General features: G+C 68.4%; 49 protein-coding genes, 1 tRNA gene and 1 pseudogene (1 of these 51 cut by a window edge). 18 read left to right on the forward strand and 33 right to left on the reverse strand.

What is annotated here, in order from left to right; all coding sequences use genetic code 11:
* Positions 1-340: 340 nt before the first annotated feature.
* Entirely contained in the window at positions 341-1,258 is a 918-nt protein-coding gene (locus ACX93N_RS04560) for a hemerythrin domain-containing protein (protein ID WP_459427214.1), read from the forward strand.
* Here the strand turns inward: ACX93N_RS04560 and ACX93N_RS04565 are convergent.
* From ACX93N_RS04565 to ACX93N_RS04635, 15 genes are all read right to left on the reverse strand, one after another.
* Positions 1,233-2,999, reverse strand: a complete 1,767-nt coding sequence (locus ACX93N_RS04565; protein ID WP_459427215.1) for an ABC transporter transmembrane domain-containing protein — start codon at positions 2,997-2,999, stop codon at positions 1,233-1,235. The genes ACX93N_RS04560 and ACX93N_RS04565 overlap by 26 nt on opposite strands.
* Before the next feature lie 28 nt (positions 3,000-3,027).
* Entirely contained in the window at positions 3,028-3,750 is a 723-nt protein-coding gene (gene tatC, locus ACX93N_RS04570) for a twin-arginine translocase subunit TatC (protein ID WP_459427337.1), read from the reverse strand.
* 23 nt (positions 3,751-3,773) lie between these two features.
* Positions 3,774-4,196, reverse strand: a complete 423-nt coding sequence (gene tatB / locus ACX93N_RS04575; RefSeq protein WP_459427216.1) for a Sec-independent protein translocase protein TatB — start codon at positions 4,194-4,196, stop codon at positions 3,774-3,776.
* A 26-nt stretch (positions 4,197-4,222) separates the two neighbouring features.
* A complete protein-coding gene (tatA, locus tag ACX93N_RS04580) occupies positions 4,223-4,465 on the reverse strand; it encodes a twin-arginine translocase TatA/TatE family subunit (RefSeq protein ID WP_459427217.1) in 243 nt (80 codons plus the stop codon).
* Between the two features lie 29 nt (positions 4,466-4,494).
* Complete coding sequence (locus ACX93N_RS04585) at positions 4,495-4,833, reverse strand: phosphoribosyl-ATP diphosphatase (protein WP_459427218.1); 339 nt, start codon at positions 4,831-4,833, stop codon at positions 4,495-4,497.
* On the reverse strand, positions 4,826-5,236 hold the full coding sequence (hisI, locus tag ACX93N_RS04590) for a phosphoribosyl-AMP cyclohydrolase (RefSeq protein ID WP_459427219.1): 411 nt from the start codon (positions 5,234-5,236) through the stop codon (positions 4,826-4,828). Before hisI ends, ACX93N_RS04585 begins: the two co-directional genes overlap by 8 nt.
* 71 nt (positions 5,237-5,307) lie before the next feature.
* Entirely contained in the window at positions 5,308-6,948 is a 1,641-nt protein-coding gene (gene ubiB, locus ACX93N_RS04595; protein WP_459427220.1) for a ubiquinone biosynthesis regulatory protein kinase UbiB, read from the reverse strand.
* Between the two features lie 2 nt (positions 6,949-6,950).
* Complete coding sequence (locus ACX93N_RS04600; RefSeq protein ID WP_459427221.1) at positions 6,951-7,592, reverse strand: ubiquinone biosynthesis accessory factor UbiJ; 642 nt, start codon at positions 7,590-7,592, stop codon at positions 6,951-6,953.
* A gap of 16 nt (positions 7,593-7,608) precedes the next feature.
* Positions 7,609-8,358 carry a bifunctional demethylmenaquinone methyltransferase/2-methoxy-6-polyprenyl-1,4-benzoquinol methylase UbiE gene (gene ubiE / locus ACX93N_RS04605; protein ID WP_459427222.1) on the reverse strand — a complete coding sequence of 250 codons (750 nt, stop codon included), beginning with the start codon at positions 8,356-8,358 and terminating at the stop codon, positions 7,609-7,611.
* A 71-nt stretch (positions 8,359-8,429) separates the two neighbouring features.
* Positions 8,430-8,825, reverse strand: coding sequence for a gamma-butyrobetaine hydroxylase family protein (locus ACX93N_RS04610; protein WP_459427223.1), 396 nt, complete (start codon positions 8,823-8,825; stop codon positions 8,430-8,432).
* 59 nt (positions 8,826-8,884) lie between these two features.
* Entirely contained in the window at positions 8,885-10,207 is a 1,323-nt protein-coding gene (gene hslU / locus ACX93N_RS04615) for an ATP-dependent protease ATPase subunit HslU (RefSeq protein WP_459427224.1), read from the reverse strand.
* A 2-nt stretch (positions 10,208-10,209) separates the two neighbouring features.
* On the reverse strand, positions 10,210-10,755 hold the full coding sequence (hslV, locus tag ACX93N_RS04620; RefSeq protein ID WP_459427225.1) for an ATP-dependent protease subunit HslV: 546 nt from the start codon (positions 10,753-10,755) through the stop codon (positions 10,210-10,212).
* A 69-nt stretch (positions 10,756-10,824) separates the two neighbouring features.
* Complete coding sequence (locus ACX93N_RS04625; protein WP_459427226.1) at positions 10,825-11,388, reverse strand: SPOR domain-containing protein; 564 nt, start codon at positions 11,386-11,388, stop codon at positions 10,825-10,827.
* 1 nt (position 11,389) lies between these two features.
* Positions 11,390-13,075, reverse strand: coding sequence for an arginine--tRNA ligase (gene argS / locus ACX93N_RS04630; protein WP_459427227.1), 1,686 nt, complete (start codon positions 13,073-13,075; stop codon positions 11,390-11,392).
* 148 nt (positions 13,076-13,223) lie between these two features.
* A complete protein-coding gene (locus tag ACX93N_RS04635) occupies positions 13,224-15,416 on the reverse strand; it encodes a primosomal protein N' (RefSeq protein ID WP_459427228.1) in 2,193 nt (730 codons plus the stop codon).
* 233 nt (positions 15,417-15,649) lie between these two features.
* Here ACX93N_RS04635 and rpmE point away from each other — a divergent pair, with 233 nt between their 5' ends.
* Entirely contained in the window at positions 15,650-15,865 is a 216-nt protein-coding gene (gene rpmE / locus ACX93N_RS04640) for a 50S ribosomal protein L31 (protein WP_459427229.1), read from the forward strand.
* A gap of 72 nt (positions 15,866-15,937) precedes the next feature.
* Here the strand turns inward: rpmE and ACX93N_RS04645 are convergent, their stop codons facing one another.
* Positions 15,938-18,346 (reverse strand): penicillin-binding protein 1A, encoded by a 2,409-nt coding sequence (locus ACX93N_RS04645; RefSeq protein ID WP_459427230.1) that lies wholly within the window; start codon positions 18,344-18,346, stop codon positions 15,938-15,940.
* Positions 18,347-18,522: 176 nt separating this feature from the next.
* On the opposite strand from ACX93N_RS04645, the gene ACX93N_RS04650 reads away from it, so the two are divergent.
* From ACX93N_RS04650 to hemE, 10 genes are all read left to right on the forward strand, one after another.
* A complete protein-coding gene (locus ACX93N_RS04650) occupies positions 18,523-19,584 on the forward strand; it encodes a pilus assembly protein PilM (protein ID WP_459427338.1) in 1,062 nt (353 codons plus the stop codon).
* Entirely contained in the window at positions 19,584-20,150 is a 567-nt protein-coding gene (locus ACX93N_RS04655) for a PilN domain-containing protein (RefSeq protein ID WP_459427231.1), read from the forward strand. Before ACX93N_RS04650 ends, ACX93N_RS04655 begins: the two co-directional genes overlap by 1 nt.
* 4 nt (positions 20,151-20,154) lie before the next feature.
* Positions 20,155-20,769 carry a type IV pilus inner membrane component PilO gene (locus ACX93N_RS04660; RefSeq protein ID WP_459427232.1) on the forward strand — a complete coding sequence of 205 codons (615 nt, stop codon included), beginning with the start codon at positions 20,155-20,157 and terminating at the stop codon, positions 20,767-20,769.
* Between the two features lie 2 nt (positions 20,770-20,771).
* The gene (locus ACX93N_RS04665; protein ID WP_459427233.1) at positions 20,772-21,302 is read left to right on the forward strand and encodes a pilus assembly protein PilP; all 531 of its coding nucleotides are present in this window, start codon (positions 20,772-20,774) and stop codon (positions 21,300-21,302) included.
* Positions 21,303-21,362: 60 nt separating this feature from the next.
* Entirely contained in the window at positions 21,363-23,498 is a 2,136-nt protein-coding gene (gene pilQ / locus ACX93N_RS04670) for a type IV pilus secretin PilQ (protein WP_459427234.1), read from the forward strand.
* 18 nt (positions 23,499-23,516) lie between these two features.
* Positions 23,517-24,044 carry a shikimate kinase AroK gene (gene aroK / locus ACX93N_RS04675; RefSeq protein WP_459427235.1) on the forward strand — a complete coding sequence of 176 codons (528 nt, stop codon included), beginning with the start codon at positions 23,517-23,519 and terminating at the stop codon, positions 24,042-24,044.
* Positions 24,045-24,069: 25 nt separating this feature from the next.
* The gene (gene aroB, locus ACX93N_RS04680; RefSeq protein ID WP_459427339.1) at positions 24,070-25,155 is read left to right on the forward strand and encodes a 3-dehydroquinate synthase; all 1,086 of its coding nucleotides are present in this window, start codon (positions 24,070-24,072) and stop codon (positions 25,153-25,155) included.
* Between the two features lie 131 nt (positions 25,156-25,286).
* Positions 25,287-29,732, forward strand: a complete 4,446-nt coding sequence (gltB, locus tag ACX93N_RS04685; protein ID WP_459427236.1) for a glutamate synthase large subunit — start codon at positions 25,287-25,289, stop codon at positions 29,730-29,732.
* A gap of 25 nt (positions 29,733-29,757) precedes the next feature.
* On the forward strand, positions 29,758-31,179 hold the full coding sequence (locus ACX93N_RS04690; RefSeq protein ID WP_459427237.1) for an FAD-dependent oxidoreductase: 1,422 nt from the start codon (positions 29,758-29,760) through the stop codon (positions 31,177-31,179).
* Between the two features lie 49 nt (positions 31,180-31,228).
* Positions 31,229-32,299: a uroporphyrinogen decarboxylase gene (hemE, locus tag ACX93N_RS04695; protein WP_459427238.1), complete on the forward strand. Its 1,071-nt coding sequence runs from the start codon at positions 31,229-31,231 to the stop codon at positions 32,297-32,299.
* A gap of 37 nt (positions 32,300-32,336) precedes the next feature.
* Here hemE and cysE read toward each other — a convergent pair whose 3' ends face one another.
* Positions 32,337-33,149, reverse strand: a complete 813-nt coding sequence (gene cysE, locus ACX93N_RS04700) for a serine O-acetyltransferase (protein WP_459427239.1) — start codon at positions 33,147-33,149, stop codon at positions 32,337-32,339.
* A gap of 49 nt (positions 33,150-33,198) precedes the next feature.
* A complete protein-coding gene (gene trmB / locus ACX93N_RS04705; protein ID WP_459427240.1) occupies positions 33,199-33,954 on the reverse strand; it encodes a tRNA (guanine(46)-N(7))-methyltransferase TrmB in 756 nt (251 codons plus the stop codon).
* An 80-nt stretch (positions 33,955-34,034) separates the two neighbouring features.
* On the opposite strand from trmB, the gene ACX93N_RS04710 reads away from it, so the two are divergent.
* Positions 34,035-34,763, forward strand: a complete 729-nt coding sequence (locus ACX93N_RS04710) for an acyltransferase (protein WP_459427241.1) — start codon at positions 34,035-34,037, stop codon at positions 34,761-34,763.
* Positions 34,764-35,256: 493 nt separating this feature from the next.
* On the opposite strand, the gene ACX93N_RS04715 is transcribed toward ACX93N_RS04710, so the two are convergent.
* Genes ACX93N_RS04715 through ACX93N_RS04735 form a run of 5 tightly spaced genes read right to left on the reverse strand, consistent with a single transcriptional unit; the run spans position 35,257 to position 39,481 of the window.
* Complete coding sequence (locus ACX93N_RS04715) at positions 35,257-36,237, reverse strand: serine/threonine protein kinase (RefSeq protein ID WP_459427242.1); 981 nt, start codon at positions 36,235-36,237, stop codon at positions 35,257-35,259.
* Positions 36,234-37,316, reverse strand: coding sequence for a molybdenum ABC transporter ATP-binding protein (modC, locus tag ACX93N_RS04720; protein ID WP_459427243.1), 1,083 nt, complete (start codon positions 37,314-37,316; stop codon positions 36,234-36,236). The genes ACX93N_RS04715 and modC overlap by 4 nt, the downstream gene beginning before the upstream one ends.
* A complete protein-coding gene (gene modB, locus ACX93N_RS04725; RefSeq protein ID WP_459427244.1) occupies positions 37,313-37,999 on the reverse strand; it encodes a molybdate ABC transporter permease subunit in 687 nt (228 codons plus the stop codon). The genes modC and modB overlap by 4 nt, the downstream gene beginning before the upstream one ends.
* Positions 37,990-38,721: a molybdate ABC transporter substrate-binding protein gene (gene modA, locus ACX93N_RS04730; protein ID WP_459427245.1), complete on the reverse strand. Its 732-nt coding sequence runs from the start codon at positions 38,719-38,721 to the stop codon at positions 37,990-37,992. The genes modB and modA overlap by 10 nt, the downstream gene beginning before the upstream one ends.
* A gap of 7 nt (positions 38,722-38,728) precedes the next feature.
* Positions 38,729-39,481, reverse strand: a complete 753-nt coding sequence (locus ACX93N_RS04735) for a ComF family protein (RefSeq protein WP_459427246.1) — start codon at positions 39,479-39,481, stop codon at positions 38,729-38,731.
* 407 nt (positions 39,482-39,888) lie between these two features.
* Between ACX93N_RS04735 and ACX93N_RS04740 the strand changes: the two genes are divergently transcribed.
* On the forward strand, positions 39,889-41,682 hold the full coding sequence (locus ACX93N_RS04740; protein WP_459427247.1) for an acyl-CoA dehydrogenase C-terminal domain-containing protein: 1,794 nt from the start codon (positions 39,889-39,891) through the stop codon (positions 41,680-41,682).
* A 129-nt stretch (positions 41,683-41,811) separates the two neighbouring features.
* A complete protein-coding gene (locus tag ACX93N_RS04745) occupies positions 41,812-42,036 on the forward strand; it encodes a DUF3094 family protein (RefSeq protein ID WP_459427248.1) in 225 nt (74 codons plus the stop codon).
* Positions 42,037-42,084: 48 nt separating this feature from the next.
* Here ACX93N_RS04745 and ACX93N_RS04750 read toward each other — a convergent pair whose 3' ends face one another.
* Together ACX93N_RS04750 and ACX93N_RS04755 are read right to left on the reverse strand one after the other, a co-directional pair.
* A complete protein-coding gene (locus ACX93N_RS04750; RefSeq protein ID WP_459427249.1) occupies positions 42,085-42,687 on the reverse strand; it encodes a GNAT family N-acetyltransferase in 603 nt (200 codons plus the stop codon).
* 692 nt (positions 42,688-43,379) lie between these two features.
* Positions 43,380-43,607 carry a hypothetical protein gene (locus ACX93N_RS04755; protein WP_459427340.1) on the reverse strand — a complete coding sequence of 76 codons (228 nt, stop codon included), beginning with the start codon at positions 43,605-43,607 and terminating at the stop codon, positions 43,380-43,382.
* On the opposite strand from ACX93N_RS04755, the pseudogene ACX93N_RS04760 reads away from it, so the two are divergent.
* Positions 43,566-43,889 (forward strand): annotated as a pseudogene (locus tag ACX93N_RS04760) (integrase core domain-containing protein); the annotation flags it as partial. The gene ACX93N_RS04755 and the pseudogene ACX93N_RS04760 overlap by 42 nt on opposite strands.
* 159 nt (positions 43,890-44,048) lie before the next feature.
* On the opposite strand, the gene ACX93N_RS04765 reads toward ACX93N_RS04760, so the two are convergent.
* From ACX93N_RS04765 to ACX93N_RS04780, 4 genes are all read right to left on the reverse strand, one after another.
* A complete protein-coding gene (locus ACX93N_RS04765; protein WP_459427250.1) occupies positions 44,049-45,287 on the reverse strand; it encodes an nSTAND1 domain-containing NTPase in 1,239 nt (412 codons plus the stop codon).
* Positions 45,288-45,420: 133 nt separating this feature from the next.
* Complete coding sequence (locus ACX93N_RS04770; RefSeq protein ID WP_459427251.1) at positions 45,421-46,287, reverse strand: Abi-alpha family protein; 867 nt, start codon at positions 46,285-46,287, stop codon at positions 45,421-45,423.
* 398 nt (positions 46,288-46,685) lie between these two features.
* Positions 46,686-47,402 carry a TSCPD domain-containing protein gene (locus ACX93N_RS04775; protein ID WP_459427252.1) on the reverse strand — a complete coding sequence of 239 codons (717 nt, stop codon included), beginning with the start codon at positions 47,400-47,402 and terminating at the stop codon, positions 46,686-46,688.
* Between the two features lie 22 nt (positions 47,403-47,424).
* On the reverse strand, positions 47,425-50,697 hold the full coding sequence (locus ACX93N_RS04780) for an LAGLIDADG family homing endonuclease (protein ID WP_459427253.1): 3,273 nt from the start codon (positions 50,695-50,697) through the stop codon (positions 47,425-47,427).
* 241 nt (positions 50,698-50,938) lie between these two features.
* On the opposite strand from ACX93N_RS04780, the gene ACX93N_RS04785 reads away from it, so the two are divergent.
* Positions 50,939-51,015, forward strand: a tRNA-Pro gene (locus tag ACX93N_RS04785).
* Between the two features lie 24 nt (positions 51,016-51,039).
* On the opposite strand, the gene ACX93N_RS04790 is transcribed toward ACX93N_RS04785, so the two are convergent.
* Entirely contained in the window at positions 51,040-52,605 is a 1,566-nt protein-coding gene (locus tag ACX93N_RS04790) for a tetratricopeptide repeat protein (protein WP_459427254.1), read from the reverse strand.
* Positions 52,606-52,737: 132 nt separating this feature from the next.
* Between ACX93N_RS04790 and ACX93N_RS04795 the strand changes: the two genes are divergently transcribed.
* On the forward strand, positions 52,738-53,667 hold the full coding sequence (locus ACX93N_RS04795; RefSeq protein ID WP_459427255.1) for a patatin-like phospholipase family protein: 930 nt from the start codon (positions 52,738-52,740) through the stop codon (positions 53,665-53,667).
* 26 nt (positions 53,668-53,693) lie between these two features.
* Here ACX93N_RS04795 and ACX93N_RS04800 read toward each other — a convergent pair whose 3' ends face one another.
* From ACX93N_RS04800 to epmB, 3 genes are all read right to left on the reverse strand, one after another.
* Entirely contained in the window at positions 53,694-54,995 is a 1,302-nt protein-coding gene (locus ACX93N_RS04800; protein WP_459427256.1) for a putative bifunctional diguanylate cyclase/phosphodiesterase, read from the reverse strand.
* 1 nt (position 54,996) lies between these two features.
* Positions 54,997-56,280: an HD-GYP domain-containing protein gene (locus ACX93N_RS04805; protein ID WP_459427257.1), complete on the reverse strand. Its 1,284-nt coding sequence runs from the start codon at positions 56,278-56,280 to the stop codon at positions 54,997-54,999.
* A gap of 108 nt (positions 56,281-56,388) precedes the next feature.
* Positions 56,389-57,193 carry the 3' portion of an EF-P beta-lysylation protein EpmB gene (gene epmB / locus ACX93N_RS04810; RefSeq protein WP_459427258.1) on the reverse strand. It continues 221 nt past the right edge of the window, so only the last 805 of its 1,026 coding nucleotides appear in the window; the start codon falls outside the window, past its right edge; its stop codon occupies positions 56,389-56,391.

Raw genomic sequence — 57,193 nt, forward strand, 5'->3', positions numbered from 1 at the left:
CCCCCCCCTTTTCCTTTTTTGTGGGGCCCCCCCCCACCCCCCGCCCCTACCGCCTCAGCTCCGGAAGTACGTAAGGCGCCAGTGCCGTGTCACTCGATTCCCCGGCCGATGGCATGTTGCCTGCGCGTATCCTGGTTCCCGGGCCGGATGCCGGGGGTATGCCCCCAGTCGCTCCCCGATACACGCTTTGTGGGGGCATACCCCCGCCCTTACCCCGCGATAGTGCGACAACCCTGACTCTCGTGTGGCGATCGCTCCTTCAGGGGAGCTCGGGTCGCTTGTTGCCGCCCCGGGCCGCCTCCGCTACGCTTTTCAGACTGACCCGTACTCGGAGAACACCATGGCCCCCAGCCCGCGCCGGGAAAAGCCGGCAGGTCCGCACGAGGCCGCCATGCTGGTGGCCCTGCGCGCGGAGCACCGCCACATCGCCGCGGTGATGGCGCTGCTGTCGCAGCAGCTGAACGCCATCGAGCGCGGCGACCTCGTCGATACGCACGTACTCTACGAGATCATGGACTACATGGTGACCTGGCCGGACCGCTTCCACCACCCGCGGGAGGACCTCATCTACGACCACGTGGCCGAGGTCGACCACGGCATGGCCGGCGAGGTGCACGAACTCGAGCGCGATCACGACCGCATGGCGCGGGAGGGGCGCGAGGTGCTCTACGTGATCGAGCGCTGGCGGGCCGGGGAGCTGTCCGGCCGCGAGGTGGTCGAGAAGGGCCGCGCCTACGTCCAGCGCGCCCACGAGCACATGAACCTCGAGGAAGAGGAGGTCTTCCCCCTTATCGACTCGGTACTCACCCGCAGCGACTGGCGCGACCTCGAGGCCGAGGACAGCCTGAATCCCGCGGCGGACCCGGTCTTCGGCCGCCGGGTACAGCGCGAGTTCCGCCACCTCGCGCGCAAGGTGCGGCGGAGCCTGCGCCACGGTGTCGAGCAGGGGGCGGTCATCGAGTGGGTGGGTATCGAGGCGCTGCTCGAGTCCTGGGAGGTCATGACCATGGCCTGGCAGGGCGGGGCGACCATCACCGGCGATCACCTGCGCTCCTCGCTGCGCGAGGCCGTCTATATCGCCCTGGACCGGCCGCTGCAGGCACCGCTCCTGTGCGCCGCCAACAACGCCCGGCTCACCCTGAGCTGGCTGGAGGAGCTCTCCCAGCTCACCCGCGACACCGCCAGTGACCTCGCCCGGGTCAACCGGGAGCGCAAGGACCGCATGCGCCTGCTCAAGCGGGCAGGGGCGCCTCGCTGAGCGCCTCGTCGCGGAACTGCAGCTTCGCCAGCCGCGCGTAGAGCGGGTTGTCCGCGAGCAGTTCCGCGTGGCTGCCGGTCGCCACCAGGCGGCCGCCGTCCATCACCGCGATCCTGTCCACGTGGCGTATCGTCGCCAGCCGGTGCGCGATGATCACCGTGGTGCGCCCGGCCATGACCTCGGCGAGGGCGAGCTGTACCTGGTGCTCGCTCTCGGCGTCCAGGGCGCTGGTGGCCTCGTCGAGGAGCAGGATCTTCGGGTCCTTGAGGATGGCGCGGGCCAGGGCGATGCGCTGGCGCTGGCCGCCCGAGAGGCGCACGCCGCGATCGCCGAGCTCGGTGCCGTAGCCCGCCGGCAGCCGTTCGATGAACTCGTGGGCGTGGGCGCGCCGCGCCGCCGCCTCGATCTCGGCATCGGTGGCTCCGGGGCGTCCGTAGGCGATGTTGTAGCGCACGTCCGCGCTGAACAGCACGGGCTGCTGGGGTACCAGCGCCAGCTGCTCGCGCAGGTCGGCGAGGGACAGGTCGCGGAGGTCGGTGCCGTCGAGGGTGATGCGGCCCGAGTCGGGGTCGTAGAAGCGCTGCAGCAGCTCGAATACCGTGCTCTTGCCGGCCCCGGAGGGGCCCACGAGCGCCAGCGAGCGGCCCGCGGGAATGTCCAGGGAAAAATCGGCGAGGGCGGGCGCGGCCGGCCGCGAGGGGTAGTGGAAGGTCACTGCCTCGAAAGCCATGCAGGCGCCGCTGCCGGCCTCCCGGCGCGGCGCGTCCGGCAGCGCGCTGTCGGCGGCGGCGAGTTCCAGCAGCCGCTCGGCGGCTCCCGCGGCGCGCTGCAGTTCCCCCCAGACCTCCGACAGGGTGGCGAAGCCGGTGCCGACCATGATCGCGTAGAAGGCGAAGGCCGCGAGCTCGCCGCCGCTCATGCGCCCGGCGATCACGTCCTGGCCGCCGGACCAGATCATCGCGGCGAGGCCGCCGAAGAGCAGCAGGATCGCCGCGCCGACCAGGATGGCGCGCTGGCGCACCCGGCGCCGGGCGATGGCGAAGGCGCGCTCCACCTCGCGCCGGAAGGCGTCTGCTTCGTGCGCTTCCCGGTTGAAGCTCTGCACCACCTTGATGTTCTGGAAGATCTCCCCGGCGTAGCTGCCGACGCTGGCGATACTGTCCTGGCTCTCGCTGGACAGGCGCCGGACGCGGCGGCCGAAGACCAGGATGGGCAGCAGCACGAGGGGTACGCTGGTGGCGATGATGAGGCTGAGGCCTAGGTTGGTGATGAACATCATCACCAGCGCGCCGGTCAGCGTGAGCGCGTTGCGCAGCGCCATGCTCAGGGATGAGCCGATGATGGTCTGCAGGAGCGTCGTGTCGGCGGTGAGCCGGGACAGGATCTCCCCCGCCCGGTTGTCCTCGAAGTAGGCCGGGTGCAGGCGCACGAGGTTGTTGAAGACTGCGAGCCTGAGGTCCGCGCTTACCCGTTCGCCGAGCCAGGAGACCAGGTAGAAGCGGATGAACGTGCCGGCGGCAATGACCGCGCTGATGAGCACGATGAGCCCCACGGCGCGGCCGAGCTCCGCGCTGGTCCCCCCGGCGAGGCCCTGGTCGATAAGCACCTGGATACCCTTGCCCAGGGCCAGGGTTGCACCGGCGGTCACCAGCAGCGCCGCTGCCGCGGTGGCGAGGCGCCAGCGGTAGGGGGCGAGGTAGCGGGCGACCGCGAGCAGCGGTCCCAGGCGGCGCTCCGCCATCAGTCGGTTCCGGTCCGGGTCATCGGCGCTATTCCCCTGCGGCCTTGCCGCGCTCGCGCAGGAGCAGGCGCCCGGCGACGACACCGGCCTCGAAGAGCAGCCACATGGGCAGGGCCAGCAGGGACTGGGAGATGATGTCCGGGGGCGTGAGCAGCATGCCGAAGACGAAGCAGCCGACAATGATGTAGGGCCGCTTGCGGGCGAGCTTTTCCGGTGTGGTGACGCCGGCCCAGATCAGCAGCACCGCGGCGATGGGGATCTCGAAGGCGACGCCGAAGGCGAAGAAGAGCTTGAGGACGAAGTCCAGGTAGCGGTTGATGTCGGTCATGATCGCGATGTCCTCGGGACCGACACTGGTGAAGAACGCGAAGATCAGCGGAAACACCACGAAGTAGGCGAAGGCGGCGCCGCAGTAGAACAGGAGGATGCTGGAGGCGAGCAGCGGGAAGGCCAGCCGCTTCTCGTGCCGGTACATACCCGGCGCGATGAAGCCCCAGGCCTGGTAGAGCACGTAGGGAATGGCGATAAACAACGCCGTGAACAGGGTCAGCTTGAAGGGGGTGAGGAAGGGCGAGGCCACGTCCGTGGCGATCATGCTGGTCCCGGCCGGGAGCAGGGCCCGCAGCGGCTGCGATACGAAAGCGTAGATGTCGTTGGCGAAGGGAAAGAGGCAGATGAACACGACCAGCACCGCAAGAATGGCCCGAAGCAGGCGGTCGCGCAGCTCCGTGAGGTGCGCGACCAGCGGCATGGCGCTCTCGTTCGGGTCGTCACTCACTGCCGGTCTCCGTCGTCGCCGCGGGCGTCCTCCGTTTCGCCCGGAGTGCCCCCGGCATTGCGGGAGCGCTCGCCGGACGCCCGCGTGCCGGCGCTGCCCGCATCCTGCCCGGAAGGCATGTCTTCCCGCGCCTCCTCGCCGGCTCTCTCCTGCGCATCTTTTTCACCCGGGCCGGTGAGATCCTCCCGCCAGCGCTGCGTCTCCTTGCGCACGCTCTCCGAGGTCTTGCGCAGCTCCTGCATCACCTCGTCGTTGTGCAGCTCCCGCTGCACCTCGTGCTTGAGTTCGTTGAAGCCGCGGCGCAGCCGGTTCAGCCAGGCGCTGCCGGTGCGGATGGCGGCGGGCAGCCGCTCCGGGCCGATCACCAGCAGCCCGACCACGGCGATGAGCAGCAGCTCGGCGAAACCGATATCGAACATGGCTCGTCAGGTCAGGTCAGTGCAGGTCAGGACGGGCGCTGGTCGTCGTCCTGCGCCGGCGTATCGTCGCTTTCCTCGCGCTCCTCCGCCGGGTGCTCCTCCTTCGCGCCATCGGCCGCGGTATCGTCGTCCTGCATGCTCTTCTTGAAGCCCTTGATGGCGCTGCCCAGGTCGCTGCCGAGGCCGCGCAGGCGCTTGGTGCCGAACAGCATGACCACGATCGCGAGAATGATCAGGAGCTGCCAGATGCTGATGCCGCCGAGTCCCATGGTGTCTTCCTCTTGCTATTGTGAGCGTCCTACTGTGAGCGCTCGCGCGCCGCCTTTTCCGCCAGCCCCGAGAGGCCGAAGCGCTCCTCGAGCCGGGCCAGTACCGCTTCCGGCCCGGTGCCGGCCTGCTCCAGCATGACCAGGCAGTGGAACCAGAGGTCCGCCACTTCGCCCACCAGTGCATCGCGGCCCGCATCGTCGCGGGCATCCTTGGCGGCGATGATGACCTCCGTGGCCTCTTCGCCGACCTTTTCCAGGATCTTGTTCAGCCCCGCGGCCTGCAGGCGGGCAACGTAGGACTCGTCCGGCGAGGCCTGCCGGCGCTCCGCGATGATCGCGCCGAGACGCGCGAGGATGTCGTCACTCATGCTCGTCTCCCTGCGCGCCCCCGTACAGGCTGGCGGGGTCCCGCAGTACCGCCTCGGTGACGGTCCAGGCGCCGTCCTCGAGCAGGCGGAAGAAACAATGTGCCCTGCCGGTGTGACAGGCAATGCCACCGACCTGTTCCACCGCGAGGAGCAGCGTGTCGCCGTCGCAGTCGAGGCGCAGGGCCCTCAATTGCTGTACGTTGCCCGATTCCTCGCCCTTGCGCCAGAGGCACTGGCGGGAGCGCGACCAGTACACCGCGCGCCCTTCGGCGACGGTCGCGGCCAGGGCCTCGCGGTTCATCCAGGCCAGCATGAGGACCTGCCCGGTGGCCGCGTCCTGGGCGATGGCCGGGACCAGCCCGTCCTCGTTCCAGTGGATCGCGTTCATCAGGTCGTCGCTCATGGGAGTATGCCGTGGTCGCTCGCGGGCGCGGGATTGTCTCACAGACCGCTCAGGGCTGCTTCACAGGCCGCTCAGGGCTGCGCCCGCCGCGGCCAGGCGAGGGCCAGCGCCGCGACGCCGAGGAGAAGGCTGGGCAGGGGCACCACCGCGAGTCCGGCGCGGACGCCGGGCAGCAGCGCCACGGCGCCCAGGGCACAGGCTGCCGCGGCGAGAAGCCGGCGTCGCTCGCCGCGCCGTGCCTCGGCCTCCCGGCGCGCCTGGCGGGCGAGCTCTGCCTGCAGCCGCGTCTCGCTGTCGCGGGCCTCGCGCAGGTTCTCGAGCACCACGTCCGGGACCCGCGGGAGCTGCTCCAGCCAGCCGGGCGCCTGGTGCTGGATACGCTTGAGCATGCTCTGCGGCGAGTAGCGGTCCTGGACCCACTTCTCGAGGAAGGGCTGGGCGGTGTCCCAGAGGTTGAGTTCCGGGTAGAGCTGGCGGCCGAGGCCCTCGATGTTGAGCAGGGTCTTCTGCAGCAGGACCAGCGAGGGCTGAACCTCCATGTCGAAGCGGGCGGCGGTGCGGAACAGGTAGACCAGCAGCTGGCCGAAGGATATCTCGGCGATGGGCCGCTCGAAGACCGGCTCGCAGACCGCGCGCATGGCCTGCTCGAAGTCCTGCACCCGGGTGCCGGGCGGCACCCAGCCGCACTCCACGTGGAGCTGCGCCACCTCGTGGTAGTCGCGGCGGAAGATGCCGAGGAGGTTGCGGGCAAGGTAGTACTGGTCCGAGTCGCTCAGGCTGCCGATGATGGCGCAGTCAATGGCGATGTAGCGCGGGTCCGCCGGGTCCGAGGCATCGACGAAGATGTTGCCCGGGTGCATGTCGGCGTGGAAGAAACTGTCGCGGAAGACCTGGGTGAAGAAGATCTCCACGCCGCGCTCGCCGAGCACCTTGAGGTCCGTGCCGGCAGCGCGCAGCGCCGGGAGGTCCGTCACAGGAATGCCGTGGATGCGCTCCATGGTGAAGACCCTGCGCCGGGTGTAGTCCCAGTGCACTTCGGGCACGTAGACCAGCTTGCGGTCGGCGAAATTGCGCCGCAGCTGGGAGGTATTGGCCGCCTCGCGGCCGAGGTCGAGCTCGTCGAGGATCACGTGCTCGTAGTCGGCCACCACCTCTACCGGGCGCAGGCGCCGGCCCTCCGGCAGGTAGCGGGCGGCGAGGCGGGCGAGCGTGAACAGGAGGGCGATGTCCTGGCGGATCACCGCCTCGATGCCGGGGCGTACCACCTTCACCACCACCTCTCGGCCGTCGTGTAGCGTCGCGGCGTGCACCTGCGCCACGGAGGCGGAGGCCATCGGTGCCTCTTCGAAGCTCGCGAAGAGCCGGCTGACGCTGTCGCCGAGCTCGCGCTCGATGATGGCCCGGGACTCGGCGGCCGGGAACGGCGGCACGCGGTCCTGCAGCCGCGCCAGCTCGTCGGCGATGTCCACGGGGAGGAGGTCCCGGCGCGTCGACAGGGTCTGGCCGAACTTGATGAATACCGGCCCGAGTTCCTCCAGGGCCAGGCGAAGCCGCTCGGCCCGGGGCCGGTCAGCAGGGGCCTGCAGCCGCCAGGGGTTCAGCCGCAGCGCCAGGCGCAGCGGCGCAGGCAGGCTGGCGGTGGGCAGCAGGTCGTCGAGGCGGTGCCGGCCTGCCACCCGCAGGATCTGCGCCAGGCGCGCCAGGCGCGACACGGTCAGTCCCGGCCCAGGCGCGCCAGCCGGGCGCGGGCGCGCTCCAGGCGGGCGCCCAGGCGGTCGACGGCGAGGCCGAGGGCCTGCACGTCGCTGTAGAAGTCCTCGAGCTCCGCCCGCGGCGGGGTGAGCCGCGCCTCCTCGTGCACGAATTCGTCCAGCTGCCGGGTCAGGCTGCGGCCGGCATCCCGGCCGAAGCGGAACAGGCCGCGCAGGGCCCGGGCGAGCTGGTGCCCGGCGACATCGCCGAGCGTGTCCACGAGCGGTGCCTCCCAGTCGACGTCGAGGTCCGCGACGATGCGCGAGAGTTCCGTCAGCGGGGTGCTGTTGCCCTCGAGGGAGAGTTCGCCGTTCACCAGCGTGGCCGCCGGGTCCGCAGAGCCGGCGAGTTCGGCAAAGGCGCTGCCACTGCCGCGCACCCGCGTGTCCACGGGGCCCTCGTGCACGCCGCGCAGTTCCAGGGCGCCGTCGGCCGTGGGTAGGAGGTACACGCTGAAGGGTGGCGCGGTGCAGTCGATGGCGATCACCCGGCCCGCGAGCACCGCGAGCTCGCGGCCGCTGTGCGGGGACAGCGCAAGGGCGCCGTTCACGGCCCGCTCCAGCGCCGCGATGGCGGCCGTGTGCAGGGTCGGGCTGACGATCATGGCGCTCTCGCCGACACTAGGCCTTCACCCCGCGGTGCAGCGCGACCACGCCGCCGGTCATGTTGTGGTACTCGACCCGGGCGAAGCCGGCGTCCTCCATCATCGCCTTGAGCGTCTCCTGGTCCGGATGCACGCGGATCGACTCGGCGAGGTAGCGGTAGCTGTCGCTGTCACCGGCCACGAGGCGGCCCATGACGGGCAGCACGCTGAAGGAATAGGCATCGTAGGCCTTCGACAGGAGCGGATTCCCAGGCTTGGAAAACTCCAGCACGAGCAGCCGGCCGCCGGGTTTCAGCACGCGCAGCATGGCGCGCAGCGCCAGCTCCTTGTCGGTGACGTTGCGCAGGCCGAACGCGATGGTGACGCAGTCGAAACTGTCTTCCGGGAAGGGCAGGCTCTGGGCATCGGCCTGGACGAACGCCAGGTTCGACGACAGGCCGTGGTCGAGGAGCTTGTCCCGGCCCACGGCGAGCATGGCGTAGTTGATATCGGCGAGGATAACCTGGCCGGTCTCGCCCACGATCCGGGAAAACTTCGCGGCGAGGTCGCCGGTGCCCCCGGCGATGTCGAGGACGCTGTGCCCGGGGCGCACAGCGGAGAGCTCGATGGTGAAGCGCTTCCAGAGCCGGTGGATACCGCCGGACATGAGGTCGTTCATGAGGTCGTAGCGCGAGGCCACGGAGTCGAAGACCCCGGCGACCAGGCCGGCCTTCTCGTCTTTGTCCACCTCGCGGTAACCGAAGTGGGTGGTGTCCTTGTCGCTCATGCTGTGGCCCCGGGGCTGGCAGGGGCGCCATTGTAGCGCGATGACCGGGGCGGGTCAGGCGCCCCGGGGGGTCAGGGCTCGAAGTGGAGTACCTGCGTGTCCGGGTCCCGGGAGGCGCCCGCGGCGGCGAGCCGGTCGAGGTAGTCCTGCCACCAGGCCTCGCGATGTACGCACAGGGCGCGCAGGTAATCCCAGGCGTAGATGCCGCTGTCGTGGCCGTCGTCGAAGACCAGCTGGATCGCGTAATGCCCCACCGGCCTCACCGTCTCCACCCGCACGTGCTTCTTGCCGGTCTGCAGCGTTTCCTGCCCGGGACCGTGACCACGAACCTCGGCCGAGGGGGAATAGACCCGCAGGTATTCAAAGGGCAGCGCATGGGGCGCCTCGCCAGGGTAGCTGACCTCGAGGACCCGGGAGCCGCGGCGCAGCTTGAGGCCCTCGGGGCGGGGTGCCTTCTCGGTGGCCATGGCGTACCTCCTGCCGGTGAACCGGGGGTAAAGCTTCAGGATCAGGCTACAGGATAGAACTAGAGGATGAAGCGGGACAGGTCCTCGTCCGCCGCGAGGTCCGAGAGCTGGGTGTCGACGTAGGCCGCGTCCACGATCAGCTCGTCCCCGGCGAGGCTCGCGTCCGCCGCGGTGAAGGAAGCCTCCTCGAGAAGCCGCTCCATGACCGTATGCAGGCGCCGGGCACCGATGTTCTCGGTGGTCTCGTTGAGTTGCCAGGCGAGCTCGGCGATACGCGCGAGGCCGTCGTCGGTGAAGCGCACCTTCAGCCCCTCGGTGGCGAGCAGGGCCTCGTATTGCCGCGTGAGCGAGGCATCGGGCTCGGCGAGGATGCGGCGGAAATCCGCCGGCGTCAGGGCCGCAAGCTCGACCCGGATCGGCAGCCGGCCCTGCAGCTCCGGGATGAGGTCCGAGGGGCGGGACAGGTGGAAGGCTCCGGAGGCGACGAACAGGATGTGGTCCGTGCGCAGCATGCCGTGCTTGGTGCTCACGGTGCAGCCCTCGATGAGCGGTAGCAGGTCGCGCTGTACCCCCTCCCGGGACACGTCGGCGCCGGCGGTCTCGCCGCGCTTGGCGACCTTGTCCAGCTCGTCGAGGAAGACGATGCCGTTCTGCTCCGCGGACTCGCGGGCCCGCTGGACGATTTCCTCCTCGTTCACCAGCGTCGCCGCCTCTTCCTCGCAGAGCGCCTCGAAGGCCGCCTTCACGGTCAGGCGCCGCGTTTTGCGCTGCTGCTTCGACAGGTTGGAGAACAGGCTCTGCAGCTGGCTGGTCATCTCCTCCATGCCCGGCGGCGTCATGATGTCGACGCTGTGCCCGGGCGCGCTGAGCTCCACGTCGATCTCCCGGTCGTCGAGGGTGCCCTCGCGGAACTTCTTGCGCAGGAGCTGCCGGGTGCTCTCGCCGGACCCCCCCTCGCCGTCGCGGGCCGCGGGCAGGAGCAGGTCGAGGATGCGCTCCTCGGCAGCTTCCTCGGCGCGGGGGCGGACGCGGCGCAGGTTGGCTTCCCGCTCCATCTTCACGGCCGTTTCCACCAGGTCGCGGATGATCGACTCGACATCCCGGCCGACGTAGCCCACCTCGGTGAATTTCGTGGCCTCGACCTTGATGAAGGGGGCATTCGCGAGGCGCGCCAGGCGGCGGGCGATCTCGGTCTTGCCGACGCCCGTGGGGCCGATCATGAGGATGTTCTTCGGCGTGATCTCGCCGCGAAGGTCCTCGTCCACCTGCTGCCGGCGCCAGCGGTTGCGCAGGGCGATGGCGACGGCGCGCTTGGCGTCGTCCTGGCCGATGATGTGCTTGTCCAGGGCGTGGACGATTTCCCGGGGGGTCATGGTGGACATGGTCAGTGGCCGCTCTCCAGCTCTTCGAAGCTGCGCTGGTGGTTGGTGTAGATGCAGATATCCCCGGCGATGGCCAGGGCCTTCTCGGCGATGCTGCGCGCGTCGAGGTCGCTGTTCTGCAGCAGTGCCAGTGCGGCGGCCTGGGCGTAGCTGCCGCCGGAGCCGATGGCGATGAGATCGTGCTCGGGCTCGATGACGTCCCCGTTGCCGGAGATCACCAGCGAGCTGTCCCGGTCCGCGACCACGAGCAGCGCCTCCAGCTGGCGCAGGCTGCGCTCCGTGCGCCAGGCCTTGGCCAGGGCCACGGCGGCGCGCACCAGCTGGCCCTGGTGTTTTTCCAGCTGGCCCTCGAAGAGCTCGAACAGCGTGAAGGCGTCCGCCGTGCCGCCGGCGAAGCCGGCGATGACCCGGTCCTTGTAGAGGCGGCGGACCTTGCGGGCATTGCCCTTCATGATCGTCTGCCCCATGGACACCTGGCCGTCGCCACCGATCACTACGTGGCCGCCGCGGCGCACGCACAGAATGGTGGTGCCGTCGAATTGCTTCACGTGCGTTCTCCGCCGGGGTTTACCGATGTTATGGGTGCAGCATCGCCCCAATTCAAGGGCGGCCCGCGATCAGCCGTCGGCGCTGCGCCGCATGAGCAGCGTGTCGATGTTCTGCTGCGCCGTGAGGCTGCGCGCGGCGGCCATGCGCGAGCGCGAGGGGAAGGGGCCGAGGAGCACCCGGTACCAGCGGCCGTTGCTGCCGCTGGTTTCCTCCACGCGGGGCTCGAGGCCGAGGAGCAGCAGCTCGGCGCGGCGCTGGTCCGCGTCCTCGGCGCGGCGGAAAGAGCCGGCCTGGAGCAGGTAGACCGCGTCGTCGTCGGTGCCGCGCTGGGCGGCGACCTCCGCCGGGTCCACGTCGACCTCGATGGTCTGCCGCGGCAGCACCTCGAAGAACTCGTAGCGGGGCTCCGCCGCGGGCTCTTTCCCGGCGACGGGCTTCGCGGCGGGCGCCTCGGTCGCGGGGGCGCCCGGAAGGGTGGCCAGGTAGACGAGGAAGCTGGCGAGGACACCGCTGGCAACGCCGGCGCTGTACCAGCGCAGCAGCCGGCCGCGGCTCTCGCCGCCCGCCGCGGGGCTGCGCCGGCTCGCGCCCTGGCGCCGCCCCCGGGCCTGTGTCCGGCCGCTTCCCGCCACCTTACATGCGCTCCGGCGCGCCGACCCCGAGCAGGCCGAGGCCGTTGGCGATGGCCTGGCGCACGGCCTCGGCCAGGGCCACGCGGGCGTCGCGCAGGGCCGGATCGTCGACCAGGACCTTGTGGGCGTTGTAGAAGGCGTGGAAGTGACCCGCCAGCTCGCGCAGGTAGTTGGCCACCGCGTGAGGCTCTGCCTCGCGGGCGGCCCGGGCCACGGTCTCCGGGTAGCGGGCCAGGGCCTTCAGCAGTTCCTGCTCCTCGTCGTTGCCGAGCAGCGTGAGGTGCGCAAGGGCCGCCTCCCGGTCCCAGGCGAGCCCCGCCTCGGCGAGGCGCTGGTGCACGCTGCATACCCGGGCGTGGGCGTACTGGATGTAGTAGACCGGGTTGTCGTTGCTCTGCGACAGGGCGAGGTCGATGTCGAAGGTGAGCTGCGAGCTCGGTGCGCGGGCGGCGAGGAAATAGCGCGTCGCGTCCCGGCCCACCTCGTCAATCAGGTCGCGCAGGGTGACATAGCTGCCGGCGCGCTTGGACAGCTTTACCTCGGCACCATCGCGCAGGACCGTCACCATCTGGTGCAGCACGTAGTCCGGCCAGCCGGCGGGGATGTCCTGTTCCAGCGCCTGCAGGCCGGCGCGCACGCGGGTCACGGTGCTGTGGTGGTCCGCCCCCTGCTCATTGATGACCCGCGTGAAGCCGCGGCGCCACTTGTTCAGGTGATAGGCGACGTCCGGCAGGAAGTAGGTATAGCCGCCGTCGGCCTTGCGCATGACCCGGTCCTTGTCGTCGCCGTAGTCGGTGGTGCGCAGCCACAGGGCGCCATCCTGCTCGTAGGTCTTGCCGCCGTCCACGAGCAGCCTCACTACGTCCTCGACCTCGCCGGAGCGGTAGAGGGAGGACTCGAGGAAGTACACGTCGAAGTCGACAGCGAAGGCCTTGAGGTCCAGGTCCTGCTCGTGGCGCAGCCAGGCGACGGCGAAGTCGCGGATCGCCGCGAGGTCTTCCGGGTCGCCGGCGCCGGTTACCTGCCGGTCCTCGGCGGCGACGCTTTCGCAGCGCAGGTAGGCCTCGGCGACCTCCACGATGTAGTCGCCGCGGTAGCCGTCCCCGGGCCAGCCGTCGTCGCCGGGGGCCTGGCCGCGGCAGCGGGCCTGCACGGAGCGGGCGAGGTTCTCGATCTGCTGCCCGGCATCGTTGTAGTAGAACTCGCTGGACACATCCCAGCCCGTGGCGCGCAGCAGGCGGCAGAGGCTGTCGCCGACCGCCGCCCCGCGGCCGTGGCCCACGTGCAGCGGGCCCGTGGGGTTGGCCGAGACGAACTCCACCTGCACCTTGCGGCCGGCGCCCTCGTCGCATTCGCCGAAGCGCTCCCCGGCGCGCAGGGCCTCGGCCACCACCGCCGTGCTCGCATCGGCGGCGAGAAAGAAGTTGATGAAGCCCGGGCCGGCAACCTCCGTCCGTGCGACCGCCGGGTCGGCGGGCAGCGCCTCGCTGATGCGCCCGGCGAGGTCCCGGGGCTTCATGCCCGCGCCCCGGGCCAGCGTGAGGGCGACGTTGCTGGCGAGGTCGCCGTGTGACGGGTCGCGGGTGCGTTCCACCTGGATTGACGGTGCCGTGTCCGCCGGCAGCGTGCCATCGGCAACCAGGGTGGCCAGCGCGTCCCCGAGAAGGCGCTCGATAGTTTCTTTCATGCGGGATTCATGCGGGAGAGATTCAACCGGGAGAAATTCATTCGGGAAAGAGCCCGTTTGCGTTTGCGTGAGGTCCCCGGCGCGGCGCCGGGCGGAAAGCCGCGCATTATCGCGCGTCTGCCCGCCGCTGGCCAGTTGCCCGGCGGGCTCAGAGCGTTTCCAGGGGGTCGATCTCGATGAACCAGTTGAGGCCCCCGGGGGGGCGCAGCGCCTCGCCGGCACGCACCAGGGCGGCGGCGGACCGGCTGCCGCGGTTGCGGTCGGGGCTGAGACAGAGCAGCTGGTCCCGGTAGCGCCCGGCGCGGCGCGGCAGCGCGGACGGGAGCGGGCCGACGAGCTGGCTGCCCCGGGGCAGGGCCGGCTCCGCGCCGCGGCGCAGGGCGGCAAGGAATCGCTCGCCTTCGCCGGCGCGCGGGCTGTCGGCGCGGACGAGGGCGAGCTGCCCCAGCGGCGGCAGCCCCGCCTCCGCGCGGCGGGCGAGCAGCGCTGCCGCCACCTCGCCGTAGGGCTGTTCGAGGATCGCGCGGAGCAGCGGGTGGTCCGGGTAGTGGCTCTGCAGGAGCATCCGCCCGGGGCGTCCGGCCCGCCCGGCGCGGCCCGCGACCTGCGTCAGCAACTGGGCCAGGCGTTCCTCGCCGCGGAAGTCGCCGGCGAAGAGCAGGGCGTCGCAGTCGACAACGCCGACCAGCGCCACCGCCGGAAAGTGATGCCCCTTGGTGAGCATCTGCGTGCCGAGGAGGATGCAGGGCTCGCCGCGGCCGACCTCGGCCAGGAGCGCCTCCATGGCGGCGGGGCTGTCGATGGCGTCGGAATCGACCCGGTGCAGCGGCCAGCGCGGCAGGGCGTCGGCGAGGAACTCCTCCGTCTGCTCCGTGCCCAGGCCACCGGCGAGCAGTTGCCCTCCGCCACAGGCCGGGCAGGCGGCGGGCAGCGGCTTGTGGGCGCCGCAGTGGTGGCACTGCAGCCGCTTGCGGCGCCGGTGCACCGTGAGCCGGGCGTCGCAGTGGTCGCAGCCGGCGACCCAGCCGCAGTCGTGGCACTGCAGGCTGCTCGCGTAGCCGCGCCGGTTGAGGAAGAGGAGCACCTGCCCACCCTCTGCCAGGGTCTGCTCCACCGCCGTGAGCAGCGCCGGCGACAGGCCGGCGCGCAGCGGCTGGCGGCGCAGGTCCACGGCGCTCAAGTCCGGCAGGCTGGCGCCGGCGGCCCGCTGCGTGAGCCGGTGGTGCCGGTAGCGGCCCGCGCCGGCATTGTGCAGGGATTCCAGCGACGGCGTCGCGCTGCCGAGAAGCACCGGGCATTGCTCGAGCTGGGCCCGCTTCACCGCCACGTCCCGGGCCGAATAGCGGAAACCGTCCTGCTGGCGGTAGGACGCGTCGTGCTCCTCGTCGACGATGATCGCGCCGCAGCGGGCCAGCGGCACGAACACGGCGGAGCGCGTGCCGATGACCACGGCCGCGCGCCCGCTGGCCGCTGTCTCCCAGTCATCGCTGCGCTCGCCGGCGGCGCGACCGGAGTGGAGCACGGCCATGGGAGCGTCGAAGCGCGCGCGGAAGCGGGCGAGGGTCTGCGGGGTGAGGCCGATCTCCGGCACCAGCAGCAGTGCCTGTTCGCCGCGCTCCAGGCAGGCGGCGATCAGGCGCAGGTAGATCTCCGTCTTGCCGCTGCCGGTCACGCCCTCGAGGAGGTGGCAGGCGAAGCGGCCCAGGTCGGCACCCAGCGCGTCGACGGCCGCGGCCTGCTCGGGCGCCAGCGCCGGCCCCGGCTCGCGCACCGTCGCCGGCCCCGGTCCCGGGGCGCAGCGCTCGGCGAGCTCCCTGCGCTCCAGGGCGCGCAGGGCCTCGCGGCGGATACCCGCCGCGGCGAGCTCATCAGCCGCGAGCGGCGTGCCGCCGCGCAGAGCGGCGAGGGCCTCCCGCTGCCGCGGCGCCCGGGCCAGGGCGTCGTCGGCCAGCCCCGCGCCGCGGTCCGTGAGCCGCCAGGCCTCCCGCGCCGGCGCGCGGCCGCTGCGCAGGCGCTGGCTGAAGGCGGCCGCGAAAACGTCCCCCGGGGCGTGCTGGTAATAGGCGGCGGCCCAGCGACAGAGACCGGCCACGGCGGGGGTGAGCAGCGGCGCCTCGTCGAGGAGCGCTTCCGCCGGGCGCAGGCTGTCGGCGGGCAGGTCACTCGCTGTCGCTACCTCCGCCAGGAAGGCGACCACGCTGCGCCGGCCGAAAGGCACCCGGAGGCGGCAGCCGGGCGCGAGCGCCGCCGCCGCGGCCGGGTCCAGCGCCGCCGGCGGCAGATAGTCGAAGTACCGGCGCAGCGGATTGCCGGGTACGGCGATGCGGAGGATGACGGGCATCGATGGGTCGGTCTCGCGGTGGTCGGCGCAGTCTAGCATCGCCTGCCCGGTTGCCCCGGGCAGGCTCATGTCTCGTTGGACAAGGCTCTGTTGGACAAGGCTCTTGCGCCCCGGCACCGTTCTGGTAGTATTCGCGCTCTTTTTCCCCGGGCCCCCGGCCTGGAGAGTGGCACCCACAGGCGCGGTGCCCGGCAGGGACCGGGTGGCGGCGCCGAACGGCAGGAGTCAACGCCATGAAACGCGATATCCACCCGAAGTACGAGGCGGTCACGGCGACGTGCAGCTGTGGCAACACCATCACCACCCGGTCGACCCTGGGGCAGGACTTCCATATCGACGTCTGCTCGCAGTGCCACCCGTTCTTCACGGGCAAGCAGAAGATCGTCGACTCCGGCGGCCGCGTCGACCGCTTCAAGAAGCGCTTCGGCAACCGCGGCGCCAGGCGCTGAGGTGTCGCTGGCGGCGGCGCGCCCGCGCCGCCGGTCGTTCACGTCCCGCCTGCTTGCCCCGCCCGCGCTGACCTAGAAAATATCCCGGATCAGGTCGTCCGTCCCGGTTTTCCCGGGCACGTCTTCGCCATCGCCTTCGGCGGGCGCCGGCACATGCTCTTCCCGGAAGTACTCGAAGATGGCGTCACGGTCCTCGACCCCGGCCAGGCGCCCGGTCGCCGGGTCGATGCGCACGCTGGCGATGCCCGCGGGTACCGGGCGCTCCCGGTCCGGGCTGTCCGCGAGCGCCTCGCGCATGAAGTCGATCCAGATCGGTAGCGCCGCCGTGCCGCCGAACTCCCGCCGCCCGAGCGGCGTGTAGGCGTCGAAACCGACCCAGGTTGTGGTCACCACGTCGCGGTTGTAGCCGGAGAACCAGGCGTCCATGGGGCCGTTGGTGGTACCGGTCTTGCCCGCGAGATCCTGGCGCTTCAGCGCCAGGGCGCGGCGTCCGGTGCCCCGGGTGATCACATCCTGCAGCATGTCGTCGAGGATGAAGTTCACCCGCTCGTCCATGACCCGCTCGGCGCTGCGATGCCCGTTCGCGTCCTCGCCGGCGAGGATCTCCTCCATGCTCAGTTCCCGCCCCTTGCAGTCGCGGCAGACCCGTGCCGGGTCCGCCGCCCAGACCGTGTTGCCCGCGCTGTCGTCGATGCGCGCGATCAGGTAGGGCTCCACCCGGTAGCCGCCGTTGGCCAGCACCGCGTAGGCGGCAGCCAGCTCCAGCGGGGCCATGGCATGCGTGCCCAGGGCGAGGGAGAGGTCGGGAGCGAAATCGCTGGTGTCGAAGCCGAGCTGGCCGGCGTAGTCGATGAGGCGGCGTACGCCGAGCTGCCGCAGCAGGCGGATCGATACCAGGTTCCGCGACTTGGTCAGGGCCCAGCGCAGGCGCGTGGGGCCATAGAACTTGCCGCCGTCGTTCTCCGGCCGCCAGATCCCCTCGAGGGACGCATCCTCCAGGACGATGGGTGCATCGTTGATGATGCTCGCCGCCGTGAAACCGGCGTCGAGGGCAGCGGCATAGAGGAACGGCTTGAAGTTGGAGCCCGGCTGCCGTTCCGCCTGCGTCGCCCGGTTGAACTTGGACAGCTCGAAGCCGATGCCGCCGACGAGGCTGAGGATGGCGCCGTCGTCCGGGTCCAGGGAGACCAGCGCTGCCTGGGCCGCGGGTACCTGGGACAGGTGCCAGGCGCCGTCCTCGCGGTGCACCCGGATGACGTCGCCGGTGGCGAGCACGTCCGCCGGGCTGTCCGGTGCGCGGCCCACGGCGTTCTCGCTGAGGTAGGGCCGCGCCTGGCGCAGGCCGTTCTCCCAGAGCACGGCGTCCTCGCTGCCGTCCGCGAGCAGGATGCGCACCCGGTCGTCCTCCACGGCGGTGACTGCCGCGGGCGTAAGACCGGCCACCGCCGGCAGCTCCGCCAGCGTCGCGAGCCAGGCCTCGCGGGGCAGGCCCGCGGCCGCTTCGGGCACCGGGAGTTCGAGCTCCGGCCCGCGGTAGCCGTGGCGGCGGTCATAGGTCAGGAGGCCGTCGATGACCGCGCGCTGGGCAACCCGCTGCAGGTCGCTGCGCAGGGTGGTGTAGACCTCGTAGCCCGCCGTATAGGCCTCGGTGCCGAAGCGCTCGAGCATCTCCCTGCGCGCCATCTCGGCCACGTACTGGGCGTCGAAACTCACCTGCGGGCCATGGTGGTCCGCGGTCACCGGGGCACGCACGGCCTGCTCGTGGGCGGCGCGGTCGATGAAGCCGAGGCTGAGCATGCGCCCGAGGATCCAGTTGCGCCGTTCGCGCCCGGCCTCCGGGCCGGAGAGCGGGTTGTTCCGGGACGGCGCCTTGGGTATGCCCGCGAGCATCGCGTGCTGGGCCAGGGTGAGTTCACCGATGCTCCTGCCGTAATAGACCTGCGCCGCCGCCTCGAAGCCGTAGGCGCGGTGCCCCAGGAAAACCCGGTTGAAATAGAGCTCGAAGATCTCCTCCTTGGTGAGGCGCCGTTCGATCTCGATGGCGAGGAGGATCTCCTTGAATTTGCGCAGGAAGGTGCGCTCCAGGGACAGGAAGTAGTTGCGCGCCACCTGCATGGTGAGCGTGCTGCCGCCGGAGCGCTTCTCCCCGGTCATGACCAGCTCCGTTACCGCCCGGGCCAGCCCCATGAAATCGATCCCGCCGTGTTCGAAGAAGCCATCGTCCTCGGCGGCGAGCAGTGCGTCGATGAACTGCGGCGGGATGTCGGCATAGGCCAGCGGGTTGCGCTTCTGCTCGCCGAACTGGCCGATCAGCTCGCCATCGGCCGCGTACACGCGCATGGGCGTCTGCAGCTGCACGTCACGCAGCGTCTCCACGTCCGGCAGGCCCGGGCCCAGGTAGAGATACACGCCGGCCAGCAGCCAGGCGAGGCCGAGGCCGCCCAGGAGGATGAGGCGCAGCAGTCGGCGCAGGAAACTCAAGACAACTCCGGGTCTGTGTCGGAAGGTCGGGCAGAATACGGCAAAAGGTTTACCTTGTGGTAATAGTATGCTTTTTTTGTGTCTAAATTGCGTAGCACACTGGCTTATCGGCCGATATTGAAGTATAAGAATATAAAAAATGGCTAAGTCAGTGAAACATATAGGAAAATGACTTGCTGGGCATTTTAGGGAAGAGAAAGCAGGTGGCACTGCTGGGGCTGGATATCAGCTCCACCACGGTCAAGCTGCTCGAGCTGAGCCGCACCGGTGATTCCTACCGGGTGGAGAGCTATGCCGTGGCTTCCCTGCCGCAGGACGCGGTGGTGGAGAAGGCCATCAGTGACATCGATGGTGTCGCCAACGCCATCCGCAGCGTCCTGGCCCAGTCCCGCAGCAAGCTCAAGCTGGTTGCCGCCGCCGTCGCGGGCTCCGCGGTGATCACCAAGGTCGTGCAGATGCCTGCGGGACTCTCCGAGGAAGAACTCGAGACCCAGCTGACGCTGGAGGCCGACCAGTACATACCCTATCCGCTCGAGGAGGTCGCCCTCGACTTCGAGGTTCAGGGCCCCGTGCCCGGTCGCGAGGGCATGGTAGACGTGCTGCTCGCCGCCTGCCGGCGGGAAACGATCGACGCGCGCGTCGAGGCCATCGAGAACGCCGGCCTCGAACCCCGGGTAATGGATGTCGAGGCCTATGCCATGGAGCGCTCCTACGGCCTGCTTAGCGAGAACCTGGGCCTCGACGAGAGCGCCGTCGTCGCGGTCGTCGACATCGGCGCGACCATGACCACGCTCAGCGTTCTCGCCAACGGCCAGACCATCTACACCCGCGAGCAGCTCTTCGGGGGCAAGCAGCTCACCGACGAGATCATGCGCCGCTACGGCCTGCCCCTCGAGGAGGCGGGCCTCGCGAAGAAGCAGGGCGGGCTGCCGGACGATTACGAGGACGAGCTCCTGAATCCCTTCCGGGATGCGGTGGTGCAGCAGGTCACGCGCTCGCTGCAGCTGTTCTTCTCCTCCAGCCAGTACAATGACGTCGACTTCATCATCATGGCCGGCGGCGTATCCTCCATGGAGGGCCTCGTCGAGCTGGTCCAGGATCGGCTGGGCACGCCCACGGCCATGGCCAACCCCTTCGCCGAGATGAGCATCTCGCCGCGGGTAAACGCCGTGGCTCTCGGCAGTGACGCGCCGGCGATGATGATCGCCTGCGGCCTCGCCCTGCGGAGCTTCGACTGATGGCGCAAATCAACCTGCTGCCCTGGCGCGATGCGCGCCGCGAAGAACTGAAGCGCCAGTTCCTGACCATCCTCGGCCTCGTGGCAGTGGGCGCCGTGCTCCTGGTAGTGCTCGCGGACCGGGTGGTGAACGCGCAGATCGATCACCAGCGGGCCCGCAACGCCTACCTGCAGGAGAACATCCGGGAGCTGGACAAGCAGGTGGCGGAGATCCGCGACCTGCAGCGCAAGCGCAACCAGCTCATCGACCGCATGCGGGTGATCCAGGAACTGCAGGGCAACCGGCCGATCATCGTCCGTATCTTCGACCAGCTCGTGCGCACCGTGCCCGACGGGGTTTTCTACAACCGGGTCCAGGCCCAGGGCAAGAAGCTGCAGATCAGCGGCGTGGCGGAGTCCAACAACCGGGTCTCCAGCCTCATGCGCCGCCTCGACGGCTCCGAGTGGCTGGAGAGCCCGAATCTCGACGCGGTTCGCGCGGCGCCGGCCTATGGGGACCAGGCCGCCACCTTCGACCTCTCGGTCATGGTGGACCTGCCGCAGGACGACGAAGGCAAGGGGGGCTGAGCTGATGGCGCTTGAAGATTCCCTCCGGGCCCTGCGCGAGTTCGATCTCGCCGACCTCAACATGGACAACATCGGCACGCTGCCGGTGCTGGTCAAGGGAATCCTCTGCGTGCTGCTCTTCGCCGCACTGGTGGCGGCGGGCTACTACTATCACGTTGAGGAACTGCGCAACAGCCTCGCGCGGGTGCAGGGCGAGGAAGGCAAGCTCAAGCAGGAATTCGAGAAGAAGGCGTTCCAGGTCGCCAACCTCGACGCCTACCGGCGGCAGATGGTCGAGATGGAGGAGAGCTTCGGCGCCCTGATCAGCCAGCTTCCCTCGGATACGGAAGTGCCCGGGCTACTCGAGGACATCACCAACAAGGGCCTCCTCAACGGCCTCAAGATCGCCTCCATCGACCTGCAGAAGGAAGTGAGCCGGGAGTTCTACGTGGAACTGCCGATCGCCATCTCGGCCAGCGGCTCCTACCACGACCTGGGCGCCTTCATCAGCAGCATGGCCGGGCTGCCGCGTATCGTCACGCTGCATGACTTCGTGATTTCCGGTGGCGGCACCAACGCGAACGCGCTGCAGATGAACATCACCGCCAAGACCTACCGCTACAAGGACGGGGACAGCTAGCGATGTTACAGCGTGCCCGCCATGCCGCCGCCGCCGCCCTCGCCCTGGCCCTGGTCGCCTGTGGCGGCGCGGACTTTTCCGATCTCGACCAGTTCATGGCGGAGAAGAAGGCCCGGCCGGGCGGCGTCATCGCACCGATACCGACCTTCAAGGCCTATGAGCCTTTCGCCTACAGCGCGACCCGGATGCGCAGCCCCTTCGATCGACCGATCGCCGTACGCGAGATTGCCAAGCTCGCCGGGGGCAGCGCGATCAAGCCGGACCTGGAGCGGCCGAAGGAATTCCTCGAGCAGTTCACCTTCGATTCGCTGTCGATGGTGGGTACGCTGGCCCGGGGCGGCAAGGAATGGGCGCTGGTGCGGGATCCCGACGGCGGCATACACCGGGTCACCGAGGGCAATTTCCTCGGCCGCGACCACGGCAGGATTGTTGAACTGACCGATACCTACCTGGCCGTGGTGGAGATCGTCAGCGACGGCACCAGCGAGGGCTGGGTCGAGCGGCCGCGCACCATCGAACTGAGTGGCCTGTAGATGAACAACACCACAACCACGGCCATGGGGAAGAGCAGGACAAAACGGGGAGCTGGCATCATGGCACAGAGACAAGAACGACCGGGAGGGCGGTTCGCGCTGGCGCTGCTGCTCGCCGGCGTGGCGACCCTGGCAGACCTCGCCGCGGCCGCCGCCGCGTCCCGCGCGGTCACTGACATCGAGTTCAGCTCCCGGCCCGGCAGCAAGTTCGAGGTGCGCCTCGATTTCGATGGCCCGCCGCCGGCGGAGCTCAAGTCCTATACCATCGAGAAGCCGGCGCGCATCGCCATCGATTTTCCCGACACCGCCAGCCGCCTCGACCGCAAGCGCTTCAGCCTGCCCTACGGCAACGCCACGGAGGTTCTCGTCCTCGAGGCGGCCGAGCGCACGCGCCTGGTGCTGAACCTGGTCAAGCTGGTGCCCTACGACACCCGCGTCGACGGCAACAGCCTCTACCTGACGGTGGGCCAGGATTCCGAGGGCCAGTACTTCAAGCGCAGCTCCGATCCGAACCGCATCAAGTCGGCCGTCGAGGAAGTGGTCGAGGTCGTCTCCCGCATCGAGGACCTGGAGTTCCAGCGCGGCCCGGAGGGCGAGGGCCGGCTGATGCTCGAGCTGTCCGATCCCTCCGTGGACGTGAACGTCTACAGCGAGCGCGGTGACGTGAAGGTCGAGTTCATCGACACGGACGTGCCCGAGCGGCTCATGCGCAACTATGACGTCACGGATTTCGCGACCCCCGTGCGCTCCGTGGACGTGGGCACCACCGAGCGCGGGGCCACGCTGACCCTGAAGACCACCGGCGACTTCGACTACCTCGCCTACCAGGCAGACGACCAGTACGTGGTGGCCGTCAAGCCCCTCACCGAGGCCGAGGTCGAGGAGCGCCGCAGCGAGTTCGCCTACGTCGGTGAGCGCATCTCCCTGAACTTCCAGGACATCGAGGTGCGGGCGGTGCTGCAGCTGATCGCCGACTTCACGGAGCTGAACCTCGTCGCCTCCGACACGGTGTCCGGCCGCATCACCCTGCGCCTCAAGAACGTGCCCTGGGACCAGGCCCTGGAACTCGTGCTCAAGACCAAGGGCCTGGACAAGCGCCAGGTCGGCAACGTGCTGCTGGTGGCGCCGGCGGCGGAGATTGCCGAGCGGGAGCGCCAGGAGATCGAGGCCAACAAGCAGATTGCCGAACTCGCGCCGCTGCGCTCGGAGTTCATCCGCATCCGCTACGCCAGGGCCGCGGAGATCGTGCGGCTGTTCGAGGCCGGCTCCGAGGAGGGCGGTTCGCTGATTTCCTCCCGGGGCTCGGTGATCGTGGACCCGCGCACGAACTCGCTCATCATCACCGAGACCTCCTCGAAGCTGGCGGAGATCCGGGACCTCATCGACAAGGTCGACATCCCGATCCGGCAGGTGATGATCGAGTCGCGTATCGTCATCGCGCAGTCCGACCTCGAAAAGGAGCTCGGCATCCAGTGGGGCGGCGGTTACCTGGACCCGGACGCGGACGGCAACGTCCTGTCCGTTTCCGGCGACACCAACAACGTCTCGGACCTCAACGCCGCCGTGATCAACGGCGCACAGCCCAGCCTGTCCTACCCCGGCGCCCTGCTGGTGGACCTCGGTGTGGGCAACGCGACCAGCGGCTTCGCGGTGGGCTTCACCTCCGAGGATCTCTTCCTCACCGCCGAGCTCAACGCTCTCGAGTCGGCGGGCAAGGGCGAGGTGGTGTCGCAGCCGAAGGTCATCACCGGCGACAAGCAGCAGGCCAACATCAAGTCCGGTACGGAGATCCCCTTCCAGCAGGCGGCGGCCTCCGGTGCGACGGCGGTGCAGTTCAAGGAGGCGGTGCTGTCCCTGGACGTGACCCCGAACATCACCCCGGACGACCGCATTCTCCTCGACCTGGTGATCACGCAGGACTCCGTCGGTGACCTCGTGCCCAGCGGCCAGGGCGGTCTCATCCCCGCCATCGACACCACGGAGCTGACTACCCAGGTGCTCGTCGGCAACGGCGAGACCGTGGTCCTCGGCGGCGTGTTCCGCACGGAGCTGGTGGAAACGATCAACAAGGTCCCGTTCTTCGGCGACATCCCCTACGTGGGCGCGCTCTTCCGCAACGAAGCGCGGCAGACGACGAAGACCGAGACGCTGATCTTCATCACCCCGCGCATCCTCGCCGACACGCTCCTCGACTAGCGGGTCCCCCGGCAGGCCGTGACCGCTCCGCGCCGGGTCTTCCTGGTCGGCCCCATGGGGGCCGGCAAGACCACCATCGGTCGCCAGCTCGCCCGGTCCCTGGGCCTCGGCTTCGCCGATTCCGATGCGGAGATCGAGGCGCGGACCGGCGCGGACATTCCCTGGATCTTCGACGTCGAGGGCGAGGCGGGCTTCCGCGACCGCGAGGAGGCCGTCATCGCCGAGATGACCACCTGGGAGGACACGGTGCTGGCCACCGGCGGTGGCGCGGTGCTGCGGCCGGCGAACCGGCGGGCGCTGGCGGAGCGGGGCTTCGTCATCTACCTGCGCACGACGCTGGAGGAACAGCTGCGCCGCACGCGCAAGGATCGCAACCGGCCCCTGTTACAGGCACCGGACCCGGAGGGCACGCTCCGGCGTCTCTTTGCCGAGCGCGACCCGCTCTACCGCTCGGTGGCGGACCTGGTGATTGACACCGATTCGAGCAGCCCCAAGACTGTGGCGCAGCGCGTGCTGGCCTCCCTGCGCGCCGCCATCGACAGCTGACAGGTACCGCCTCATGGCGCTGATCATGCACACGCTGCACGTCGACCTCGGCGCGCGCAGCTATCCCATCTACATCGGCCGCGACCTGCTCGGCGACCCGGCACTGCTCGGCGAGCACCTCGCCGGGCGCCAGGTGGTGATCGTCTCCAATGACCGGGTCGCGCCGCTGTATCTCGGCCGGCTCCGCGATGCGCTGGATACGCGGGTGGCGGTCACCGAGGTGATCCTCCCGGACGGCGAGGCGTACAAGACCCTCGACAGCTTCGAGACCATCCTCGACCGGGCGCTCGCCGACGGACACAACCGCACCACGACCTTCATCGCTCTCGGCGGCGGGGTGGTCGGTGACCTCACCGGGTTCGCCGCCGCCTGCTACCAGCGCGGCGCGGCTTTCCTGCAGGTGCCGACGACGCTGCTGGCCCAGGTCGACTCCTCCGTGGGCGGCAAGACGGGGGTCAACCACCGCCTCGGCAAGAACATGATCGGCGCTTTCCACCAGCCGGCCGCGGTGCTCATCGACCTGCAGGTGCTGCAGACCCTCTCGGACCGGGAGTTCGCCGCCGGCCTGGCGGAGGTGATCAAGTACGGCCTGATCCGCGATGCGGGCTTCTACCGCTGGCTCGGCGAGCACCTGCCGGCGCTCCTCGCGCGGGAGGAGGCGGTGCTCGCGGAGGCTATCGAGCGCAGCTGCGCCACGAAGGCCGCGGTGGTGGCCGAGGACGAGCGCGAGGGCGGTGTCCGCGCGATCCTCAACCTCGGCCACACCTTCGGCCACGCCATCGAGACCGGCCAGGGCTACGGCAACTGGCTCCACGGCGAGGCGGTGGCCGCCGGCATGGTGCTCGCCCTGCGCCTGTCCGCGGCCCGGGGCTGGGTGCCCGCGGCAGAGGTGGACGGGCTGCTCTCCCTCCTGCGCCGCGCCGGCCTGCCCGTGGTCCCGCCGGCGGACATGGATGCGGCGCGCTTCCTCGCCCTCATGGCCCGGGACAAGAAGGTCCTCGACGGCCGGCTGCGCGTCGTCCTGCTGCGCGGAATCGGCAACGCCGTGGTGGTGGACGACGTGGACGGGCAGGAAATCGACGCCCTTCTCGGCGGCCCGGTGGCCATTTAGGACCACCCCCGGGCGGTTTGTTCGGCCCCTGCCATCTGTGTAAAATCACCGGTCCCCGCCCTGCCAAGCGTCGCCGTGGCGAGGCGAACGCCGCGGTAACCAGCTGATTTATCTTGATTTCTGGAAGTCTTATGAGAGCAGGCCTGTATCGACCTGAGGAGTTCCGTGACAACTGCGGTTTCGGGTTGATCGCGCACACGGCCGGTGATGCGAGCCATCGCCTGCTGCAGTCCGCCATCGAGTCGCTCACCTGCATGACCCATCGCGGCGGTATCGCCGCGGACGGCAAGACGGGGGACGGCTGCGGCCTGCTCATGCAGATGCCCCGGGAGTTCATGGCGGCCGTGGCGCGCGAGGACCTGGGCCTCGAGCTGCCGGCCAACTTTGCTGTCGGCATGGTCTTCCTCGCGGCCGACGAGGCGCGTGCCGACACCGCCCGTGCCGCCATGCAGGGTGCCCTGGAGGACCAGGGCCTCCCGGTGCTCGGCTGGCGGGCCGTGCCGACGGACCCGGGCGTCTGCGGCGAGATCGCGCTGGCGTCGCTGCCGCGCATCGAGCAGGTCTTCCTCGATGCGGGTGAGTTCACCGAGGCCGAACTCGCCACGAAACTCTTCGTCGCCCGCCGCAAGGCGGAGATCGCCAACGAGGGCGATCCCGACTTCTATATCTGCAGCCTGTCCGCCCGGGTGCTCAGCTACAAGGGCCTGGTCATGCCCGTGGACCTGCCGCGCTTCTACCCGGACCTCGGGGACGCGCGGCTGACGACCGCGATCTGCGTTTTTCACCAGCGCTTCTCCACCAACACGCTGCCGCGCTGGCCCCTGGCTCAGCCCTTCCGTCTCCTCGCCCACAACGGCGAGATCAACACCATCCAGGGCAACCGCAACTGGGCGGAGGCGCGCACCGCGCTGTTCGAGTCCGAGCGGCTGCCGAACATCCGCGAGATCGCGCCGATCGTGAACCGCACGGGCTCGGACTCCTCCAGCCTCGACAACATGCTCGACGTGCTGCTGACCGGCGGCGTCGACATGCCCCGGGCGCTGCGCATGCTGATTCCGCCGGCGTGGCAGAACATCGAGTCCATCGACCCGGACCTCAAGGCGTTCTACGAGTACCACTCCATGCACATGGAGCCCTGGGACGGGCCGGCGGGCATCGTGCTCACGGACGGCCGCTACGCGGTCTGCCTGCTCGACCGCAACGGCCTGCGCCCGGCGCGCTGGGTGCGCACCAAGGACGGCTTCATCACGCTGGCCTCGGAGGTCGGCACCCACGAGTACCGCAGCGAGGATGTCCTCGCCAAGGGCCGGGTGGGTCCGGGCCAGATCCTCATGGTCGACACGCACACCGGGGAGCTCCTGCAGAGCGAGGAGATCGACAACCGGCTGAAGGCCAGCAAGCCGTACAAGCGCTGGCTGAAGGAGAACGCCGAGCGCATCGTCGGCAGCTTCGACCCGGAGGTGACCCCGGGCATCGAACCCGACCGTATGAACGCCTACATGAAGATGTTCCAGGTGAGCTTCGAGGAGCGCGAGCAGGTGCTGCGCCCGCTTGCCGAGAGCGGCAACGAGGCGGTCGGCTCCATGGGCGACGACACGCCCATGGCGGTGCTTTCCGCCGGCCCGCGCTCGCTCTACGACTACTTCCGGCAGCAGTTCGCGCAGGTGACCAATCCGCCCATCGACCCGCTGCGCGAGGCCATCGTCATGTCCCTGGAGACGGACCTCGGTGGCGAGAAGAACATTTTCTCCCAGGGCCCCGAGCACGCGGACCGGGTCATCCTCACCTCGCCGGTGCTGTCCCAGGGCAAGTTCAACACGCTGATCAACTTAAAGCGCGAGGGCTTCTCGCCGCGGGACGTGGACTGCACCTACGACCCGAAAAAGACCACCCTGGGCGAGGCCATCGCCGCCATGGTGGACGAGTGCGCCCGCCTGGTGCGTGACGAGGGGGTGACCATCCTCGTGCTCTCGGACCGGGCGATCGCCCCGGAGCGGCTGCCGATCCACAGCCTCCTGGCCACCGGCGCCGTGCATCACCACCTCATCGCCAAGGGCCTGCGCTGCGACGCCAACATCGTCGTCGAGACCGCCAGCGCCCGGGATTCGCACCAGGTGGCTTGCCTGCTCGGCTTCGGGGCCACCGCCGTCTATCCCTACCTCGCCTACAGCGTGCTCGAGGACCTGATGCGCTGCGGTGAGCTGCTGGGCGACCCGGGCGTCTGCTTCAAGAACTACCGCAAGGGCATCAACAAGGGCCTGCTGAAGATCATGTCCAAGATGGGCATCTCGGCGGTGAGCTCCTACCGCGGTGCCCAGCTCTTCGAGGCCATCGGCCTCGCCGACGCGGTGGTGGACCGCTGCTTCTGCGGCGTCACCTCGCGTATCGCCGGCGCCGGTTTTGCCGAGCTGGAGGCGGACCAGCGCCGCCTGGCCCTCGATGCCTGGCGCGAGCGCAAGGCGATCCAGCAGGGCGGCCTGCTCAAGTACGTGCACGGCCAGGAGTACCACGCCTTCAACCCGGACGTGGTCACGACGCTGCAGCAGGCGGTGGCAGGCGGCGATTATGCCGTGTACCAGCGCTACGCCACGCTGGTGAACGAGCGCCCGGTGGCGACGATCCGCGATCTCCTCGAGCCGGTGTGCGCCGACCGGGCGCTGTCCCTCGACGCGATCGAGCCGCTGGAGAACATCCTCAAGCGCTTCGACTCCGCCGGCATGTCCCTCGGGGCGCTGAGCCCCGAGGCGCATGAGGCCCTTGCCGCGGCCATGAACCGGATCGGCGCGCGCTCCAACTCCGGCGAGGGCGGCGAGGACCCGGCCCGCTTCGGCACCGGGCGCGTGTCCAAGATCAAGCAGATCGCCTCCGGCCGTTTCGGGGTCACGCCGCACTACCTGGTCAACGCCGAGGTGCTGCAGATCAAGATCGCCCAGGGTGCCAAGCCGGGCGAGGGCGGGCAGCTGCCGGGCGGCAAGGTCAACGGGCTCATCGCCCGGCTGCGCTACTCCGTACCCGGGGTGACGCTGATCTCGCCCCCGCCGCACCACGACATTTACTCGATCGAGGACCTGGCGCAACTCATCTTCGACCTCAAGCAGGTCAACCCGGAGGCGCTGGTCTCCGTGAAGCTGGTGTCCGAGCCCGGCGTCGGCACGGTGGCCGCCGGCGTGGCCAAGGCCTATGCGGACCTCATCACCATCTCCGGCTATGACGGCGGCACCGCGGCGAGCCCGCTCACCTCCATCCGCTATGCCGGCTCGCCCTGGGAACTGGGCCTTGCCGAGGTGCAGCAGACGCTGCGTGGCAACCGCCTGCGCGGCAACATCCGCCTGCAGGCGGACGGCGGTATGAAGACCGGCCTCGACGTGATCAAGGCGGCCATCCTCGGCGCCGAGAGCTTCGGCTTCGGCACCGCGCCCATGGTCGCCCTGGGCTGCAAGTACCTGCGCATCTGCCACCTGAACAACTGCGCCACGGGGGTCGCCACGCAGAATGAGCGCCTGCGCGACGACCACTTCAACGGTACCGTTGACATGGTGGTGAACTTTTTCACCTTTATCGCCACGGAGGTGCGCGAGTGGCTGGCCCGCCTCGGCGTCGGCTCCCTCGAGGAGCTCATCGGCCGCACGGATCTCCTGCGCGTGCTCCCGGGAAGCACCGACAAGCACAAGCGCCTCGACCTGTCGCCGATCCTGCACAAGGACGAGGACAGTGCGGGTCAGCCCCAGTTCTGCCAGGTGCCCGCTAACGTACCCTTCGATCGCGGCGAGAAGGCGGAAGCGATGGTCGCCGCCACCCTGCCCGCCATCGAGGCTATGGCCGGCGGCGAGTTCGACTTCGCGGTGACCAACTGCGACCGCTCCATCGGCGCGCGCCTTTCCGGCGAGATTGCCCGCCGCCACGGCAACACGGGCATGGAGGCGGCACCGATCACCCTGCGCCTCACCGGCACCGCCGGGCAGAGTTTCGGCGTCTGGAATGCCGGCGGCCTGCACATGTACCTCGAAGGCGACTGCAACGACTACGTGGGCAAGGGCATGGCCGGTGGCAAGCTGGTGGTCTATCCGCCGGCGGGCTCCGAGTTCCGCTCCCGCGAGGCCGCGATCGTCGGCAATACCTGCCTTTACGGGGCGACCGGCGGCAGGCTCTTCGCGGCAGGGCTGGCGGGCGAGCGTTTCGGCGTGCGCAATTCCGGCGCCCATGCCGTGGTCGAGGGCGCCGGCGACCACTGCTGCGAGTACATGACCGGCGGCTGTATCACCGTGCTCGGCGACACCGGGGTCAACTTTGGCGCCGGCATGACCGGCGGTTTCGCCTACGTGCTGGACTTAGAGCGCCGCTTCATCGACAAGTACAATAGCGAGCTGGTAGAGATCCACCGGGTAAGTTCCGAGTACATGGAAGCCCACCGCACCCACCTGCGCGCCATCATCGCCGAGTTCGTCGAGGAGACGGGGTCGGCCTGGGGCGCAGAAGTGTTCGACAATTTCGAGGATTTCGTCGGCAAGTTCTGGCTGGTCAAGCCGAAGGCGGCGGACCTCGACCAACTGCTCACGCGCCTGCGCGAGACCGACTGAGACCGCGCCGGCAGGAGGACATCCCATGAGTGGACGCGTCAGCAACAACTTCCAGTTCATCGATGTCGGTCGTCACGACCCGGACAAGCGCTCCCTGTCGACCCGCAAGACCGAGTACGTCGAGATTTACGACCCGTACACCAAGGCGCAGGTCGAGGAGCAGGCGGACCGCTGCCTGGAGTGCGGCAACCCGTACTGCGAGTGGAAGTGCCCGGTGCATAACTTCATCCCCAACTGGTTGAGGCTGGTGGCCGAGGGCAACCTGTTCGAGGCCGCCGAGCTGTCGCACCAGACCAACACGCTGCCGGAAGTCTGCGGCCGGGTCTGCCCCCAGGACCGGCTCTGCGAGGGCGCCTGCACTCTGAACGACGGCTTCGGCGCCGTGACCATCGGCTCCAGCGAGAAATACATCACGGACACGGCGCTGGCCATGGGCTGGCGGCCGGACCTGTCGAACGTGGTGCCCACGGGCAAGCGCGTGGCGATCATCGGCGCGGGGCCCGCGGGCCTCGGCTGCGCGGACGTGGTCACCCGCGCCGGCGTGAAGGCCGTGGTCTACGACCGCTACCCGGAGATCGGCGGCCTGCTGACCTTCGGCATTCCCGAGTTCAAGCTCGAGAAGCAGGTGATGATGCGCCGCCGGGAGATCTTCGAGGAAATGGGCATCGACTTCCACCTGAACACGGAGGTGGGCAGGGACGTGGAGATCGACGATCTGCTCGCCGACTTCGACGCGGTCTTCCTTGGCATGGGCACCTACAAGGCCATGCAGGGCGGCTTTCCCGGGGAGGACCTGCCGGGCGTCTACAAGGCGCTGTCCTACCTCATCGGCAACGTCAACAACAACCTGGGCTTCGACCAGGCCGACGGCGAGTACGTGAACCTGCGCGGCAAGCGCGTGGTGGTGCTCGGCGGCGGCGATACGGCCATGGACTGCGTGCGTACCGCCGTGCGCCAGGGCGCTGCCGACGTCACCTGCGCCTACCGCCGGGATGAAGAGAACATGCCCGGCTCCCGTCGCGAGGTAAAGAACGCCCGCGACGAGGGCGTGACTTTCCTCTTCAACCGCCAGCCGCTCGAGGTTGTCGAGTACTTCGGCGAAGCGGGCGGCGTGAAGCTGGTGAAGACGGAGCTGGGCGAGCCGGACGCGGGCGGACGGCGCCGGCCGCAGCCGATCCCGGGCAGCGAGCACGTGCTAGAGGCCGACGCGGTGATCATCGCCTTCGGCTTCCAGCCGAGCCCCGCCGACTGGTTTTCCACCGCCGGCGTCGACACTAACGATTGGCAGGGCGTGGTCGCGCCCGAGCACCAGCAATACAAGTTCCAGACCACCAACCCGAAGGTGTTCGCCGGCGGCGACATGGTCCGCGGCTCGGACCTCGTGGTCACGGCGATCTGGGAGGGCCGCCAGGCGGCCGAGGGCATCCTCGACTACCTCGAGGTGTGAGCAGCGCCGGCCCGCCGGCCATCGCACAACGCAAGGACAACCACGACCCATGAGTGAACTCAAGAACGACCGTTTCCTGCGCGCGCTGATGCGCCAGCCCGTGGACCGCACCCCCCTGTGGATGATGCGCCAGGCGGGCCGCTATCTCCCCGAGTACCGCGCCACCCGCGAGCAGGCCGGCTCCTTCATGGACCTCTGCCGGAACGCGGAGCTCGCCTGCGAGGTCACGATGCAGCCGCTGCGCCGCTACCCCATGGACGCAGCTATTCTCTTCTCGGATATCCTCACGGTACCGGACGCCTTGGGCCTCGGCCTCTACTTCGAGACCGGTGAGGGGCCGCGCTTCAGGAAGACCGTGCGCAGCGAGGCGGACATCGAGGGCCTCCTGCCCATCAAGGCCGAGGATGATCTCGGCTACGTGATGGAGGCGGTGCGCACGATCCGCCGTGAACTGAACGGCAGCGTGCCGCTCATCGGCTTCTCCGGCAGCCCCTGGACCCTCGCCACCTACATGGTCGAGGGTGGCTCCTCGAAGGACTTCGCGCGGGTGAAGGGCATGGCCTACGACCAGCCGGAGCTCATGCACCAGCTGCTCACGATCCTCGCCGATGCGGTCGCCGACTACCTCACGGCGCAGATCGATGCGGGCGCGCAGGCGGTGCAAATCTTCGATACCTGGGGGGGCGCGCTCTCCGCCGCGGGCTACAAGGAGTTCTCGCTGAAGTACATGCAGCGCATCGTCGCGCGCCTGCCGAAAGAGGCCGACGGCCGCAAGGTTCCCTGCATCCTCTTTACCAAGGGGGGCGGCCAGTGGCTGCCGGCCATTGCCGAGAGCGGGGCCGACGCGGTCGGCATCGACTGGACCACGGACATCGCCACGGCCCGGGCGGCGGTCGGCGACAAGGTCGCGCTCCAGGGCAACATGGACCCGGCCATGCTCTTTGCCTCCCCGGCGCGGATCCGCGAAGAGGTGGCGTCAATTCTCGAGGGCTTCGGCCACGGCAGCGGCCACGTGTTCAACCTCGGCCACGGCATCACGCCCGGTGTGAACCCGGACCACGTGACCGCCTTCGCGGACGCCGTCGTGGAACTCTCGCCGCAGTACCACAAGAACGACTGAGCCCGGCGGGCGCCGGCCGGCGCCCTCGCTTCCCCGTTCAGCCCTCGCTGCAGGGCCAGCCGTGGTCCATCTCGAGGGCCGGCTGGTCCGAGCCCGGCCGGCCCACCACTTTCGCCGGTACGCCGGCTACGGTGGTGTGCGGCGCCACCGGTTGCAGCACCACGCTGCCGGCGCCGATCTTGGCGCCCTCGCCGACGGTGATGTTGCCGAGGATCTTGGCCCCGGCGCTGATGAGCACACCGTCGCCGATCTTCGGGTGCCGGTCTCCTTCCTCTTTGCCGGTGCCGCCGAGGGTGACAGACTGCAGGATCGACACGTTGTTGCCGACGACGGCCGTCTCGCCGATGACCAGCCCCGTGGCATGGTCCAGCATGATGCCGCGGCCGAGCCGGGCCGCCGGGTGGATGTCCACGCCGAACTTCGAACTCATCCGGTTCTGGATCAGCAGTGCCAGCGAGCGCCGGCCCTGCTGCCAGAGCCAGTGCGACACGCGGTGGGCTTCGAGGGCGTGGAAGCCCTTGTAATAGAGAAAGGGGATGTACAGCTCGCAGCAGGCCGAGTCCCGGTCCACCACCGCGCACAGGTCCGCGCGCACGGCGTCGAGGATCGCCGGCTCACCGCGGAAGGCCTCGAGCATCACGTCCCGCAGCAGCAGGGACGACAGCGCCGGGCTGTCGAGCTGGTTGGCGAGGTGGAAGCTGAGCGCGCTCTCGATGGAGCGGTGGTTCAGGATCGTCGCGTGCAGGTAGCTCGCCAGCATGGGCTCTTCGGCCGCGTGCGACGCCGTTTCGTCGAGGATCTGCTGCCACACGGGGTCGAGCCGCTGGCGTTCCTCCGCTGTCTTGGCCATGGCTATTCCTCCGGGTCGGCGTGAGAGGGTAGCGCATTCACCCGGCGAGTCACAGCGCCGGCCCGGGAGCCGACAGCCGCGCCCGGCAGCGCCAGAGCGCGTGGCCGCTGGCACGGTACTTGGCCTCGAAGCGGGTCAGCGGCTCGCCCGCGGGTACCGCGCTGACCGCCGAGCGAACCCCGGCCAGGTGCAGGGCGATGCCGAACTCCTCGACATAAAGGCGCCAGTTGCTGCGCAGCTCCAGTGCCCCGCCGAGCGCGAGCAGCAGCGGAAAGGCCGGGTGGCCGTGCACGCGCCGCTTCAGCTGCGCGGCCTTCGGCCAGGGGTTGGGGTAGAGCAGGTAATGCGCCGCGAGCCGCACGCCTTCCCCCGCCAGCACCTGCCACACCGCCTCGCAGTCAGCGCGCAGCAGCAGGTAACCGTCGCCCGCCTGCCCGTGCCTTGCCAGCCGCGCCGCGGACTTGTCGATGCCCACCACGAGGCAGTCCGGGTGCTGCTCCGCCAGTGCCCGGGTGCTCGCGCCGGTGCCGCAGAAGCTGTCGAGGACGAGGGGCCGAGAGTCCGCCGCGCGCCGCTCGGCAAGCGCCGCGAGCGCCGGCCCGTTATGCGCCGCCACCGGCTTGCGCCAGGGCTTGCCGAGGTGCCGCTCGATGAGCGCCCCCAGCCCCGGGTGCGGCCCCGCCTGGTTGCTCTCTACCTGCCTGGAGTTGCCCGCCATCGCCTCGCTGCCGCCCTGACCGTTGCCCCGCGTCTGCCCTGCCCTGGCTACCGCGTCATTGCCGCTGCCCTGCGGCCCTGCGATCATAATCGCTGGTACCCTCGGTCCCAAACCGGGGCTCCAAACCAAGGCCCCAAACCAAGGCCCCAAACCAAGGCCCCCAAGCGATGCACGAGGACCTGCGCCCCTACTGGCTGAAGAAGCTCTACCTGCGCTACCGCGACTGGTACACGGACTATTTCCTGCGCCCGCGCTGCGCGCACCTCGGCCCGCACGCCAGTCTCATGAAGCCCTGGTACGTGCATATCTCGGGCAACCATATCCACATCGGCCGCAGCTTCACCGCCATCGGCGAACCGGGCGCCCGGGTGGAGATCGGCGTCTGGGGCCGCGAGCAGGGCCGCGGGCGCATCGAGATCGGCGACTGCGTGCTCATGAGCCCCGGCAGCCGGCTCTCGGCCTCGGACGAGATCACGATCGGCGACGGCACGATGCTCGCCAACGGCGCCTACGTGACCGACTCGGATTGGCACATGCTCTATGACCGTACGGCCCGCGCCGAGGCGGTCACTCCGGTGCATATCGGGCGCAACTGCTGGCTCGGTGACCACGCCACGGTCCTCAAGGGCGTGACCATCGGCGACAACAGCGTGGTCGCCGCCCGCGCGGTGGTCACGAAGGATATCCCTCCCAACGTGGTCGTGGCCGGTAACCCCGCCCGGGTGGTCCGCGAGCTCGACCCGGAGCGCCCGATGACCACCCGCCTCGACTATTTCGCCGACCCGGAGGGCATGGAACGCTTCTTCGACGCGGTGGACCGGGAGGTGCTTTCCGGGAACTCGTTCTGGCGGTGGCTGTTGTCGGTGGTTTATCCACGGTCCGTGGTCAAGCGCTAGTTGGCGCCGGGGGTACTTCGTAGTCGGCGTCGGGGTGCTTCGTAGCTCGGCGTCGGGGCCTGGGATTGACTGTCCCGGGACCGCAAAAGCGCCATCCATGGCAGCTCGACGAAGGCCATCCATGGCCTTCGACGTCCCGGGACAGTCAATCCCAGCCCCCGCCGCCTGACGTTGCTGCCAGCCCCAACGTCTGAGGTAGCTGCAAGGCTTCAACGCACTGGCTCAGTCGGCGCTAATCGTGTGGCTACACGGCAGGTGGTGGAGGGAGGGGAATACCCCGCCGGGATGTCGGGGGTCATGGATGGCCCCCACCAAGCTGCCATGGATGGCGCTTTTGCGGTCCCGGCAGGGTATGCCCCTCCCTCCAGCGCCGGGCTAAAAGGCACCATCCCGCCAAGTTGCCATGGATGGCGCTTTTGCGATCCCGGCAGGGTATATCCCACCCTTCAGCGCCGAGCTACAAAGCTCCCCGCACGAAGCCAAGCCGCAAAATTCACAGCAACCGCAACGGCTCCTCATCCATCGCAGCCAGCTGCTCGCGCAGCTCGAGTACGTGGTCGGCCCAGTAGCGGTCTGTGTTGAACCAGGGGAAGCTGTGGGGGAAGGCGGGGTCGTCCCAGCGGCGGGCGAGCCAGGCGGCGTAGCGGATGAGGCGGAGCGTGCGCAGGGTCTCGATCCAGCGCAGCTGCCGGGGGTCGAAATCCATGAACTCCTCGTAGCCGGCGATCAGCTCCGATAAAAACGCCTCGCGCTGCAGCCGCTCGCCGGAGAGGAACATCCACAGGTCCTGGATCGCCGGGCCCGTCATGCAGTCGTCGAGATCCACGAAGTGGGCATTGTCGTCGCGCCAGAGAATATTGCCGCCGTGGCAGTCGCCGTGCAGGCGCTGGCAGTCGGCGGGGGTGATCTCGGCCCAGAGCGGGGCGACGCGGGCGGCGAGGTCGGCGGTGAGGCTCTCGTAGGCGGGCCTGAGGTCACGGGGGATGAAGTACTCGAGGAGGAAGGCGCGGTTGTCGTCGAGCATGGCCTTCGGGTCCATGGCCGGGCGGTGCTTGAAGGGCTTTGCGGCGCCCACGCGGTGGATGCGGCCGAGGGTGCGGCCGAGGACGAGGAGGGCATCCGGGTCGTCCAGCTCCGGGGGGTAGCCGCCGCGGCGCGGGAAGAGGGCGACGCGGAACCCCGCGTGCTCGAAGAGCGTGCGGCCGTCGGCGCCGGCCAGGGGCGCGATGACCGGGATTTCCGCCTCCGCGAGCTCCGCGGCGAAAGCGTGCTCCTCGAGAATCTGTTCGTCCGTCCAGCGGCCCGGCCGGTAGAACTTGGCGATGAGCGGTTCGCCGTCCTCGATGCCGACCTGGTAGACGCGGTTCTCGTAGCTGTTGAGGGCGAGGAGCCGGGCGTCACTCAGGTAGCCGGCGGCCTCCACGGCGTCGATGACCGTGTCCGGGCCGAGCTGGTCGTAGGGGTGGTTGCTCACAGGCTGTCTCCGGCAAGGGCCGTGCTCTTGATCTGGGCATAGAGGGCGTCGCCGGGGGCGAGGGCCAGCGCGTCGGCGGATTTTCGGGTAATGCGGGCGAGGAGCCGCTGGCCGTCGATGGCGAGCTGCAGCAGGCAGTGGCTCTCGCCGGCGGGGCGCAGGGCCTCCAGGGTCACGGGCAGCAGGTTGAGGATGCTCGTGTCCGCCGGCCGCGAGCGGCAGACCGACACGTCCCGCGCCGGGATGCGCAGCCGCCGGCGTTCACCGGGGCTGGCGCGCTCGGCGGTGACCCAGAGCGGCTCGCCGGCGAGGGTGAGCCGGGTGAGCCCGTAGGCCGCCTCCGTGCCGGCTACCGTCACCTCGACGATGGCGGCGGCGTCGGGCTCGTCGGCCAGCGGCGAATCCAGGCGCCCGGCGAGATCGAGGAGCGGGCCGCGGGCGGCAAGCGCGCCGCCGTCGAGGACCAGCAGTTCGTCGGCGATGCCGGTGATCTCCTCGATGCTGTGGCTGACGTAGAGCAGCGGGATCGCCAGCTCGGCGAGGGCGGCCTGCAGGGCCGCTAGGCACTCGCGCCGGGCCCCGCCGTCGAGGTTGGCGAGGGGCTCGTCGAGGAGCAGAAGCCGCGGGTTGGCGAGCAGGGCGCGGGCGATGGCGACGCGCTGCTTCTGCCCGGCGGAGAGCGTGTCCGGCCGGCGCGGCAGCAGGGCCTCGATGCCGAGCGCCGCGCTGACGGCGGCCGCTTCCGGCCCCCCGGGTGCGGCCCGGCGGCGGGCAAACTCGAGGTTGCCGGCGACGCTGAGCTGGGGAAACAGGCGCGCATCCTGGAACACCACCGCGGCCCGCCGGCGGTGCGCTGGCAGGCAGTGGCGGCCTTCCTGCCAGGGCTCGCCGGCGAAGGCGATGCGCGAGCCCGCATCGCCCCGGCGCAGGCCCGCGATGCAGTGCAGCAGCGTCGACTTGCCGGCCCCGGAGGGGCCGTACACGGCGGTGACGCCCCGCGCCGGCAGCTCGGCGGCGCAGGCCAGGCGGAAGCCGCTGTCGGGCGCCGTCCAGGCGAGGTCGAAGCGCAGCCCGCTCACCGGCCCAGCCGCCAGGGGCGCAGGCCGCCGCCCCGGTAGAGGAGGTAAAGAAGCAGCAGCGAGCAGACCACGAGCCCGCCGGCGAGGCGATGCGCGCTCGCCAGCTGCAGCGACTCCACCTGGTCGAAGAGGGCGATGGAGACCACGCGCGTCTCCCCCGGGATGTTGCCGCCGATCATCAGCACCACGCCGAACTCGCCGACGGTGTGGGCGAAACCCAGGGCGCCGGCGGTGAGGAAGCTGCGCCGGGTGAGCGGCAGCACCACGCTGGCGAAGCGGTCCCGGGGCCCGGCGCCGAGGGTGGCGGCGGCCTCGAGCAGCTCACCGGGCAGGCGCTGGAAGGCCTGCTGCAGGGGCTGCACCACGAAAGGCAGGGAATAGATGACCGAGCCGATCACCAGCGCCGGGAAGCTGAACGCCAGCTGCTCGCCCGTGAGCCACTGCCAGCCCCGGCCCAGGGGGGTATCCGGCGCGAACAGCAGCAGCAGGTAGAAGCCGAGTACCGTCGGCGGCAGCACCAGCGGCAGGGCGACGATCGCCTCGATGGCGGCGGCCGCTTCCCCCCGCCGCCGCGCCAGCCACCAGGCCAGCGGTGTGCCGAGGAGCAGAAGCAGCACGGCGGTTACCGAGGCCAGGGCCAGGGTGAGGCGGATGGCTGTCCACTCGTCGCCGGTCAGGGACACGGGTCGTAGCCATCGCGCTCAAGCAGCGGCCGGGCGGCCGGCCCCGCGAGCCAGGCGAGAAACGCATCGGCCTCGGTCTCCCGGCCGCCGGCAACGACGATGGCCTGCTGCTCGATGGGCGCGTGCCAGTCCGCCGGAATCAGCTCGAGTCGGTCGGCGTCGCCGACCAGGGAGCGGGCGACCAGGGCGAGGTCCGCGCCGCCGGTGGCGTGGAACTGCCAGGCCTGCTGCACGCTGGCACCGCGCAACAGCCGGCGCTCGACACCCGCTAAGGGGGGGCGGGCGAGCACTGCCTCCGCGGCCGCGCCGTAGGGTGCCACGGCGGCGTTGGCGATGGCGACGCGCTGCCCCGGCGTCTTCAGCGCTGCGAGAGGGCCGCCGAGGAGCACCAGCCGGCCGCGGGCGTAGCAGCGGCGGCTTGCGGCAATAGCGATGCCTTCTTCCGCCAGGCGCCGCGGCCGCTCGGCGTCGGCGGCGAGAAACAGGTCGAAGGGGGCGCCGTGGCGCAGCTGGTTGTAGAGCATGCCCGTGGCCGCGCTGCTGAGCACCACGGCCGTGCCCGTCTCGCGCTCGAAGGCAGCGCCCGCCCGCTCGGCGGTCGCGCGGAAATTGGCCGCCACCGCCACGCGCAGCGGCTCGGCCAGGACGGACTCCGCCACGGCGGGCAGCGCCAGGAGGCAGAGGGCGAGCAGCAGGGCGGACAGTCGCTTACGGCGGGGCATGGCGCTCTCATCGCTGGGTCGTGGCCGGCGCACGGGCGATACACCAGAGGTCTACCCGCCGGGCCCCGGCGGCCTTCAGGGCGCGGGCCGCGGCGTCGGCGGTGGCGCCGGTGGTGCAGACGTCGTCGACCACGGCGAGATGGAGGTTGTCACAGGGCCCCCGGGTAGTAAAGGCACCGGCCACGTTGGCGCGGCGCTCGCGCTGGCCCAGCGCCGCCTGGTTGCCCGTGGGCCGGTGGCGGCGCAGCAGGCGGCGGTCGATGGGGACGCCGTCGAGGCGCGGGTCCCCGCGGACGATGGCCGTGGCGAGCCGCTCGCCCTGGTTGAAGCCCCGCCACCACAGGCGGCGCCAGTGCAGCGGTACGGGCACCACCCGGTCGGGCCGCTCCGGGGCCGGCGCATGGCGCCGCCACAGGTCCGCGAACAGGGCCGTCAGCGCCACCTCCCGCCGGTACTTCCAGCGGCTCACGAGTTCCGCGAGCGTGGCATCGTAGCTGAGCGGTGCGAGCACCCGGTCGACGGCGAGGCCGCTGCGGCAGGCCGGGCAGGGCGGCCCGCCGGCCGGCGTATCCGGCAGGGCGCAGCGCGCGCAGCCGTTGCGATTGAAGGTAAGTGAGCCTTCACATTCATCGCACAGCGCCAGCGGCCGGCGGCTCAGCCGGTCGCAGACGGCGCAGTGGTGCGGGAACAGGCCGTCGACCAGCGCGCCGGCGGCGCGCCGGGTGCCGCGCCACACCGTTGCCGCCGCCTTTCCAGCCATGACCGCAGTGTGCCCGCCACGGGGCACCGATGCGCGCATGCCGTTGCATCACTTGTGAGCGGAAAGTGGTCGAAAACATCCTTTCGTTCCGGCGCCAGGACGGCCGCCACGCGTACTTCCGGCCGGAAGGTCTTCCAGGGCGGTAGGGGCGGGTGCTGGAGGATGCCCCCACAAAGCGTGTATCGGGGAGCGACTGGGGGCATCCTCCAGCAGCCGGCCCGGGAACCAAGGATGAAATCGCAACAAAAAAAGCGTCGCCGTGGCCTTCCGCTACGCGAGATATCGACTATAATTCTGCCCCATGTAAACGGTGAACACATACACTGCCGAATATCGGCCGGAGGAGACCCACCGCCTCGGCCCGCTACCCCGCGGCATCGCCGCGGTTCTGTTGGAGGAAATACACCATGCCAGACTACAAGGCTCCCCTGCGCGACATTCGCTTCGTCATCGACGAGGTGCTGGATTCCGGGGCCGTCTACCAGACCCTGCCCGGCTACGAAGAGGCCACGCCGGACCTCATGGCCGCCATCATCGAGGAAGGCGCCAAGTTTGCCGAGGGCGTGCTGTCGCCCCTCAACCAGAGCGGCGATGAAGAGGGCTGCACCTGGTCCGAGGACGGGGTGAAGACGCCGGCCGGTTTCCCCGAGGCTTACAAGCAGTTCGTCGAGAACGGCTGGCCCTCGCTTTCCGCCGACCCGGAGTTCGGCGGCCAGGGCATGCCGAACATGCTCGGCATCGTCATCAACGAGATGGTCGGCACCGCCAACTGGTCCTGGCTCATGTACCCGGGCCTGTCCCACGGCTGCATCAAGACCCTCGAGGCCCACGGCAGCGACGAGCAGAAGGCGCGCTACCTGCCGAAGCTCGTTGCCGGCGAGTGGACCGGCACCATGTGCCTCACCGAGGCCCAGTGCGGCTCGGACCTGGGCCTCCTGCGCACCAAGGCAGAACCGCAGGCCGACGGCAGCTATGCCATCACCGGCACCAAGATCTTCATCTCTGCGGGTGAACACGACATGGCCGACAACATCGTCCACATCGTGCTCGCCCGCCTGCCAGACGCACCCGAGGGTACCAAGGGCATCTCCCTGTTCGTGGTGCCCAAGTTCAACGTGAACGAGGACGGCAGCGTCGGCGAGCGCAACGCCGTGCACTGTGCTTCCATCGAGAAGAAGATGGGCATCAAGGCCTCGGCCACCTGCGTGATGAACTTCGACGGCGCGAAAGGCTACCTCATCGGCGAGCCGAACCGCGGCCTCAACCTCATGTTCACCTTCATGAACACCGCCCGCATCGGCACGGCGATCCAGGGCCTGGCCCACGCCGAGCTCTCCTACCAGGGCGCCCTGGCCTACGCCCGCGAGCGCCTGGCCATGCGCAGCCTATCCGGGCCGAAGAACCCGGACGGCCCGGCGGACCCGATCATCGTCCACCCGGACGTGCGCCGTATGCTGCTGACCCAGAAGGCCATCGCCGAGGGCAGCCGCGCCATGCTCTACTACCTCGCCCAGCTCGGCGACGTGGTCGACCGCGGCGACGAAGAGCGAGCGAAGCAGGCCGACGACCTGATGGCCCTGCTCACGCCGATCGCCAAGGCTTTCGTGACCGAGGCCGGCTTCGAGGCGGCCAATCACGGCGTGCAGATCTTCGGTGGTCACGGTTTCATCCGCGAGTGGGGCATGGAGCAGATCGTGCGCGACGCGCGCATCGCCATGCTCTACGAGGGCACCACCGGCATCCAGGCGCTCGACCTGCTCGGCCGCAAGGTGCTCGGCTCCGGCGGCAAGCTGCTCACGGCCTTCACGGACCAGGTGGGTGACTTCATCGCGGCGTACGACGACGAGGCCCTGGTGGAATTCATGGACCCGCTGGGCCGTTACAAGGACGAGTGGCTCACGCTCTCCCTCGCCGTGGGCGAGAAGGCCATGGCCAACGCCGATGAGGCGGGTGCCGCGGCGGTGGACTACCTGATGTACGCCGGCTACGTGACCCTCGGCTACTTCTGGGCGCGCATGGCCGTCGTGGCACAGGCGAAGCTCGCCGCCGGTGACGGCGACAAGGACTTCTACGAGGCCAAGCTGCACACCGCGCGCTTCTACTTCCAGCGCCTGCTGCCCCGCGCCGACGCGCACCGGGCGGCGCTGGAATCCGGCGCGGAAAACCTCATGGCCATGCCCGAGGCACTGTTCGCCATCTAGGCTGCCGCGCACTCCCGGGTGCGCCCCGGGGGTGCCAGCTCACCGCACGCCCCCGGGAAGCCCCCGGGGATAGCGCCGAAAGCTCACCCCGCGTGAGCGGGCGATGGCTCGCGGCGCTACAATAGGCCCATGGAAAACAGCAAGCACGAACAGGGGCACGATCCGGTGGATGACAACAGCCCGCGCCTGAAGCCGGAAGACCAGGCCAAGGTCGACGAATTCCTGCAAAAGGGCGTGAACTCCGTCGAGCGCAAGCCCTTCAAGCCGATCCGCCTCGTCATCCTCCTGCTGGTGGTGGTGACCACGCTCAGCGTGCTCAGCCAGCTACTGGCGAAGTGGGCAGGGGTGTACTGACCATCCTGGATGACGTTCCCGCGGGAACGTCTCCGGCTTGCCGCTGCTTTATCCGTCCGCGCGCGGCGCTGCAAGCCGCGCCGTGAGGCGCTCCTTCACGTCCGGCCATTCCTCCCGGGTCATGCTGTACATCACCGTGTCGCGAATGGTGCCGTCCCGGCGCAGCGCGTGGCCGCGCAGCACGCCGTCCTTCTTCGCGCCGAGGCGCTCGATCGCCCGCTGGCTGGCGAGATTCAGGTTGTCCGTGCGCCAGCCCACCAGGTTGCATCCCAGCGACTCGAAGGCATGGGCCAGGAGCAGCAGCTTGCAGGCCGTGTTCACGTGCGTGCGCTGCGCCCGCCGGGCATACCAGGTGTAGCCGATCTCCACCCGTTTCACCGCCGGGATGATGTCGTGGTAGCTGGTGGAGCCGAGCACATCGCCGCTTGCGTCCTCGATCACCGCAAAGGCGAAGCGATGCCCTTCCTCCCGGCCGGCCAGGGCCCGGGCGATGTAGTCGCGTGTTTCCCCGGGGGCCGGCACGGAGGTGACCCGCAGCTGCCACAGCTCACCGTCCGCCGCGGCTGCGCGCAGGCCGTCTTCGTGCTCGAGCGTGAGCGGCTCGAGGGTGACGCCGTGGGCGCGAAGAATTACCGGTTTGACGAATGCCATGAGAGTTTGTACCCCGCGCCGAGCGCACAGTAATGTTCAGTGGTGTGGCCCCGAGCCAGGGGAAGATCATCACCGGCCTCGCTGCCCAGTGGGGGCGTGGTATCTCATGCGTCATCCGAGTCCGTCTCAGGGCTATCCGTAGTAACCTTGTAAAGCCCCCCTGAGATGCTTGTGCCGCGACGCCTGTGCTTCTTCTGACTCTTTGTCATCGTTTGAGGTGGCCCGAATTCAAGAATGATGCCGCCACTGCGTTGTGATTTTGTTATGTGCAACAGATGATCTGTATTCGCGATCGTGTGTTGTAGCTCTTTGATCCGATAGCTGCCTGCAGCACGGAGTGCATCGAGCTCGACAATTGTCAGGTTATTGGTCTGGTATTTGCCACAGGTTGGGCAATGAACAAGAATCCTGGCGCCGCTCCACTCGGGAGGAACCACCGTGGCCGCATTACCGCAGAGAGGGCAGGTGTTCATAAATTGGCAGCCGTCCCGGCACGAAGCCTTACAGTAGCCCAGGGGCGTCGACATCGGCCATGCTTGCTGCGCTGTCAGCTGACCACGAACGTGCCCACAGGCCTAAGTGTGGATCAGGAACAGGCCGCGTCAATTCTATCTTCGAGAGAGATGCCTCGAAACTCCGCATCGACGGGCCTCGGTGGTCCGAACGCCTTCGCTCCGCCGTCATCAGGGAAGTTAGATCGTCGTGTTCGGGCACCAGAGGCGTCGCCAGCGCTCGGCCTTCTCGTTCCCGTCGAGCTGTTGCGGCGACACCACCGTGGCCGCCGGCAGCGCCGATTTATCGAGCTCTGCCTCGGCGAGCAGGCGCTTCAGGCGGGCGTTCTCCCGCTCCAGCTCGCGAAGGCGTTTCGCTTCTGAGGCGTGCCCAGACGGATGTTCTGCGACAATGGCAGCGAGTTTCAATCCCGTCTTGTTGACTTGTGGGCGTACACGCAAAAGGGCCAGATCGAGTTCTCAAGGCCAGGAAAGCCGACGGACAATGCGCATATCGAATCATTCAATGGTAGCCTGCGGGACGAATGCCTGAACGTGCATTGGTTCGTATCGCTGTCGGATGCGAAGGAGAAGCTGGAAGCTTGGCGGACCGATTACAACGAGACCCGACCTCACAAGGCTCTCGATAATCGAACGCCCAGTGAATACGCGGCCTTAATGGCTGACGAAGGACGGAAAGTCTCGGCCTGAGTGGCTCGGCATTGGGGTTACCTCCAATAGATGGAAATCCCACATCCTGCATGGCTCGAATTACAGGGGTACGGTCAATGTTCAGCGGCATTTGAGGCGATGGGTGCGTTAGCGTCAGCAAACTTGCACAGCGGGTCAAATGTCCGCTGCAACACATTGTTAGACGACGAATCGCCTTGGCGTAGCATTCACGTAGGCTTTGAATAAAGCGTCTTTGAACTCGTGGTAGCGATTCCCTCGGTCAATCAGTTCACCACCGTACTTAGCTTGCCTCAAATGCCCCAGATACACCGCAGGTTGATCGATACTCTTGCAAAGAGCATATGCTTCTGTGTTGTGAATCTTGTCTCGGGCAATTCCCGCAAATGCCCTGAGCACGCTTTCGCGCTGTGGAGAACTCGCTACTGCCTTGCGATAGCGCTCCTCCAGCATTGCTTCGTGTCCCTCCGTGGCGATGGCTGAAAGCGCGTTGTCGAGTTGCTCTGGCCCCACGGACTTCAATTGGAGCCGAAACGCCTCCAAGAGGGAATACTTTCCAAACAAATGCACAAGGTAGGGTTGACCACGACAAAGATCTGCTATGCGATGTTTGATGGCTTCGTCAAACAGAAGCTCCCTGTTAAGGGACTCTTCCGCCTTGGTCAATATCTCTACTACTTCGTCCGATGGCATGGGCGGGAGAAGAACGGCTCCTTCTGTCATTTGTCGCTGCAGGGACTGGTGCTCAACGATAAGCCCCTTCAAATCATCGGCGACCCCGACAAGCATCACTTTCAGCTTTACACCGGCGAGGGCTTTGAGTAATGAGGCCAGCCCTGACCGATCCTTCATTCGATCAAACTCGTCGATGACTAATAGGACCCCGTCAGAAGCTACATTTTGAGTGTCCTTGACGACTTCGGTGAATGATTCCACCCAACCCCGTTTCTTCGGTGAGGTTTCGGTAGTTTCCTGATGCTGGGATGTCGCTCCTATTCCGCTTGGTGCAACTGAAAGATTCCTGGCATCCTGAACTATTCGCTTTGTAACGTCTTCCTGCACCCAGGGTGCAAATCCGTCCGTTGACGTAAGTGAACGTTGAAGAAGACGTTCCAAGTCGGTAACTGTGTCATCACACGTTATTCGCAGAGTGAGAAAGTCGAACTTTTCATCCTTGTAGTCCTCTAGAGCCAGGGCCTTCAAGATTCCAAGCTTTCCCTCGGCGACGTCTGCAACTTGCCGAGCGAAGCTACTCTTTCCGATTCCGCGTTGGCCGTAAACGCACAAATGAGCACCGTCACTGAGCAAAGCTTCGAGCGCCCGAACAAACTCCGTGCGCCGGCCTGCGAAACGTTTAGGATCTGATATTTCTTGGGCAGGCTGAAAAACGTTTATAACTTCTCGACGGCTTATGCTCACCACGTCTCCTTATTCTTTCGTCGAATGCTCAGCATACGCTGCGGAAAGCCAACTCGGCGCCTAACGCCAGCCGTAACCGGCGCATTTGTAGTGAGCGCAGCGAACGAAAAATGCGTCCGAGTTTACGGCCTTGTTATGTTTTTTCGTACGTAAACGGATCAATGCCTTTTTCCTTGTTCCAATACTGCAATGTAACAATGAATGCTTCTAGAGGATAAACACTATATCCCAAGCATCTCATGAAGAAATCAAGGCCTTTCATGCTTGGAAAGAAGTACACTCCATCTTTATTGTTATTCAAGAACTTCACATCATGAATAAGCCCCAAAACCTTTAATGATTCTATTTGAGGACGAAACCTTGAGATAGCGATTGAGTGATCGTCTTCAGTTTCCAAGAGTTGCTCATGACTCCTGTTCGCAATAGGAACAATCTCGCTTAAATCTCCGGGATACATCTTCAGCATTTCTGCATTGCTGAAAATCACTTTATTCTCTGGATAGAACGCGTCATCTTCGTGTGCGCCGATGGGAGGTTTAACGCTACAGCACCTAGGATCGAAATATATTTCATTGATAAGGTGCGCTTGAAATGGGGTAAGGCGCTTTAATATATCTATGTAGATGAGGGAATCATCAGCCGCAGCTGTTGTGCCAGATGCTATAGCCAGCAAACCTGCCCACATTGACTGAATGCATTCATCTTCACACCATGATGCTTGCTCAATTACCTCTTTTACAAGTATTGGATTAGCCTGCCCGGAAGCTTCAATTTTTTGATGTTTAATTTTCTTCTGTGTTTTTTCGGCAATCTTAGTAAGATTTTCTTGCCTGAATGCTGCCACTTTGTCCTTCAGGAATAGCCCAAATTCTTCTGCTGCAGGCATACAAATGGCACCAAAGAAAGCGCCAAGCCCATCAACGGTCTTAACAGTGGCGCTTTCTACGGCTTTGGATAATGGCTTGATGCCCACGATATCTAAGCTATTGTCATCCGGCACTTAAGAACTCCGTTTATTGTTTTTTAAACATAACAGCGTCTTAACCGGACCATGCCGCCTAACACCTTTCCGCCTATCTCGGGGCTATTGCTGCTGATCACAGTTAAAATATCCTGATATTTCATAGCCTTACAGGCGTTTTCTCCAAATCACCCCTTTGTAAACGACGCCGTGCCGGTATAACAGCCCCTGATACGAGGAAGTGATGTTTTGAAAAAGCCTTGTAAATTAGACCAGTACAAAAAGAGACGGTCTGCGCCGGTGAAAAACGGGCTGACGGTACCTGGCGTTGGGCTGAGAGAAGAGGGCTGTCGGTAAGGTTCGGGGAGAGTAAACAGGCCGGCCTTGCACCGGCCCCTGCGGGGCGCGTCGGCCCCGCAGTCAGCTGGCCGGGTGGCCTACCCGCACTTCGAATCCGCACAGTTCAGGCAGGTCATGCAGCCGTCCATGAGGACGACGGCCTTGGTGTGGCACTTCATGCACAGGCTGGCGCTGGGCGGGAAGGGGTTGTCCTCCGCCTCAGCGCCCTCGGTCTTTTTTGCATCGCTGGCCCCGCCGCTCAGCTCCATGCGCTTCTGCTCCAGGTACTCCTGCTGGTGCTGGTCGAGGTCCGAGTTGATGAGGCCGATGTGCTTCATGTGGTCCTCGATGGCGTAGCCGATCTCGGCCACGATCGAGGGCATGAACACACCGCCTTTCTTGAAGTAGCCGCCGCGCGGGTCGAACACGGCCTTCAGCTCTTCCACCAGGAAGGTGGCGTCGCCGCCCTTCCTGAAGATCGCGGAGATGAGCCGGGTCAGGGCCACCACCCACTGGAAGTGCTCCATGTTCTTCGAGTTGATGAACACCTCGAAGGGGCGCCGGCTCTCGTGCTCCGTGCCTTCGTTCAGGATCACGTCGTTGATGGTGATGTACATGGCGTGCTCGGAGAGCGGCGTCTTCACCTTGTAGGTGGAGCCCACCAGCCGCTCCGGGCGCACGAAGGCCTCGTGCATCTGCACGACATTGCTTTCCGGTTGCTGCACCTCGGCCGCCGCGGCCTCCTGCGCAGCCTGCTCGGCCTCGGGCTCGCGGACCTTGTAGCCGACAATTTTCTTTTCGATCTTCGTGGTCATTGTCTCGTCGCCCTCCCGGCGCTCAGAACTTGCCGTAGTAGCCTTCTTTCAAGGCGTCGAACAGGTTGGCGGCGGTGTGGATCTCGCCGTCGTATTCCACTTCCTCGTTGCCCTTCAGCTCCACGGTCGTGCCGTCGTCCAGCTTGAACTCGTAGGTGGTGTTCTCCAGGTCCTTGTCCTTCACCAGCACGCCCTGGAAAGCCTCCGGGTTGAAGCGGAAGGTGGTGCAGCCCTTCAGCCCCTTCTCGTAGGCGTAGAGGTAGATGTCCTTGAAGTCCTCGAAGGGGTAGTCCGTGGGCACGTTCGCCGTCTTCGAGATGGACGAGTCCACCCACTTCTGCGCCGCAGCCTGGATGTCCACGTGCTGCTTCGGCGTCACGTCGTCGGCGACGGTGAAGTAGCCCGGCAGCTGCTCGTCCTCGTTCTCCGAGTACGGCATGGCCTTCGCATTGATCAACTGGCGGTAGGCCAGCAGCTCGAAGGAGAACACGTCCACCTTCTCTTTCGTCTTGCGCCCCTCGCGGATCACGTTGCGCGCGTAGTGGTGCGCGAAGCTCGGCTCGATGCCGTTGCTGGCGTTATTGGCCAGCGACAGGGAGATGGTCCCCGTGGGCGCGATGGAGCTGTGGTGCGTGAAGCGCGCGCCTTTCTCGGCGAGCTTGTCCACCAGCTGCGGCGCCGCCTCGGCCACGCGCTGCATGTAGCGGCTGTAGCGCGCGTGGAGTATCCGGCCGGGGAGCTTGTCGCCGACCTTGATGCCGTCGCGGGCCATCTCCGGCCGTGCGTCCATCATCGCCGGGGTGACCTCGAACTCGTCGTCCATGATCGGCGCCGGGCCCTTCTCCTCGGCCAGCTCCACGGCCTGTTCCCAGCCGGCGAGGGCCATTTCCTTCGCGACGCGCTCGGTGAATTCCACCGAATCGTCGTCGCCATAGCGCATGCCGAGCATGGTCAGCGTGGAGCCGAGGCCCAGAAAGCCCATGCCGTGGCGGCGCTTGTACTCGATTTCGTGGCGCTGCTCGTCCAGCGGGAGGCCGTTGATCTCGACCACGTTGTCGAGCATGCGCGTGAATACGGCCACCACCTCGCGGTAGCGGTCCCAGTCGAAGCGGGCCTTCTCCGTGAACGGGTCCAGCACCAGCTTGGTCAGGTTCACGGAGCCGAGGAGGCAGGAGCCGTAGGGCGGCAACGGCTGCTCGCCGCAGTTGTGGGCGTGCAGGCCGTTGGCGTCGAAGGTGTTGATACCCGGCACCTGTACGTCGTAGACGTCTTCCACGCCGTCGGACGCCACGGTGGCCACCGTCGCGACGAACCGCTCGCGGTTCTGGCGGCGGCGGTAGCCTGCAAGGGCGTCGTCGAGGCGCCCCTGCTTGGCCGTATCCGCAAAGCCGACCTGCTTGCTAAAGACGGCGAGATTGTCGCCGCTGATCACCAGCTCGTGCTGGGCGCGGGTGGCGTAGGCGGCCGTGCCGCCCCGGCCGTCGGGCAGCTCCGCCTTGCCGGCGGGGCGGCGGTCGCGGTAGAGCGTGCTGTTGATGCCGAGGCGCAGGAGCATACGCTGCGCCGCCTCGAGGGTGGCGAGGTCGGATTGTGCCAGGCGCACGCTGACGCCCTTGGCCTGGCTGCCCTGCACGGAGCCATCGGCGTCGAAGAGGCCGCGCAGCAGGCCGCGGTGGAAGTCGCTGGAACTGCGCTCGGCCTGCGCGGTGATGGCCTTGCGGCCGGGCGCCATGCCCAGGTCCGCGGCTAGCTGGCGCAGGGCGCCGGTTGCCAGCCGGTACTCGTCGCGGCCGGCGACCTTCTGCCAGCCTGAGAAATCGGCGCGGTGGGGCAGGGTGCGGGCGGCGGCCAGCGCCGCGGCCATCACGCCCTCGGCGCCATCCTGCCGGGCGCCTTCGTTGACGGCCAGGGGCTGAGTCCAGACCGACAGGACGGCCTTATCGGCCTTAAGGGTGCCGTCGCCGATGAGCAGGCCGGTGAGGTAGCCCTCTTCAAAGCTGTGCTGGCCGGCCCAGCTCGCAGCGCCCCGGTGGTCGTTGAGGATGACCTGGTCCCCGGGTTGCAGGTCGCCGGCAGCGCACCACTCGGACTCGCGGCGCCAGCGCGTGAGGGTGCTGACCCGGCGCACCCGGTGGTCCGCGGTCAGGCGCAGGCTGTGGCCCTCGCGCGTTTGCAGGCGCACTACGGCTTTCGTCGCCGTGCGGAAGAAGCCTTCGCCGCCGCTGGCATGGTCGACACCGTCGACGCGGGCCAGGAAGGGCTGGCCGACCAGGTCGGCCACCTGGCGCGGGCCCGCCCCGGTCTGCACCCAGGTGTCGGCCGTGACGCAGGGGTTGGTGGCGCGGATGCTCTCCGTCCACCAGTTGTTGTTCATCTCGTTGACCTTGTCGATCAGGATGAAGCCCGGCTCGGCGAAGTCGTAGGTGGAGGACATGATGAGGTCCCAGAGGCGCCGCGCCGGCAGCGTCTTGTAGACCCGGCAGGCCACCTCGCCGTGCTCGTTGCAGAGGTAGTCCTTCAAGACCGGGAAGGGCCGCCAGACGACCTGCTTCGGATCGTTCAGGTCCAGGCCTGAATCGGTCGCCTCCTTCTCCGTCATGGGGAAGGACAGGGGCCACGGCTCGTCGGCCTTCACGGCGTGAATGAACTCGCTGGTGATCAGCAGGCTCAGGTTGAACTGGCGCAGGCGGCCGTCCTCGCGCTTGGCGCGGATGAAGTCGAGCACGTCCGGGTGGTTGATGTCGAAGGTCGCCATCTGCGCGCCGCGGCGGCCGCCGGCGGAGGAGACGGTGAAGCACATCTTGTCGTAGATATCCATGAAGGACAGCGGGCCCGAGGTGTAGGCGCCGGCGCCGCTCACGTAGGCACCCTTCGGCCGCAGCGTGGAGAACTCGTAGCCGATGCCGCAGCCCGCCTTCAGGGTCATGCCGGCCTCGTGATTCTTGTTGAGGATGTCGTCCATGGAGTCGACGATGGAGCCGGAGACGGTGCAATTGATCGTCGAGGTGGCCGGCTTGTAGGCCTGGGCGCCGGCGTTGGAGATGATCCGGCCGGCCGGCAGGGCGCCGTTCTGCAGGGCCCAGACGAAGCGCTGGAACCACTGCTTCTGCTTCTCTTCCGTGGGCTCCGCCTCGGCCAGGGCCCGGGCGACCCGCTTGTAGGTGTCGAGGATGTCCGCGTCCACCGGGTTGCCGGCGCGGTCCTTGAGCCGGTACTTCTTGTCCCAGATATCCTCCGACGCCGGCTGGACGTCGATGTCAGGACCTGCCGTAAACGCCTGTACTGCTTCTCCCATGATTATTCTGCCCCCGCTGTGCTCGGTACCTCGTGGAAGCAACAGTCTGCGCCAGGGGCCGGGGATGTGACAAGGCCTTTTACCCCCTATTTAGATTCTTTTTTCACATGTGCCCACAATATGTAGTGCTTTTTCCTGTGGGCAAGCTGTGGACAGGACGGGCCGGGGAATGCGCAGGAATCCCGCGGCTGGCCGTTGGCGCCGCCGCCCGGGTCTGCTATGATCGCGCTCCCGCTGACGTCGGTGTGTAGCGCAGCCTGGTAGCGCACTTCCTTCGGGAGGAAGGGGTCGCAGGTTCAAATCCTGCCACACCGACCATTTTCTGCTTCAACTTCAACGGTATCAGCCGACCTTCAGGCAGTAGGCCCCGCCCTCGAGCCACTCGCTGCGCTCCCGGCGCAGCGGTACGCGCCCGGCCTTCACCAGAGTCATGCCCGCTGCGCGGGCAGCTTCCAGCAGGTAGTCCTCGCCGTGAGCGAAGCGGCCGGTCTTGCGCAGCTCGTAGCTGCCCGTGGCGGCCAGCTCGGTCGTGCACAGGAAGACCCCGTCCGCTCCCAGCCGGCCGGCGATGGCCGTGAACAGGGGCGCGAGGTCGCCGCAGTAGGGCAGCACATCGGCGGCGAGGATGAGGTCGAAGGGCTTGCCGGGGCGGGCCAGGAAGTCGACCGCCTCGTCCTGGTGCAGTTCGTCATAGAGCTGCCGGTCCGCGGCCTTCCGCAGCATCCCGGCGGAGAGGTCCAGGCCGGTCCGCTCCGCCGTGAGATCGGCGAAGGCCTCGGCGCCGAGGCCCGTGCCGCAGCCCAGGTCGAGGAAGCGCGGGAAGGGCCCGCGGGCACCTGCGGTGCCGTCGAGGAGTTCCCGCAGCTGCTGCGGGCCGCGATAGCCGAGCTCGGCGGTCAGGTGCTGTTCGAAGTGCTCGGCATAGCTGTCGAAGATCGCCCGGGTATAGTCCACCGGGGCTGCCGCGCGATGCTCGCCCCGGAGCGCCGCGAGCAGATGGCTGGCGGTGCCATGGCCCGGGTTGTCCGGGGTGACGGCCTCGAGGGCGGCCCGGGCCGCCGGCGTGTCGCCGCGGTTGGCGAGCGCCAGCGCCAGGCCCAGCTGCGCGCTGCGGTCCCCGGGCCGCCGATCCAGCACGGCCCGGTACTCCTGCGCCGCCGCCGCATAGCGCTCGGCACGAAAAAGGGCGCCCGCGAGGTTGCGCCGCGCCTCCAGGAAGTCCGGGTCCAGCTCCACGGCGTTCTCGTAGCTGGTGATCGCCTGGCTGCGCTCGCCCAGGGCCTGCAGGGCATTGCCGAGGTTGTTGTGCGCCTGCGGGTAGAGCGGCCGCAGCCGCAGCGCCTCGGCGAACGCGGCGCAGGCGTCGCGATGGCGCCCGGCGCGCTGCAGCGTGTTGCCGTGGTTGAAGTGCAGCTCCGGATCATCCTTGATGCGCGCGAGCAGGGCTTCGAAGCAGCTGAGGGCCTCCCCGTTGCGGCCGAGCCTGCCGAGCACGGAAGCCAGGTTGTTCAGCGCTTCTGTAAAACCCGGCTCCAGCCGGAGCGCCCGTTCGAAGGCCTCGGCCGCGGCCGTGTCTTCGCCGGCCTCGCTGAGGAGGACGCCGTGGAAGTTGTGCAGCGCGGGCTGCTCCGGGTGCAGGCGGCAGAGCCGGGCCAGCTCGCTGCGGGCCGCCGGCGCGTTGCTCCTGCGCAGGGCCTCCACCCGCTGGAAATCCGCGGTGCTGAGCGGCGCCCGGGCGCGGCCGCCCTCGCCCCGCAGGGCCTTGAGCGCCTTCTTCGCCTTCTTGTGCTGTGGCGCCTGGGCGAGGATCTGGTGGTACAGGCGCTTGGCCTGCTCCGGGTCCCCGCGGCGGGCCGCTTTACCGGCCGCTTTCAGGGCCTCGTCGATGCTCAGGGGGCGCATGGCCATGGCGCGCGCTCGGCCTCGCTGTCTCAGTGCTTCGGTTGGCGGAGTATACGCGAAGGGGCCGCGGGGCCGTAGGGCCTTGCCGCCGCCGGGGCGCGCCGCCGATACTGGCACCCGGTGTCACGGGAGTACCGGGTGAATACAGTACGCAGTGTCAGCCTCGTGCTCGGCAGCGGCGGAGCGCGGGGCCACGCTCACATCGGCGTGGTGCGCGCGGTGCGCGAGCGCGGGTACGCCATCCGCAACATCGCGGGCACATCCATGGGCGCGCTCATCGGCGGGGTCTACGCCGCGGGTGCGCTCGACACCTACAGCGACTGGGCCTTCCACCTGGAGCGGCGCGACGTGGTCCGCCTGCTCGACGTCTCTTTTTCGCGGCGCGCCCTGTTCAAGGGCGAACGGGTCTTCGACGTGCTCCGGGAGCTGCTCGGCGAGCGCCAGATCGAGGACCTGGATCGCGGCTTCGTGGCCGTGGCCACGGACATCAACGCCCAGCGGGAGGTATGGTTGAACCGCGGCGAGCTGTTCCGTGCCATCCGGGCCTCCAGTGCCGTTCCCGGGGTCTTCACCCCGGTCACGGAGGCGGGGCGGGTGCTGGTCGACGGCGGCCTCGTCAACCCCATTCCCATCGCCCCTACCCTCACCGATACCACCGATGCCACCATCGCCGTCAACCTGAACGCCCTGGGAGGCCGCGGGCGCCGGCGGGCGGCGCGGAAACAGGAAGCCGCCAGGGCGGCGGACGAGAAGGCGGAGCGGGAGGCGGCAAGCTACCGTGAGCGCATCGCCGAGTTTTTCCGCGAGCAGTTCGGCGACAGCGAGGCCGCCGAGCCCGAACCCTCGGCGATGGAACTGCTGTCGAAGTCCTTCGATACCATGCAGGGGCAGATCGCGCGCATGAAGCTGGCGACCTACGCGCCCACGGTCACCGTGGAGATTCCCCGGAGCGCCTGCGGCTTCTTCGAGTTCGATCGCGGCGAGGAGCTCGCCGCGATCGGCTACGAGGCGGCCAGCCGGGCCCTCGCCACCCTGGGGCCGCCGGCCGGCCAGGCGCCGGTGGCCTGAGCGGCGGCCCGCTCCCCGGGCTGCCCTCAGTCGTGCAACGCCGTCGCGGGCAGGCGCCGGAGGGCGGCGCTGCCCTCCCAGCGGTCGGCCCAGGCGGTGAAGTCGGCGGCCGCCAGCGGCCGGGCGATGCCGAACCCCTGCGCGACCTCGCAACCCAGGGCGCTCAGGCGGTCCAGGGTGTCGGCGTCCTCCAGGCCCTCGGCCACCACCCGCATGCCGAAGATCTTCGCCAGCGCGACGATGGTCCCGACCAGGCCCTCGTCCTGCGGCGAATGCAGCAGGCGGCTGACGAAGGAGCGGTCCACCTTGAGCTCACAGGCGGGGATGTCGCGGAAGTAGGCCAGGGAGGAATAGCCGGTACCGAAATCGTCGATGGAGATCCGGCAGCCCAGCTGCCGCAGCTGCGTCATGATCGCGAGCCCGGCTTTCGCGTCGCGCATGAAGGCCTGCTCAGTGATCTCCAGGGTCATGTGCGCCGGCGGCATGTCCCAGATCTTCAGGGCGGCGTTGATCATGGCCGGCAGGTCCGCCCGGTCGATGAGGCTCGCCGGGATGTTGACGGAGAGCGGCACGTCCCGCCCCTCACGTGCCCACTCGCGGTATTGCCGCGCCGCGGCGTGCACCACCCACTTGGTCAGTTCGAAGCTGCGCTGGATATCCTCGGCGATCTGCACGGCGACCTCCGGCGAGATCCAGCCGCGCTCGGGGTCGTGCCAGCGCAGGAGCGCCTCGGCGCCGGCCAGTTGCCCGCTGCCGATGGCGACCTTCGGCTGGTAGTAGAGGAGGAAGTCGTTGTCGTGCAGGGCTTCCGTGAACGGCCGGATCAGGTCGTCGGGGCGCGCCTGGCTCTCCTCGAGCACCTCGCTGAGCTCGCGCCCGTCGCCGCGGCGAAGCGCCGCCAGGTGCTCCTCCGCCCGGGCCAGGGTGAGCAGCGCCGACAGGCGGCCAGCCCGGTTCAGGGCGACGGCGATGAGACACTCCGCGGCGGTCAGGTAGCCGTCGACCTGGAGCGCCTCTTCGAGGGCACCACGCAGCCGGCCGATAACCACGGGCAGCAGAGCGGGCTCCGTCACCGTCGGCAGGATGACCGCGAAGGTGTGCGAGGCGATCCGGAACACCGTGTCCTCGGCCCGCGCATGGTCTTCCAGCTCGCGTGCGGTCTCCGCCAGGACGGCGTCGCCGATGTCGTAGGCGTGCCGGTGGTTGATTTCGCGCAGGTTGGTGATATCGACGAGCAGCAGGCCGAGATCGGCGGCCCCGCCGCAGGCGGCGAGCTGGTCGAGGCGTTGGAGGAAGGCGTCACGCGCTATGGCGGGAACCGCGGTCATGTCAGACGCCGAGGCGGGCGGGATCGATGCCGTGGGCGCCGGGGGCGAGGCTGGTGACGATCTCGAGGGGTCCACCCCGCGCGTCTTCCGTGGTCTCGAGCAGGTCCACCATGTGCGGCTTCGGCAGCGGTTGCTTGTCGCCATCGAGAAGCAGCAGAACCTTGGGGCGCAGGCGGCGGGTGCGGTACTCGGAGACGACGACCGCAACCTCGCCGGAGGAAAGTTCTACCAGTGTGCCCGCCGGGTAGATGCCGATGGCCTGGATGAACTCCTCGACGAACTCGGCCTGGAACTCGATGTCCCGGACGTCATGCAGGTACTTGATGGCCTTCGATGGCGACTCGCCGCGCGCGTAGCTGCGATCGGAGGTGAGGGCGTCGTAGCAGTCCACGATGCCGGCGATGCGGGCGAAGATGGGAATGTCGTCACCCTTCAGGCCATCCGGGTAACCCGAGCCGTCGTAGCGCTCGTGGTGGTGCAGGGTCATCGCGATGATGTCGTTGTTGAGGGTGCCGCTGGCGGCGATGAATTCCGCGCCGTGATGCACGTGGGCGCGCACCTGCTCGAGGTCGTCGCCCTCGAGACGCTCGGGGCTGTGCAGGAGGTCCGGCGGTACCTGCAGCTTGCCGATGTCGAAGAGCAGGCCGCCGACTGCCAGCGTGCGCAGGTCCTGCTTCGGCAGGCCGAGCTGTCGCCCCATGGCCACGGCCCAGATCGAGGTCGCCACGGAGTGCTGGTAGGTGTATTCGTCGAGCTGCCGTAACCGCGCAAGCCAGATACAGGCATCGGGGTTGCGGGTGATGCTGTCGATCATCGGGTTCACGGAGCGCTTGATGCTCACCATGTCCACCGCACCACCGCGGGCAAGGGAGCCGTAGAGGCCACGCACCTCGGCGGAGAGCGTGTCGACGGCTGCCGTGGCGCGCGGGTACTCGCTCTCCCAGTCGGCCTGGTCCCGGTAGGTCGTGAGCTCCCGGCCCGGCAGCAGCCGGGCCTTGTCGAGCCGTGCCCGGCTGATGGGGTGGCTCCCCTTGCGGGGATGGCGCCGCCGCTCGTGCTGGGGGGGTGCTGCCCGCGGGCTGCCCCGGTGCTCCTCCCGCTGCTCGCCCTTTTCGACGTCGATGAACACGTACCTGCATAGCGAGCGCAGCGTTGCCAGGTCCTCCTCGCTCCTGATCAGGAGGCCCTGCACAGCGAAGGGGCTCTCCAGCCAGGAGCGATCGAGGCCGGAGACGAACATGCCGAGCTCCAGGTCCTCGACGTTTACTTTGACGATCTCAAGCATCTCTTGCGCCGCCGGTAGCGGCGTTCGCAGCCTTCCTGACTGGCGAGCATATACGAGATGACCCTGGCTGGCACAGGGGCATTCCGCCCGCCGGGCGGAGGGCGGCAGCTAGCGCGGGTAGGCGGGCGCCAGCTCGCGCTTGCTGGCGGCCCCGGGCACTTCCCGCACCAGCCGCGGCACGAGGTAGCCGGGCCTGCGTGTCGCCAGTTCGCCGACCAGCGCCCGGGCGCGCTCTTCCGGCACGTCGAAATGCGCCGCGCCGTGCACCGGGTCCAGCAGGTGGAGGTAGTAGGGCAGGACGCCGGCCTCCCACAGGGCATCCGACAGCGCCGCCAGGGCTTCTGTGCTGTCATTGACGCCGGCGAGGAGCACGGCCTGGTTGAGCAGCGTGATGCCGCGGCCGCGTAGCCGTTCGCAGGCTGCGCGCACGGCGCCGTCGATCTCGTTGCCGTGGTTGGCGTGCAGCACCACCACGGTCTTCAGGCCGTCCCGGTCCAGGGCCTCGAGGAGGCCCGGCGTGACCCGGTCCGGGATCACCACCGGCAGCCGCGTGTGTACGCGCAGGGTCTTGAGCCGCGGCAGCCGCGCCAGGGCGTCGACGAGCTCGTGCAGGTAGCCGTCGCCCGCCAGCAGCGGGTCGCCGCCGGAGAGGATCAGTTCCTCGAGGTCCGCCTGGCCGGCGAGCCAGGCGAGCGCCTCGTCGCGCTCGCGGCGGCCGAGGGCGTTGTCACCGTAGGGAAAGTGGCGGCGGAAGCAGTAGCGGCAGTTCACCGCGCAGCCGCCGGCCACCAGGAGCAGGGCGCGGCCGGCGTACTTGCGCACGATACCGGGGCGCGGGTTGGCGCCGGCGACCTCGCCCACCGGATCCTCGTTGAAGCCGGCCGCCGCCTGCAGCTCGGCGCCGGCAGCCATC

This window comes from Pseudohaliea sp., from assembly GCF_054552115.1.

Coding starts and splice junctions, on each gene's coding strand:
- ACX93N_RS04560 (WP_459427214.1), top strand. CDS start 341: ATGGCCCCCAGCCCGCGCCGGGAAAAGCCGGCAGGTCCGCACGAGGCC.
- ACX93N_RS04565 (WP_459427215.1), bottom strand. CDS start 2,999: ATGGCGGAGCGCCGCCTGGGACCGCTGCTCGCGGTCGCCCGCTACCTC.
- tatC (WP_459427337.1), bottom strand. CDS start 3,750: ATGCCGCTGGTCGCGCACCTCACGGAGCTGCGCGACCGCCTGCTTCGG.
- tatB (WP_459427216.1), bottom strand. CDS start 4,196: ATGTTCGATATCGGTTTCGCCGAGCTGCTGCTCATCGCCGTGGTCGGG.
- tatA (WP_459427217.1), bottom strand. CDS start 4,465: ATGGGACTCGGCGGCATCAGCATCTGGCAGCTCCTGATCATTCTCGCG.
- ACX93N_RS04585 (WP_459427218.1), bottom strand. CDS start 4,833: ATGAGTGACGACATCCTCGCGCGTCTCGGCGCGATCATCGCGGAGCGC.
- hisI (WP_459427219.1), bottom strand. CDS start 5,236: ATGAGCGACGACCTGATGAACGCGATCCACTGGAACGAGGACGGGCTG.
- ACX93N_RS04600 (WP_459427221.1), bottom strand. CDS start 7,592: ATGATCGTCAGCCCGACCCTGCACACGGCCGCCATCGCGGCGCTGGAG.
- ubiE (WP_459427222.1), bottom strand. CDS start 8,358: ATGAGCGACAAGGACACCACCCACTTCGGTTACCGCGAGGTGGACAAA.
- ACX93N_RS04610 (WP_459427223.1), bottom strand. CDS start 8,825: ATGGCCACCGAGAAGGCACCCCGCCCCGAGGGCCTCAAGCTGCGCCGC.
- hslU (WP_459427224.1), bottom strand. CDS start 10,207: ATGTCCACCATGACCCCCCGGGAAATCGTCCACGCCCTGGACAAGCAC.
- argS (WP_459427227.1), bottom strand. CDS start 13,075: ATGAAAGAAACTATCGAGCGCCTTCTCGGGGACGCGCTGGCCACCCTG.
- ACX93N_RS04635 (WP_459427228.1), bottom strand. CDS start 15,416: ATGCCCGTCATCCTCCGCATCGCCGTACCCGGCAATCCGCTGCGCCGG.
- rpmE (WP_459427229.1), top strand. CDS start 15,650: ATGAAACGCGATATCCACCCGAAGTACGAGGCGGTCACGGCGACGTGC.
- ACX93N_RS04655 (WP_459427231.1), top strand. CDS start 19,584: ATGGCGCAAATCAACCTGCTGCCCTGGCGCGATGCGCGCCGCGAAGAA.
- ACX93N_RS04660 (WP_459427232.1), top strand. CDS start 20,155: ATGGCGCTTGAAGATTCCCTCCGGGCCCTGCGCGAGTTCGATCTCGCC.
- ACX93N_RS04665 (WP_459427233.1), top strand. CDS start 20,772: ATGTTACAGCGTGCCCGCCATGCCGCCGCCGCCGCCCTCGCCCTGGCC.
- pilQ (WP_459427234.1), top strand. CDS start 21,363: ATGGCACAGAGACAAGAACGACCGGGAGGGCGGTTCGCGCTGGCGCTG.
- aroB (WP_459427339.1), top strand. CDS start 24,070: ATGCACACGCTGCACGTCGACCTCGGCGCGCGCAGCTATCCCATCTAC.
- gltB (WP_459427236.1), top strand. CDS start 25,287: ATGAGAGCAGGCCTGTATCGACCTGAGGAGTTCCGTGACAACTGCGGT.
- ACX93N_RS04690 (WP_459427237.1), top strand. CDS start 29,758: ATGAGTGGACGCGTCAGCAACAACTTCCAGTTCATCGATGTCGGTCGT.
- hemE (WP_459427238.1), top strand. CDS start 31,229: ATGAGTGAACTCAAGAACGACCGTTTCCTGCGCGCGCTGATGCGCCAG.
- cysE (WP_459427239.1), bottom strand. CDS start 33,149: ATGGCCAAGACAGCGGAGGAACGCCAGCGGCTCGACCCCGTGTGGCAG.
- trmB (WP_459427240.1), bottom strand. CDS start 33,954: ATGATCGCAGGGCCGCAGGGCAGCGGCAATGACGCGGTAGCCAGGGCA.
- ACX93N_RS04710 (WP_459427241.1), top strand. CDS start 34,035: ATGCACGAGGACCTGCGCCCCTACTGGCTGAAGAAGCTCTACCTGCGC.
- modA (WP_459427245.1), bottom strand. CDS start 38,721: ATGCCCCGCCGTAAGCGACTGTCCGCCCTGCTGCTCGCCCTCTGCCTC.
- ACX93N_RS04735 (WP_459427246.1), bottom strand. CDS start 39,481: ATGGCTGGAAAGGCGGCGGCAACGGTGTGGCGCGGCACCCGGCGCGCC.
- ACX93N_RS04740 (WP_459427247.1), top strand. CDS start 39,889: ATGCCAGACTACAAGGCTCCCCTGCGCGACATTCGCTTCGTCATCGAC.
- ACX93N_RS04745 (WP_459427248.1), top strand. CDS start 41,812: ATGGAAAACAGCAAGCACGAACAGGGGCACGATCCGGTGGATGACAAC.
- ACX93N_RS04750 (WP_459427249.1), bottom strand. CDS start 42,687: ATGGCATTCGTCAAACCGGTAATTCTTCGCGCCCACGGCGTCACCCTC.
- ACX93N_RS04775 (WP_459427252.1), bottom strand. CDS start 47,402: ATGACCACGAAGATCGAAAAGAAAATTGTCGGCTACAAGGTCCGCGAG.
- ACX93N_RS04780 (WP_459427253.1), bottom strand. CDS start 50,697: ATGGGAGAAGCAGTACAGGCGTTTACGGCAGGTCCTGACATCGACGTC.
- ACX93N_RS04790 (WP_459427254.1), bottom strand. CDS start 52,605: ATGGCCATGCGCCCCCTGAGCATCGACGAGGCCCTGAAAGCGGCCGGT.
- ACX93N_RS04800 (WP_459427256.1), bottom strand. CDS start 54,995: ATGACCGCGGTTCCCGCCATAGCGCGTGACGCCTTCCTCCAACGCCTC.
- ACX93N_RS04805 (WP_459427257.1), bottom strand. CDS start 56,280: ATGCTTGAGATCGTCAAAGTAAACGTCGAGGACCTGGAGCTCGGCATG.